The following is a 57671-nucleotide window of genomic DNA, read 5'->3' as shown; positions in this document are numbered from 1 at the left end:
GGGCGAGGAAAATGCATGAAGCGCGTCTTGATCACGGGCATGTCTGGAACGGGAAAATCGTCCGCGATCGAAGAGTTGGTTGCGCAAGGTCATCAGGCTTACGACCTCGACACACCCGGATGGTCTCACTCGCACGCGGCATGTGCGGGTGATGGCGCCGCATTGTTTGACGTCTTGAATCGCAAGCCATCCCCGCCGTCGTCCCGGCGCAGGCCGGGACCATTACCCCGAATGGTCATCGTTGAGCGATGCTGGAACGACGAGTCCCGTTCACAACACCCGCTGCGGAGTATGGGTCCCGGCCTGCGCCGGGACGACGGCGGTGGATGTGGCGCGAGCTGGCGTTCCTTCTTCCTCCAGGAAGGATCGCAAATCACACCTTCTGCTTGGCCGCTGCCTTCGCAAGATCCGGCGCATTCACGGCGGGGATCGCGACGCGGCCGGGGCCGGTTTGTTGAAGGGCGGCGGCGGCCTTGTCGTTCTGCATGATCTTGGCCATGACAGCCTGGCCGGCACGTTCGAACACGGCGCGGTTGTCGATCAGGAACTGGCGCGACTTGCGCAGGCCGTCGATATAGCCGTTGATCTCGGGCACGACATAGCGCGCAACCATGTCCCAGCTGCGGCGGGTGTTTTCCGGATTGGCCCAGTCATGCGCGAAGCCGATGATCGAGCCGACGCCGCCGGAGACATCGACCAGGTTCTTGATCATCTTGATCAGATCATCCGGCGTGCCGATGGTGGACGCGGCGCCTTCGACGAAGGCGGTCTTGTCGACGGCCTCGTCCGGCGAGGAGAACGCGGTCAGGCCCGGCCGCATCAGGGTGCCGACATTATATTCGTTGTGCCAGCGCATCAGCCCGGCGCCGGCCTCGCGCCGCGCCTGCTCGCGCGTCTCGGCGATGTGCCAGGACAGCAGCACGCGCCAGTTGACGCGGCTCACGGTGGTGCCGGCCTTCTTGGCGGCGTCCTCGGCGAACTGCCATTGCTGCGGCAGCGCCATCAGGCCCTGGGTCGACATCGAGCCCAGCGAGATGATGCCGATGCCGTACTTGCCGGCGAGCGTCATGCCCGACGGCGAGATCTGCGAGGCCACCACGAACGGCATGTCCTCCTGCAGCGGCAGGATCTGCAGCGCGGCGTCGTGCATCTCGAACCAGTCGGTCTTGGCGGTGACGCGCTCGCCATTGAACAGGCGGCGGATCACCGCGATCGCCTCGTCCTGGCGGTCGCGCTGGGTCATGGGGTCGATGCCGAGCGTATGGGCGTCGGAGGCGAGCGCACCGGGGCCGGAGCCGAAGATGGCGCGGCCGCCGGTCATGTGGTCGAGCTGCACCATGCGCTGCGCGACGTTGAAGGGGTGGTGATAGGGCAGCGAGATCACGCCGGTGCCGAGCTTGATGCGCTTGGTGCGCTCGCCGGCGGCGGCCAGGAACATCTCCGGCGAGGCGATGGTCTCCCAGCCCGAGGAGTGGTGCTCGCCGCACCAGAATTCGTCGTAGCCGAGCGCGTCGAGCTGCTCGACGAAGTCGAGGTCGCGGCGGAATTGCAGCATCGGATGCTCGCCGATCGGGTGATGCGGGGCGAGGAAGGCTCCGAACTTGAGGCGCGCCATGGGTCGTTCTCTCCGGACTATTGTTATCGGGGGCTTTCCGCCAACCTACGGGGTGGCCCGGGGCAAGGCAATGCTCGGGGGTTGCGGCGGTCGCATGGTTGTTGCGCAAATCGGCGGCGATTGCCGCCGTCCGGAATGTTTCCCAGCGCGTCAACGCAAAATGGCAGCCGGGGCTCGAGCGTCTGTGATCCCGGGCTTACCTCGCAGGTAATCGAAGCGATGACCGGAATCTGCTGATGTCGGCCGTAACGTCATTTCGGGCAGGACAGGACATGCACCAGATCGTTTCGACGCGAGCGGACACATCCCGCCGCTGGTGGGTGCTGGCGATCGTGGTGTCGGCGCAATTCATGTTCGGTGTCGATGCCTTCATCGTCAACGTCGCGATCCCGACGATCGCGGCGGAGCTGCACGCGACGCCGGCGCAGATCGAGGCCGTGATCGCGATCTACCTGATCGCCTATGCCACGCTGGTGGTCACCGGCGGCCGGCTTGGCGACATCCATGGCACCCGGAACGTGTTCATCGCCGGCGTCGCCGGCTTCTCGGTGACCTCGCTGTGGTGCGGGCTTGCGCAGTCCGGGCCCGAGCTCATCGTCGCGCGGCTCGCGCAGGGCGCCACCGCGGCGCTGATGGTGCCGCAGGTGCTGGCGACCCTGCATCTGCTGTTCTCAGACGCCGCCCGCGCGCGGGCGTTCGGCATCTACGGCATCGTGCTGGGGCTCGCGGGCGCCGCCGGCTTCATGCTCGGCGGCGTGCTGGTGACGCTCGACCTCGCGGGGCTCGGCTGGCGCGCGGTGTTCTTCGTCAACGTGCCGTGCGGCGTCGTCATCATCGCGGCGGCGCTGAAGATCATGCCGACGGTGCCGCGCCGTGCCGGCACGCGGCTCGATATCCCGGGCGCGATCGTGCTGTTCGCGGGCCTGCTGTGCCTGATCGGTCCGCTGCTGTTCGGCCATGATCTCAGCTGGACGGGATGGGTGTGGCTGGTGATGGCAGCGGGCATCGCTGTGATCGCGGCCTTCGTGCGGCTCGAGCGATCCGTCGCGCGCCGCGGCGGCATGCCGCTGATCGATCTGTCGCTGCTGTCGGATCGCGCCTTCATGCGCGGGCTGGTTGCGGTGTTTTTCTTCTTCTTCGCCAACCTGTCCTTCTATCTCATCATGACCATGTTCATGCAGAAGGGCTTGCAGATTCCGCCGCTTCAGGCCGGGTTGGTGTTCGTGCCGCTGGCGCTGACCTTCGTGATCGCCTCGCGTCATAGCGGCCTGCGCGCCAGGCATCGCGGCACGCTGGTGCTGATCGAGGGCTGTGCGCTGCAGATCGTCGGTCTCGCCGTGCTGGTCGCGACAATTGAGGCGGTCGCGGCACCGTCGGCACTGCTACTCGCACTGGTGCTGATGATCTTCGGCTACGGCCAGGGGCTTGTGATGGCGCCATTGTCGAGCGCGGTGCTCGCGAGCGTGCAGCCCGCCAGCGCCGGTGCCGGCTCCGGCATGTACGGCACGACGACGCAGATCGGCAACGCGGCCGGCGTTGCCGCGATCGGCGCTGTCTTCTTCGCAATCGAGAGCACGATGTCAGCGCGTCTGGCGCTGATTGCGGCATGCGCATTGTTTGTGCTGTCGATCACCATTTCAGCCGCATTTCTGTCATGGATGCGCCGTGCGAGCGCATGAATCCGCACGCATGTGGTGCGTTCCTTTCGAAAAGTTCATGCTCAACAAGGTACTAAGGCAACCATTTCACCCAGCCCGCAGCGCGATCACGCATTAACGCCGATTCTCACAATTCCGCAGGGAAAGACAGCACACGGTCTTTTCATTTCGCAGTGCAGCAATTATCTGTTCGGGTGACACAGAAGACTAAATCACCTCAGGAGTTGCTGTTGTCCCTGATCAACAACGTCGAATTTCTGCGTCATCTGCCGAAGATGAACGCGTTCAGCGGCCTTGGCGCACTCGCGCCGGCCGTGCCGACGCCGCTCGTCGAGACGACCGAATTCGGCGTCAACCCCGGCGATCTGAAAATGTTCTCGTTCGTGCCCGCGCAGCTGGCGCGGTCGCCCGCGCTCGTCGTGGTCTTGCATGGCTGCGGCCAGTCCGCCGCGTCCTACGATCTCGGCGCCGGCTGGTCGGCGCTTGCAGCGCATTACGGCTTCGCGCTGCTGATGCCGGAGCAGCAGGCTTCCAACAACGGCAACACCTGCTTCAACTGGTTCAATCCGCAAGACATCGCGCGCGGGCAGGGCGAGGCCGCGTCGATCAGGCAGATGATCGCGCATCTGGTCGGCACGCATGAGATCGACCCGCGTCGCATCTATGTGACGGGACTGTCCGCCGGCGGCGCGATGGCCTCGGTCATGCTCGCGACCCATCCGGATGTGTTCGCGGCCGGCGCCATCATCGCCGGCCTGCCGTTCGGCGTCGCCACCGATCTGCGCGAAGCGCTGCACGCGATGATGCATGGCAGCGCGCTGTCCGCGCCCGAGCTCGGCGGTCTCGTCCGCAACGCCTCGACGCATGGCGGCGCCTGGCCGAAGATTTCGGTATGGCACGGCAGCGCCGACCGCACCGTGCATCCGGGCAATGCCGATGCGATCGTGCGGCAGTGGCTCGACGTGCATGGCCTGCCCCTTGCGGCGATGTCGAAGGCCGATGTCGCCGGTCATCCGCGCGAGGTCTGGTGGAACGCCGACGGCGAAACCCTGGTCGAGTCCTACACCATCGCCGACATGGCGCATGGCACGCCGCTCGGGCTTGCCGACAATGACGAGCGCTATGGCGTGGAGGGCGCGTTCCTGATCGAGGCCGGGATCTCCTCATCGTATCACATCGCGAGCTTCTTCGGTCTGACCGACAAGGTTCGTCAGCCGCCTATCGCGCCGACCGGAATTCCGCGCGAGCGCGCCGACACGGTCTCGATGACGGTACCGGTGCCCGCGGTCGAGCCGGAGGTGGCATCCGGCCGCAACAGCGGCCGGCCGCGCAAGCGACGGAGCAAGGGTGTCGATGTCGGCGGCGTCATCACGCGGGCGCTCTCCGCCGCAGGGCTGATGAGTAAGGGCTGATGAAGTAGCTACATCTCACCGGTCAGGAACGGATTCGTCATCCGCTCCTGGCCGATGCTCGATCCCGCGCCGTGGCCGCAGATGAAGCCGACATCGTCGCCGAGCGGCAGCAGCTTGTCCTTGATCGACTGGATCAGCGTCGCATGACTGCCGCCGGGCAGGTCGGTGCGCCCGACCGAGCCGGCGAACAGCACGTCGCCGACATGGGCGAAGCGCAGCTCCTTGTTGAAGAACACCACGCTGCCCGGTGAGTGGCCGGGGCAGTGCAGGATGTCGAAGGTGAGGTCGCCGATCGAGACCTGATCGCCCTCATCGAGCCAGCGGTCCGGCCCGAAATTGCGCACCCCGGTCATGCCGAAGCGTTCGCCGCTCGAGACGACATTGTCGAGCAGGTATTTGTCGGCGATATGCGGGCCCTCGATCTTGACCTGCAGCGCGTCGCGCAGTTCGGCGGCGCCGCCGACATGGTCGATATGGCCGTGGGTCAGCCAGATCTTCTCGACCGTCACGCCGGTCTGCTTGATCGCGGCCTGGATTTTCGCCACGTCGCCGCCGGGGTCGATCACCACGGCCTTCTTGGTGGGCTCGTGCCAGATGATGGTGCAGTTCTGCTCGAACAGCGTCACCGGCACGATGATCGCGCCGGCCTTTGGTTTGGTGTCGGTTGTCTCGTTCATGGCGGCACCATAGGCTTCCGGCAAACGCCGTCAACACGCGCCGGGAAATGCGGCTGCCCCGGCGTGTGATCCCCAAACGGGCCGTGATAAGGTCTCCTCCAGCAGAACAAGTTCGCGAGCAGGCCGGTACGCGGCTGCTCTCGATCATGATTCACAAGTCCTCGCAGTCCGGAACTTCATGACCCAGACTCCCAAATCACCGATCGGCGGACCCCGGACCACCGCGCGCGCCTTCTTCGTCGCGGACCGCATCAACACGTCGGGCCTCGAGCGCGGCGACGTGCTGGCCACGACGCCGCTGGCATTTCGCGTCAATGAAAACGGCGTGGCGATCCTGTTCCGCTACGGCGTCGTCGTCCTGATCGGCCTCAATGCGCTGGAGGAGGATGAATTCCTGCGCAGCCTGCAGTCGCGCATGACCGGCCTGTTCACGCGGCGCGAGGAGGAGATCGCAATCATCGAGCTCGCCGCCGAGAAGGAGGATCAGATTCCGCCGGGCGGCCCGATTTATCTGCAAGGCCTGTCGCCGGAGCGGCTGATCTTGGTCGGCGAGGCGTTGGCGAAAAGCGTGGTGCTGGCGCGGCACGAGCGCGAGGTCCGGGCGGTCTTCGACACGACCGAGCCGCTTGCACGCGAGCTCGCCAAGGGCGGTCGCGTCCATGGCGGCCGCGTTGCGATCCTCAAGCACATCGGCAACGCGCTGCTGGTGCGGCATCGCGTGGCCGGACCGGTCGAAGTGTCGGAGAAGCCCGATATCCTATGGGACAAGCCGCAGCTCGAGCGACTCTACGCCAGGCTCGAGGACGAGTATGAATTGAAGGAGCGTGCGGAATCGCTGAACCGCAAGCTCGCGGTCGTCGCCGAAACCGCGCAGGTGCTGACCGATATCATCGACACCGGCCGCTCGCTGCGGCTGGAGTTGATCATCGTCTTTCTGATCCTGTTCGAGGTGCTGATCACCATCTATCAGCTGGCGATGGCCCGGCACTAAGTCTACCCGTAGCCCGGATGGAGCGAAGCGAAATCCGGGAGTCCCGGCCAGTCGGTCAAGTTCGTCCCGGATTGCGCTGCGCTGCATCCGGGCTACGGCGCCATTTTTCCGTCCCGAATTGTGCGTCATCCCTGAACCGATCGGCCGCCCCGGGCGCGGGGCCGCCTGGGCCGGGCTGCGAGCTTGGGGGGATCGGATGGATCAGGACAACAGGGACTGGTGGCGGCGCGGCATTTTCTATCAGGTCTATCCGCGCTCGTTTCAGGATAGCGACGGTGACGGCGTCGGCGATCTCAAGGGGATCATCAAGCGACTGCCCTATCTGACGCGGCTTGGCGTCGACGCGGTGTGGCTGTCGCCGATCTTCCCGTCGCCGATGGCCGATTTCGGCTACGATATCTCCGATTACACCGGCATCGATCCGTCGTTCGGGACGATGGAGGATTTCGACGCGTTGATCGCGGCCGCGCACGATTCCGGCCTCAAGCTGATCCTCGATCTGGTGCCGAACCACACATCCGACCAGCATCCCTGGTTCATCGAGGCGAAGAGCTCGCGCGACAACCCCAAACGCGACTGGTACATCTGGCGCGATCCGGCGCCGGACGGCGGCCCGCCCAACAACTGGCTGTCCGAGTTCGGCGGCAGCGCCTGGGCGTATGACGAGGCCTCGGGCCAATACTATTATCACGCCTTCCTCGCGCAGCAGCCCGATCTCAACTGGCGCAATCGCGAGGTCAGGGACGCGATCTACGACGTGATGCGCTTCTGGCTGCGCAAGGGCGTCGACGGCTTTCGCGTCGACGTGATCTGGCACCTGATCAAGGATGCCGACTTCCGCGATAACCCGACGAACCCGCATTATCGCGCGGACCGGCCGCCGCACGAGAAGCTGCTGACGCAATATTCGACCGATCAGCTCGAGGTGCACACCGTCATCACCGAGATGCGCGGCGTCACCGAGGAATTCGACAACCGCGTGCTGATCGGCGAGATCTATCTGCCGCTGCACCGGCTGGTTGCCTATTACGGCAACGATCTGCGCGGCGCGCAGATGCCGTTCAACTTCGCGCTGCTGTCGACATTGTGGAGCGCGCGAGCGGTCGAGATGATCATCGCCGATTACGAAAAGGCGCTGCCGCCTGGTGCGTGGCCAAACTGGGTGCTCGGCAATCACGACCGGCCGCGGGTGGCGAGCCGGGTGGGGCCGGCGCAGGCGCCGGTTGCCGCGATGCTGCTGCTGACGCTGCGCGGCACGCCGACGCTCTATTACGGCGACGAGATCGGCATGCGCCAGGTTGCGATTGCACCGGATCAGGTGCGCGATCCCTTCGAGAAGAACGTGCCGGATATCGGCGTCGGCCGTGACGGCTGCCGCACGCCGATGCAATGGAGCGCCGAGCGCCATGCCGGCTTCTCGACGGCTCCGCCGTGGCTGCCGCTGGCGCAGGATTTTGCCAGCGACAATGTCGCAAGTCTCGAGGCGGAACGGGCGTCGATCCTCAACCTCTACAAGGCGCTGATCGCGCTGCGGCGAAGGCTGCCGCAGCTCGTCCGTGGCAGCTATGAGCCGGTGGCGGCGCACGGTGATGTGCTGCTCTACCGGCGGCGCAGCACGGACGGCGTCGTCGTCGTGATCGCGCTGAATTTCGGCGCGGCCGCCGCGTCGGTCTCCTCGAGCGCGATCGGCTTCAGCAATGAAGTCCTGCTGTCGACCTTGATGGACCGGCAAGGCGAGAAGATCGAAGGCGTGCTCGATCTGCGTGCCAATGAGGGCGTGATCCTCGGGCCGCATCAGGACGATTGACGCCGGGTGCGGGGCTCCATGGTATCGATGTCGCTGCGCTTGAGCAGATAGTCGAGCCCACCGACCCGGTACCAGCGATAGCCGTAGGCCTCCATCAGAAGCTTGTGGCGACCGGCCTCGTCGGCGCGGCTGTGGTCCTCGGTCAGGAGGTTGACCAGGAGATTGCCGGCGTCGTCGGGCAGCCCGACGTTGAAGGAAATCTCGAGCGGCTTTTCCGCGAAATTGTGCACGAACAGCACCGAGTTGTTACGCCAGTCGTACCGGATGATCAGGATGGCGGGATTTCGGCTTGCGATAACCCTGAAATCTCCCCAGCCGACCTCGGGAACTTCCTTGCGCATCCGCACGATGCGCTCGGTCCAGTTCAGCATCGAATTGGGGTCGCGCCGTTGTTTGGCCGCGTTGACGTGCTCATAGCCATACGGTCCATTGTCGATGACGGGAACACATGGCCGATCGCTTTCGGTGAAGCCGGCGTGCGGCTCGGTCGACCATTGCATCGGCGTGCGCGCGCAACCGCGTTCGGGCAGGTCGAGATTGTCGCCCATGCCGAGTTCATCGCCGTAGCGGATCACGGGCGTGCCGGGAAGCGTGCACATCACGCTGTAAGCGAGCTCGATGCGTCGGCGGTCGCCGCCCAGCATGGGCGCAAGCCGTCGCCGGATGCCCCGGTCGTAGAGCTGCATGCTCTTGTCGGCACCGAATGCCTCGAACACCGTCTCGCGCTGCGGCTTCGACAGGCGGCCGAGGTCGAGTTCATCATGATTGCGCAGGAACAAGCCCCATTGTGCGGTCGCGGGCCGTGGCTTGGTCGCCGTCAGTGCCTTCGCCAACGGCTTCGTATCCGCCGACGCCAGCGCGTAGAACAGATGCTGATTGACGTGGAAGTTGAACATCATGTGCATTCGGTCGCCGTCACGCCCGAAGTATTCCATGTCCGTCTCGGGCAATACGTTGGCTTCGGCGAGGATGATCGCGTTGCCCTGGCGCCATTGCAGGAATTCCCGAAACGATCGCAGCATGTCGTACTGCTCGACCGGCTTGCGCCTAGAGGCGCCCTTGGTCGCGATCACGAAGGGCACGGCGTCCATGCGGAAGCCCGAGACGCCGAGCTGGATCCAGAACCCCATGATCTTGAGGATCTCGGCCTGTACATGCGGGTTCGATGTGTTGAGGTCCGGCTGGAAATCGTAGAAGCGATGGAAGTACCAGGCGCCGGCTTGCTTGTCGCGCGTCCAGGTCGATTTCTGAACGCCGGGAAATACCATGCCGGTATTGGCATTGGCGGGCTTCTTGTCCGACCAGACATACCAGTCGCGGTACGGCGAGTCCTTCGACCTGCGCGCCGATCGAAACCAGTCGTGCTGATCCGAGGTGTGATTGACGACGAGGTCGATGATGACGCGGATGCCGCGCTGCTGGCAGCCATGGGTAAATTCAACGAAATCGCCCAGCGTGCCGTAGCGCGGATCGACGTCGTAATAATCCGAGATGTCGTAGCCGTCGTCCCTGTTGGGCGAAGGCTGAAACGGCATCAGCCAGATCGCGGTGATGCCGAGCCCGTGCAAATAGTCCAGGCGCCGGAGCAGACCGCTGAAATCACCGATGCCATCGCCGTTGGCATCCATGTAGGTGCCAACCGACAGGCAGTAGATCACTCCGTTCTTGTACCAGAGGTCGTCGATCACCAGGCAATCCTCTCCAGTCCCACCCGTGGCGGCGGCCGGGAGGATAAGCGGTGAGGCGGCGACGGGTTCCTGCGGAGCGCCGTCCCGCAACGGAGCCGGACGACGCTCCGCGCCGGCTGACGCTGCCGCGCTCCATCGGTTGGAGCATGATCTCCACGGAAAACCGGCTTCCACTTTTCCGGATCATGCTCTCGTGGAATCGGCTAATCTTCGCTCAATGGACTCATCCGCCCGCCAGATCGCGCTTGTGCCCGCGCCCGACCGACGCCAGTCGGAGACCGCGCTTGCGATCGCGCGCGGCACGGCGAGGCTTCTGAGGTCGCTGGGATTTTCCTGCATCAGCGAATTGCCGCTGCCGTCCGGCCGAAGAGCCGATCTGGTCGCGCTGAACGAGCGCGGCGAGATCTGGATCGTCGAGATCAAGTCATCGGTCGAGGATCTGCGCGCCGACCAGAAATGGCAGGACTACCGGATGCATTGCGACCGGCTGTTCTTCGCCTTCACGCAGGATCTGCCGTGCGAGATCTTTCCCGTCGACACCGGTTTGATCATCGCCGACGCCTATGGCGCGCATCTGCATTGCGAGGCGCCGGAGCATCGCCTGCCGGCGGCAACGCGCAAGGCGATGACGGTGCGCTTTGCCATGGCCGCGGCGCAGCGCATCAACCGGCTGGTCGATCCGCAGGGACACGAGTTTTAGCGAAGAACATTGCTGTTGCCCCGTCATCCCCGCGCAAAGGCCTCGCCTTTGTCGCCGGAGGCGCGAGCGGAGCGAGCCTCGAAGGATGAATCGGCCCGGCTGGTGGCCGTCGACCCTTCGGGACGGCCGCTTCGCGGCCTCCTCAGGGTGACGGACATAGAGGCGTAGGATGGGTAGAGCGAAGCGAAACCCATCACTTGCCGCCGCGGCGTGAAGTTGGTGGGTTTCGCTTCGCTCTACCCACCCTACGAAGCGACGAAAAGCAAATGGCCGGGGCGAGCCCGGCCATCGCGAAAACAAATGAAGCGTCGCTTAGCGCGGGGCGCGCTTGGCGAGGATGCGCTGCAAGGTGCGGCGGTGCATGTTGAGACGGCGCGCGGTCTCCGAGACGTTGCGGTTGCACATCTCGTAGATGCGCTGGATGTGCTCCCAGCGCACGCGGTCCGCCGACATCGGATTGGCCGGCAGCTCGGACTTCTCGGTGCCGGTCGCGAGCAGCGCGGCGACGACGTCATCGGCGTCGGCGGGCTTCGAGAGATAATCGACGGCGCCCATCTTCACTGCGGTGACGGCGGTGGCGATGTTGCCGTAACCGGTCAGCACGATCGCGCGCGCCTCGGGGCGCTTGCGCTTCAACGCCGAAACGACGTCGAGGCCGTTGCCGTCGCCGAGGCGGAGATCGACGACCGCGAAAGCGGGCGCGGCGCGGCCGATCTCGGCGAGACCATCAGATACCGTGTCGCATGACTTCACCGCGAAACCCCGCGTCTCCATCGCGCGCGACAGGCGTTCCAGGAACGGCTTGTCGTCCTCGACGATGAGGAGCGAGCGGTCGGCATGGTCATTCAGTTCAGTGATGGCGTTCACGATCCATTTTTCCCTGTGGCAGACCCCTATTATATGGGGTCCTACTGCGGCGCTGCCAAGGCAGCCGAAAGTCGCGTGCTCGTCTGGAAAGAGCAATGCATCCGTAATGCCAGGGTTGCGATTAAGAATCGTTCTTAGGATTCGGTTTCGTCGCCCGGCGCGGATTCCTCGAAGCGCTCGCGCGGCCAGACGATCTGCACCACGGCGCCGTGATCGGGAAAGGTGCGATTGGTAAACGACACCTTGGCGCCAGTGCGTTCCAGCAGCGTCCTTGCGATGAAAACGCCCAGACCGAGGCCCCCACGTGGGTTTTGGGCCTCATCCGCACCTCGGCGACGCGACAGATACGGCTCGCCGATCCGCTTCAGCATGTCGGGCGCGATGCCCGGACCGTCGTCGGAGACGACGACCTCAACGGTCTCGGCGTTCCACCACGCGTTCACCTCGACGGTCTGGTGCGCGAAATCGACCGCATTTTCGAGAATGTTTCCGACGCCATAAAGGATCGCCGGATTGCGCGCGACGACCGGTTCAGGCGTTGCTGCGACAGCAAGCCGCACCTTGATGTTGATGCCGAAATCGCGATGCGGCGCCACCGCCTCCTCGATCAGGGTCGACAGCTTCATGGTGTCGAACGGCGCGCCGCTCGATGACAATTGCGCGATCTTGCTCAGGATGTCGCGGCAGCGCTGCGCCTGCTCGCGCAGGGTCTTGAGGTCGCCGGCGATCGCCGGGTCATGCACCGTCTTCTCGAGCTCGCGCGAGATCAGGAAGATCGTCGACAGCGGCGTGCCGAGCTCATGCGCGGCGGCGGCGGCGAGGCCGTCGAGCTGGGTCAGATGCTGCTCGCGCGTCAGCACCAGCTCGGTGGCGGCGAGCGCATCGGAGAGCTGGCGTGCTTCCTCGGTCACCTGGAATGCGTAAAGACTGGTGACACCGATCGCGAGCAGGATCGAAAGCCAGACGCCGATCAGATAGATCGGCGGCAGCACCAAGGGATCGTCGGCATCCCAGGGCAGCGGCAGATGGTAGAAGAACAGCGCCGAGGCGCAGGCGACCGCAAGGCAGCCGAGCGCGATCGTCAGCCGGATCGGCAGCACGGTGGCCGAGATCAGGACCGGCGCCAGGAACAGGAACGAGAACGGGTTCTGCAATCCGCCGGTGAAGTACAAGAGCCCGCCGAGCTCGACGATGTTGAACGCGAGCAGCGCCGCGGCATAGGCCGGCTCCAGCCGTTGCATCGGGTTGAAGGCGATCTGCAGCGCCAGGTTGAGCAGCGCCGAGAACGCCACGATGGTGACGCAGGGGACGATCGGAACGTCGAATTCCAGTCCCTGCGCCACGATGAAGATGGCGACGAGCTGGCCGAGCGCGGCGAGCCAGCGCAACCGCAGGATCGTATCCAGGCGGACATAGCGGCGGGGTTGGCGGAAATCGGAAGCGACGTCGGTCATCCCTGGACCTTAGCTGCGCCGTGGGCGGCGCACAAATTCGCGACCTAGCGCAACGCTGCAGGGCAAGCCTTTAATCACCGCCAAGCCTTGAATTACCGCCAAGCCTTGCGCTTATTGTCGCAATGGCTCAATGACGGCCACATGCAACAGGTCGGGACAGGTCAGGCGCAAACGCCGGCGGTCGATCAGGGCGGATCGGCCGCGATCGACGTTGCGCATCTCGTCAAGGTCTACAAGGCCACCCGCGCGGTCGACGATATCTCGTTCCGCATCGCGCGCGGCAGCATCACCGGCCTGCTCGGCGGCAATGGTGCCGGCAAGACCACGACGATCGCGATGATCATGGGCCTGGTGCTGCCGACCTCGGGCAGTGTCGAGGTGCTCGGTGCACGAATCCCCGAGCAGCGCTACGATGTGCTCGGCCGGATGAACTTCGAAAGCCCCTATGTCGACATGCCGATGCGGCTCACGGTGCGGCAGAATCTGACCATTTTCGGCCGCCTCTATGCCGTGCAGCATTTGTGTCAGCGGATCGACCAGCTCGCCGACGATCTCGATCTCAAGGAATTCCTCGATCGCTCCAACGGCAAGCTCTCCGCCGGGCAGAAGACCCGCGTCGCGCTGGCGAAGGCGCTGATCAACGAGCCCGATCTCTTGCTGCTCGACGAGCCGACCGCTTCGCTCGACCCGGATACCGCCGACTGGGTGCGGCAGCATCTCGAGACCTACCGCAAGACCCATAACGCGACGATCCTGCTGGCGTCACACAACATGCTGGAGGTCGAGCGCCTCTGCGACCGCGTCATCATCATGAAGCGCGGCAAGATCGAGGACGACGACAGCCCCGAGCGGATCATGGCTCGCTACAACCGCGACACGCTGGAAGAGGTGTTTCTCGACGTCGCGCGCGGCCGGGTGCGGGAGGGCACACCATGAGTGAACTCGTCAGCCAGCACCAGCGCGGGATTTCACTGCAACGCATCAACGCGATGGTGCTGCGCTATTGGTATCTGCTGATGTCGTCATGGCCGCGGCTTTTGGAGCTGGTCTACTGGCCGGCCTTGCAGATCATCACCTGGGGCTTCCTGCAGAATTACATCTCGCAGGCATCCGGCTTCTTCGCCAAGGCGGGCGGCACACTGATCGGCGCCGTGATCCTGTGGGACATCCTGTTCCGGGGGCAGCTCGGCTTCTCGATCTCGTTCCTGGAGGAGATGTGGGCACGCAACCTCGGCAACCTGATGATGAGCCCGCTCAAGCCGATCGAATTCCTGCTTTCGCTGATGATCATGAGCCTGATCCGGCTCGCCATCGGCGTGATCCCGATGACGCTGCTGGCGCTGTTCTTTTTCGGCTTCAACTTCTACGCCATCGGGCTGCCGCTGATCGCGTTCTTCTGCAATCTGATCTTCACGAGCTGGTCGGTCGGCGTGTTCGCCTCGGGCCTCGTGCTGCGCAACGGGTTAGGGGCGGAAAGCATCGTCTGGACGCTGATGTTCGCGGTGATGCCGCTCGCCTGCATCTACTATCCGGTCGAGGTGCTGCCAGCCTGGCTGCAAGCTGTCGCCTGGACGTTGCCGCCGACCTATGTGTTCGAAGGCATGCGCTCGCTGCTGATCGATCACGTCTTCCGCGCCGACCTGATGGTATGGGCGCTGGTCATCAACGCGATCCTGTTCGCTGCCTCTTTTGCGAGCTTTCTTGCCCTTTTGCAGAGCGCCAAGCGCAACGGCTCGCTGCTCAGCAGTGGTGAATAAATGTCACTTTCTCGTGGATTCTCGGTGCATTAGCCCGATATCGCCCCCACATTCGGCTAGCGGCGCATTGACGCATTGTTGCGCAGCGGTCAGTATGCTGCGGCGCAGAATTAGGGGTCTGAGAGAACATTATGCCCATCGGTGAATTTGGTGCACCGCCACTGGCGGCGGAAGGCAGCCCGGCACTTACGACGCCGCTCTACTGGATGTACGAGATGGCGCATGCGTCACTCAACCCGGCGCGCGCGGTGACCGACGCCACCAAGATCCTGTTTCAGAACCCGCTCAATCCGTGGACGCACACCGAGTTCGGCAAATCGGTCGCGGCCGGCTGCGAGCTGTTCGAGCGCACCACGCGCCGCTACGGCAAGCCGGATTGGAACCTGCCCACTACCGAGGTCAACGGGCTGCGCACGCCGGTCGAGGTCCGCTCGATCTGGGAAAAGCCGTTCTGCCGCCTGCTGCATTTTGATCGCAAGTTCACGCGTCCGCTGCGCGCGCCGCAGCCGCGGGTGCTGATCGTCGCGCCGATGTCGGGCCACTATGCGACGCTGCTGCGCGGTACCGTTGAGGCGTTCCTGCCGACGCACGAAGTCTACATCACCGACTGGGCCGATGCGCGCATGGTGCCGCTTGCGGAGGGCCGGTTCGATCTCGACGACTATGTCGATTACGTGATCGAGATGCTGCATGCGCTCGGCGGCAACATGCACGTCATCGCGGTGTGCCAGCCTTCGGTGCCGGTCCTTGCGGCCGTCTCCGTCATGGAAGCGAACCACGACCCGTTCGTGCCGCTGTCGATGACGCTGATGGGCGGGCCGATCGACACGCGGCGCAATCCGACTGCGGTCAACAACCTTGCCGAACAGCGCGGCATCGAATGGTTCCGCAGCCATGTCATCACCAAGGTGCCGTTCCCGCATCCGGGCGTGATGCGCGACGTCTATCCGGGCTTCCTGCAGCTCAACGGCTTCATCAGCATGAACCTGGATCGGCACATGGACGCGCACAAGGCGCTGTTCGCCCATCTGGTGAAGGGTGACGGCGATCTGGCCGACAAGCACCGTGAATTCTATGACGAATATCTCGCCGTGATGGACCTCACCGCGGAGTATTATCTGCAGACCGTCGACCTCGTCTTCGTCAAGCACGCGCTGCCCAAGGGCGAGATGACCCATCGCGGCAAGCCGGTCGATCCGTCGAAGATCCGCCGCGTTGCGCTGATGACGGTCGAGGGCGAGAAGGACGATATCTCCGGTCTCGGTCAGACCGAGGCAACGCATGCGCTTTGCACTGCTATCCCGAACCATCGCCGCGTGCACTACGTGCAGAAGGGCGTCGGGCACTATGGTGTGTTCAACGGCTCGCGTTTCCGCTCCGAAATCGTGCCGCGGATCTCCGATTTCATGGTTTCGGCGGCCAATACGCGGCTTTCGCTGGTCGCTGCAGCCGAATAGGTATCGCCCCGGCCGCGATTTTCGCGGTCGCACAAGTCACTGATTTAACTAAAAAAATCTCAAATCGGGGAAGGTCAAAGGGATGAATATAGGTTCATCCTTTGTGCCTTGTTTTTGACTCGGATTCACTCAAAAAATTCCGGTTCCGCCCCCTGCCGGTAGAGGTCAATTAACGGCCAGCCCCTGTATATTGGGCAAATGATTTGTTTTTGCGCCGAGCGCTTTCCCTGGCGGCGGATATGGCAAAGTTCGGGCGAACTCCTGCTCCCCGGACTCTCAGAAATGGCTACTCGCGCGCTCCTCTATCGGCGGCCTGCCGAACCCGCGACCGTATTGGTCAGACACGGCTCCCAGTTCTTCACCGTCAGGTTGCGCCGGCACAGGCGCGCGCGCCGCTACACGCTCAGGATACATCCGACCGATCGCGAAGCGATCCTGACGATGCCGCCGCGCGGCACGATCCCCGAAGCCAAGGAGTTCGCCAATCTCCATGGCGGCTGGATCGCCGCCCGTCTCGGCCGCTTGCCGAAGGCGGCGCCGTTCCAGCCCGGCACGGTGGTGCCGTTGCGCGGCGTGCCGCATCGCCTGGTGCACCGATCGGGCGAGCGCGGCACGGTGTGGACCGAGACGCGCGACAGCGGCGAGAAGATCATTTGCGTCGCCGGCGGCGTCGAGCACATGGACCGCCGGGTGCATGACTTTCTCAAGCGCGAGGCGCGCAAGGATCTGCAGAAGGCGGCACAGCTGCACGCGGCCGAACTCGGCGTGCGGGTGCGGCGGCTTTCGATTCGCGATCAGTCCAGCCGTTGGGGCTCGTGCACCTCGGCGGGATCTCTGTCGTTTTCGTGGCGGCTGATCCTGGCGCCGCCCTTCGTGCTCGATTACCTCGCCGCGCACGAGGTCGCCCATCTCGTCGAGATGAACCACTCGGCGCGGTTCTGGCGGGTGGTCGACAAGGTCTGCGCGTCGGTGACGCGCGCCAAGAACTGGCTCGATACCTACGGCAACGACCTGCACCGCTACGGGATTCAGGAGTAGGGGAACGCTTGGTCCCGAACGTTGCTGTCATCGCCCGCGAAAGCGGGCGATCCAGCATTCCAGAATGCCCCGTGCGTAGCCCGGATGGAGCGAAGCGCAATCCGGGGCGGCTCTCAACGCGGCGCGACCGGTCCCCGGATTTCGCTTCGCTTCATCCGGGCTACGACGTGACGTGAACTGTCCGCCTAAAGCGCGATGTGATTAGGTTGAATCGTCATCGCGCTTTAGCTCTTTGTTTGAGCATGATCTTTTCGGAAAACCGCTTCGCACTTTTCCGGATCATGCTTTAGAGCCTACCGAAACAGCCGATCCGCCAGCCAGCCGTCCAGGCCTGCCGCAGCCTCCGGCCGCGCGTTCGGATTGGGTGGCGCCGCGGCGCGCGCCGGCGTCGGCGATGGCGGGCGATAATAGCTGCCGCCGGATGGTCCCGGCGGCTGCGGCTGCGGTGCCTGCATCGGCGGCTGAATCTGCATCGGCGCCGCCGGCGCAGACGGCGCGGTGACCTGCGACGAGATCTGCATCAGGTTCGCCGGCCCCCAACTGCCTTGCGAGTTCGGGATCGCGGCGACCGGCACGCCCTGATGCGCCGCCTTCATGAAGCGGGTCCATACTTCGACCGGCAAGCCGCCGCCGGTCGCCTTCTTGGTCGGTGAATTGTCGTCATTGCCGAGCCAGACGCCGGTGACGAGCTTGGCGGTGTAGCCGATGAACCAGGCGTCGCGATAATCCTGGCTGGTGCCGGTCTTGCCGGCGGCGGTCCAGCCCGGAATCTCCGCCTTGCGCGCGGTGCCGGAGATCAGCGTCTCGCGCATCATGCTGTTCATCATCGAATCATAGCGCGGCTCGATCACCTGGTTGGGCGGATCGGTCGGACGGTCATAGAGCAGCTTGCCCGAACTGGTCTTGATCTTGGTCACCACATGCGGCGACACCACGTAGCCGCCATTGGCGAACGGCGCATAGGCGCCGACCAGCTCGATCACGGAGACTTCCGAGGTGCCGAGCGCGATCGAGACGTTGGGCTCCAGCTTGGAGGAGATGCCGAGCCGGTGCGCGGTACGCACCACATTCTTGGCGCCGACCTCGACGCCGAGCCGCACCGCGACCGTGTTCAGCGACATCGCCAGCGCCTGGGTCAATGTCACCGAGCCGAAATATTCGTGGGTGTAGTTCTCCGGCTTCCAGCCCTTGATGTCGAGCGGCGCGTCGGTGCGGATGGTGTCCGGCGTCAGCCCTGCTTCGACCGCGGTGAGATAGACGAACGGCTTGAACGCCGAGCCCGGCTGCCGCTTCGCGGTGACCGCGCGATTGTACTGGCTCTCCGAGTAGTTCCGGCCGCCGACCATGGCGCGCACCGCACCGTCCGGCGTCATCGCCACCAGCGCGCCCTGGCTGACATTGAACTTCACGCTTTTGGCGGCGAGCTCATCGATGATGGCGGCTTCGGCGACGTTCTGCAGCTTCGGATCGATCGTGGTCTGCACCACGATGTCCTGGTCGATCTGGCCGACCAGATCGTCGAGCACTTCGCCGATCCAGTCGGCGACATAGTTCACGGTGCCGGCGCCGGCCGGCTTCACCGCGATCGAGGGCTGGCCGATCGAGGCCTTGGCCTGCGCCTCGGTGATGAACTTGGCGTCGGCCATCGCCGCCAGCACGACCTGCGCGCGCTGCTCGGCGCCTTCCGGGTTGCGGTTCGGCGCCAGCCGCGACGGCGACTTGACGAGGCCGGCCAGCATCGCGGCTTCCGGCAGCGTGACGCTCTTCGCCGACTTGCCGAAATAGCGCTGCGCGGCGGCCTCGACGCCATAGGCGCCGGAACCGAAATAGACCCGGTTGAGATAGAGCTCGAGGATCTCGTTCTTGGAATGCTTGCGCTCCAGCCAGAGCGCGAGCTCGGCCTCCTGCAGCTTGCGCTGCATGGTGCGCTCCTGGGTCAGGAACAGGTTCTTGGCGAGCTGCTGGGTCAGCGTCGAGCCACCCTGCGAGACGCCGCGGTGCAGGAGGTTGGTCACCGCCGCGCGCAGGATGCCGACCGGGTCGACGCCGTAATGCGAATAGAAGCGGCGGTCCTCGATGGCGATGAAGGCCTTCGGCAGATAGGGCGGCAGATCCTTCAACGCGATGTTGGCGCCGGCCATTTCGCCGCGCTGCGCCAGCACGCTGCCGTCGATGCCGACGATCTGGATCGTCGGCGGACGCTTGGGAATCTCCAGCGACTGGATCGGCGGCAGATGCGCGCCGACCCACACCACGACACCGATCACCGCAATCCCTGCCCACAGGCCGAGCACCGCGGTCCAATAGAACAGGCGGCCGATACCGAAGCCGCGCGACTTGCTGCGCCGCTTGCTGCCGCTGCGCGACGGGCGCGGTTTCTCGCTACCGGAATCGCTGCCCTTGTCGCTGCTCTTGGGTTTGGATTTGGCGGGCTTGTCGTCGCCGCCGCCGCCGGGAATGCGATCGGACGGCGACAGTCGGAGGTCGGCAAGCGCGGCCGGAAGCCCGAACAGCGGCTCCTTGCGCGCACCGCCTTTTTTACGTCCCCACGCCATCCGCAACGCTCACACCCTGACAGGGACGCACGCTAGCGTTCCCGGTTTAAGGGGCGGTTACGCAAAGCTTAACGGGGGATTAGGAGGTGAGGCAGCGCGTGCTACATAGAGACGGAACAAGAAAACGAAGGAGCACCGCATGGGCCATATCGATCCGACCAAGGACGTTTTCGCGCAATTCCGGGACAACAACCGGCCGGGCCCGATCCACATGCTCAACCTGGTGCGCCTGCGCGAATGGGCGGCCTATCCGGACGGCCGCAAGGCCACCGGCGCGGAGGCTTATGCGGCCTATGGCCGCGAGAGCGGGCCGGTGTTCGAACGGCTCGGCGGCCGCATCGTCTGGCAAGGCCGCTTCGAGCTGATGCTGATCGGCCCGCAAGAGGAGCGCTGGGATCACTGCTTCATCGCGGAATATCCGAGCGTCGCCGCCTTCGTCGAGATGATCCGCGATCCCGTCTATCGCGAGGCGGTGAAACACCGCCAGGCCGCGGTGGACGATTCCCGCCTGATCCGGCATGCCGTGCTGCCGGTCGGCAAGAATTTCGGCGAGATTCCGAAGTGATATCGTAGCAAAGCGCGATATTCATTCCGTCATCCTGAGGCGCGAGCGGAGCGAGCCTCGAAGGATGCACGGCCCAGCTGTGTCAGCAGCCGGGCCGTCGACCCTTCGAGACGGCCGCTATGCGGCCTCCTCAGGGTGACGGGTTTTACTCGTCATGCGCGGGCTTGACCCGCGCATCCATCGGAGAAGAGGCCTTCTCAATTGATGGCTTGCCGGGTCAAGCCCGGCAATGACGAGCTCCAAAAACAAATCGGCGGCCCGGAGGCCGCCGATTGCATTTCAAACCTGCGCGAACCGGCTAGCCCGCCGGGCCGGCGTCCTCGAGGATCGGGCCGAACAGCTCCCAGCGCTCGCCGTTGAAGCGCATCATCTGCAGCTGCTTGTTGACGCGATAGTCGTTCGGCGCGGTGTTGCCCTTGATGCCGGGCAGCGCCATGTCGAGTTCGACATTCTTCAGGTTGGTCGCCTGCTTCAGCACGTTGTCGCGGGTCAGGTCGTCGCCGCACTGCTTCAGCACATGCACCATCAGCTGGGCGGTCGAGTAGCCATAGGTGTTGAAGTTCGAGTTCTTGTCGCCGTCGGGATAGTACTTGGCCATGAAGTCGAAATAGCGCTTCATGCCCGGATCGTCTTTCCACTGCGGATCGGCCGGATCCTTGCCGTAATTGGTGCTGATCAGGCCCTTGGAGGCTTCCAGGCCCGCCGGCTGCAGCACGGCGCCGACCGAGGTCGCGTTGATGTCGACGATGTGGATCGGGTGCCAGCCGAGCTCCGCGATCTTCTTGATCGCCTGCGCCGCCTGCTTCGGCGTCGAGGCCGAGAAGAACAGGTCGGCGCCGGCGTCCTTGATCTTGATCACCTGGGAATCGATGGTCGGGTCGGAGACCTCGTAGGAGGCTTCGGCCACGATCATCTTGGCGGCCTTGTCGCCGAGTCCGGCCTTGATGCCGTTCAGATAATCCTTGCCGAGGTCGTCGTTCTGATAGAGCACGCCGATCTTGGCGTTGGGGTGCTCCTTCAGGATGTACTGGCCGTAGATGCGGCCTTCGACGAAGTAGTTCGGGTTGAAGCCGAGCGTCCAGGGGAAGTTCTTCGGGTCGGTGAACTTCGAGGCGCCGGTGGCGGCAAACAGCTGCGGCACCTTCTTGGCGTTGAGATATTTCTGCACCGCGGCGTTCGACGGCGTGCCGACGATCTGGAAGGTCAAGAGCACCTCGTCGCTCTCGACGAGCTTGCGCACCTGCTCGACGGCCTTCGGCGGCGAATACGCGTCGTCATACTGGATCAGGTTGATCTTGCGGCCGTTGATGCCGCCCTGATCGTTGATCATCTTGAAGTAGGCCGCCTGGGTCTTGCCGATCGAGGCATAGGCGGAGGCCGGTCCGGAGAAGGGGACGGTCTGGCCGATCTTGATCTCGGTGTCGCTCGCGCCGGGATCGTACTTCTTCTGCGCAAAGGCCGACGTTGCAGACAGCGCGATCGCGAGCGCCGTTCCCGTGACCAGGTGGAAAATCCCGTTCCTCATAGTGCTGTTTCCCTCACGTGACTGATGGTTGGCCGATGATCTTGTCCGCGGGTTCAAGGTCCCGCGGTCGCCATCGCTGGGCCGGAATACTGGAGGAACCCTTGCTGCAACGCAAGACGAGCGCTGCCGAAAAGGTGAGCGATTTCAGTCAACCAAAGTAGGGGGCGATGCGAAAAGCAGAACGCTGGGGGAAGTGATGTGCGCGTCACGGAAGGCGGGTTGAGTTCGTCGAACCTACCGCCGTAAACGCATTGTCCCCGTCATCCTGAGGAGCGCGCAGTGCGTCTCGAAGGATGCACGGCCCCGCTGGTGGCCGCCGACCCTTCGAGACGGTCGCTGTGCGGCCTCCTCAGGGTGACGGTGATAAAGTGTGGGAGACAAAAACAAATCGGCGGCCTGGAGGCCGCCGATTGCATCTCAACTCTGTCCGAACGGCTAGCCCGCCGGTCCGGTGTCCTCGATGATCGGGCCGAACAGCTCCCAGCGCTCGCCGTTGAACTTCATCATCTGCATCTGCTTGTTGATGCGGTAGTCGTTCGGTCCCGTCGTAATCGACATGCCCGGCAGCGCGAGGCTCGGCACGAACTTCTTCAGGCTGGTCACCTGCTTCATCAGGTTCTCGCGGGTGAGTTCGTCGCCGCATTGCTTGAGCACCTGGATCAGCAGCTCGGCCGTCGAGTAGCCGTAGGTGTTGACGGTGTTGAGCTTGTCGCCTTCCGGATAATACTTGTCCATGAAGGCGAAATAGGCCTTCACGCCGGGATCGTCCTTCCATTGCGGGTCGGCGGGATCCTTGCCGTAATTGGTCGAGATGATGCCCTTGGAGATGTCGAGACCGGCCGGCTTCAGCGTCGCCGACACCGGGCTCGCGTTGATGTCGAGGATGTGCACCGGGTTCCAGTTGAGATCGGCGATCTTGCGGATCGCCTGCGCGGCGAATTTCGGTGTCGAGGCGTCGTAGACCAAATCGACCCCGGCGGCTTTCAGCTTCACGATCTGGGAATCGACCGTCGGGTCGGTCAGCTCGTAGGACACCTCGGTGACGATCATGCTCGCGGCCTTGTCGCCGAGCCCGCTCTTCAGGCCGGTGATGTAGTCGCGGCCGAGATCGTCGTTCTGGTAGAAGATGCCGATCTTGGCGTTCGGGTGATTGGCCAGGATGTATTTGGCGTAGATGCGTCCCTCGGACTGGTAGTTCGGATTGAACGCGATCGTCCACGGCGCATTCTGCGGATCGGAGAAGCGCGAGGCGCCGGTGGAGGCGAGCAGCTGCGGCACCTTCCTGGCATTCAGGTATTTCTGCACGGCGGCATTCGACGGCGTGCCGATGATCTGGAACGTGAACAGCACCTCGTCGCCCTCGACGAGCTTGCGCACCTGCTCGACCGCCTTCGGCGGCGAATAGGCGTCGTCATACTGGATCAGGTTGAGCTTGCGGCCGTTGATGCCGCCCTGCTCGTTGATCATCTTGATATAGGCGGCCTGGGTCTTGCCGATGCCGGCATAGGCGGATGCCGGGCCCGAGAATGGCACGGTCTGGCCGATCTTGATCTCGGTGTCGGTCGCGCCGACGTCGTATTTCTTCTGCGCGGTGGCCGATGTAACCGACAACGCGATCGCAAGCGCCGTCGCAGCGAGCAATTGCACGCTTCTCATGTCCGTGACCTCCCATGTTGCCGGTGATCTTGTCCGCAAGCGACGGCCGGCGGATGTCACCGTTGTCAGGGATGATGGAGGAACGTCGGGGGCATTGCAAGACGATGCACCCTGCGCGCGATGTCGCGTTTGAGCATGATCCGGAAAAGTGTGAAGCGGCTTTCCGAGCGGATCATGCTCAGGAAAAACAAAAGCGCGCCCGCGCTTTAAGCGAGCCAGAGCAGGATCAGCGCGAGCGCAGCGGGAGCCGCCTGCACATAAAGAATGCGGCGGCTGACAGTGGCGGCGCCATAGGCGCCGGCGACGATCACGCAGAGCAGGAAGAATGTCTTGATCTGGAACGCGAAGCCGGCGTTGCCGTGCACCAGGCCCCAGATCAGTCCGGCGGCGAGGAAGCCGTTATAGAGCCCCTGATTGGCGGCGAGCACCGCAGAATCCGTTGCCTTCTCGATCGAGTTGCGGAAGGTCTTCAGCCCGAGCGGCCCGGTCCACAGGAACATCTCGAGCACAAGGAAATAGATGTGCAGCGCGGCCACCACCGCGACCAGAACATTGGCAAGCAACAGCATATTGCGGTCCCCCCAAGAGCTTCGCTTCTGATTGAATCAGAACCGAAGCTCAAGATTCTTGTTTTGACGCGTTTTCTTCACGCGAACCGGTGTCCACTTCGCCCAAAAACGCGTTAACCGGAATTCGGGTGGACGCTAGCATGCGAGCGGTGAATTGTATGCCGAGCAACTCCGAGAGCGATCACCATGGCCGACCGCAAGACAGCGCAGACCTTCAACCTCGACCGCCTCAAGACCCCGATCGGCACGGCGCTGCTGGTGACCGATGATGACGGCGTGCTGCGCGCGCTCGACTGGGACGACTATGAAGGGCGCATGCTCGACCTGCTGCGGCTGCATTATGGCGCCGTGACGCTGCGGGACGGCCGTGCGCCGGCTGCGATGCGCAAGGCGCTCGGCGATTACTTCAAGGGCGATCTCGATCGGCTCACCGATATCGAATGGCGCGTCGCCGGCACGCCGTTCCAGCAGAAGGTCTGGCACGCGCTGCCGAAGATTGCGCCGGGCACCACCATGAGCTACGGCGCGCTGGCGGTGAAACTGAATGCACCGAACGCGATGCGCGCGGTCGGCCATGCCAACGGCTCCAACCCGATCAGCGTCGTCGTGCCGTGCCACCGCCTGATCGGCGCCAACGGCTCGCTGGTCAAATATGGCGGTGGGCTGGAGCGCAAGCGCTGGCTGCTGCGTCACGAGGGCGTGGAGGTGTAGCGGCCCACTTCAGCCGCCGGTGCGGTAATCAATCGAGATCTTCGCGGGGCATATTGCGCAGATCGCGCACGATATAGAGGAACACAACGAACGAAGGCACCCACGCGAGTATCGCTCCTGCCAGCATCGCATCGACCGTCGTCATGAAGACTCCCTCAAGCGCTGTTGGCACTCGCCGTCAGATCGGCTTTTTGACAAGGGGCCGGTTCTGGGGAAGGGATACAGCCACTTCCAATAGGCCTTGTTGCGCTCCAGCTGCCGCTTGTGGACGTCGCGGCACTTCGTCGAGCAAAACTGCTCAAAATACCAGCTATGCCGGATCAGCCCGAAAGGCCGTTTGCATCCCGGGTTTCCGCAGCGGGCTGTCATGACACTGCCTCCGCATTCGAGCGCGTGAACCAGCGGATGAAGTCCTCCTGACCTTTGTAAAGGCACAGGCGTCCGCAATAGCGTTCACCCGCCGGATTTCGCAAACAGATGATCTTGGGCTCTTCGCTGTCACACTGGGCGCAGCGCGGTTCCGCACGCATGGCGACCTCCCTCCGAGGAATTGCCATCTGCCAATCAAAATGTCTGGTGCTGTCCTCGCCATCGATCTTCCCGAAGGACGACGATGCGAACTCTCGCGCCGCCGCCATCCATGCGCAACTTGTCCAGATGTTTTGCGGCATCATCCTTGCGTATAGCCGGCCCGGTGATGGCTGATTGCAACTCACGCGCCCGGCGCCGTGCGGTGCTGCGCGAGGGCGGCATCGAGGCATTTGATCAGGACGTCCCCGTCGCAGGGCTTGATCAGAAAGCAGATCGCTCCAGCCTTCAGCGCCCGGACGCGATCGCTTTCGACGGAGAACGCCGTGACGAAAATGAACGGAAAGCGGCGCCCGCTGGCAATCAGATGGCTCTGCAGGTCGAGCCCGCTCATGGCCGGCATCCTGACATCCGCGATCACACAGGATGTGTCATTCAGGCGGGGCGAGTGTAGAAATTCCTCGGCCGAGGCGAAGGTCTCGACCGCGTAGCCCAGTGATCTGACGAGATTATCGGTCGCGGTGCGAACCGACAGGTCATCGTCGATGATTGATATCACTGGCGTGTTGGACAAGGAGGTTTTCCGTGACCGCAGGGGGCCTCTGGCGTGTGCATCATGTGGGGGCCACAGTGCGTCGCCAATCGGGGCCGGAGAATCATACTTAGGTTTGCGCCCCGCCGGATGCCTGCCCGATGCCGAGCATCTGCGCCATCCTGACCAGGTCGGGCAATGATTTCGCCGCCATCTTCCGCATGATGTGCCCGCGATGAATCTTGACCGTGATTTCGGCTACGCCGATTTCAGCGGCAACCTGCTTGTTCATGAGCCCCGCGGTGACGAGGCTCATGATCTGGCGTTCACGCGGCGTCAGGGTCGCGAAGGCGGCGCGCAGGTTTGCAAGAACCTTGGCCTCATCGCGACGATTCCTGTCGCGCTCGATCGCTGTCGTGACGGCATCCAGCATGTCCTGATCGCGGAACGGCTTGGTCAGGAAGTCGACCGCGCCGGCCTTCATGGCCCTGACCGTCATCGGGATATCGCCGTGGCCGGTCATGAAGATGATCGGAATGTGGATGCCGACCTTCGCCAGCTCCGCCTGAAAGTCCAGCCCGCTCACCCGCGGCAACCTGATGTCGAGGATCAGGCAGCTCGGGACATCCGGGGGCTTGCGCTGCAGAAATTCATGGGCCGAGCCGAACGCTGCGGTCCGCAGGCCGACGGACCGGAAGAGATTGCTCAGTGCGTCGCGCACGGACGCGTCGTCGTCGACGACGAAGACGATTGGATCTTCGGAGCTTGCCAGACCCGAAGGCGATGCCGCGCGCCCGGTCACCATGCATGATCCTCTTCGCGCAGTGGCAAGGTGAACTGGAACGTCGTGCCGGGGCCGATGTTCGCGGCCACGGACAGGCGGCCTCGGTGGGCTTCGACGATCGATCGACAGATCGACAATCCCATTCCCATGCCGCTGGCCTTGGTGGTGTAGAAGGCGTCGAACAGCCGTTCGGCATTCTCGGTCGCGATCCCGACGCCACAGTCGGAGACCGTGACCACGATCTGCCCGGCCTCGTCATGGCGCGTCCGGATCACGAGTTCCCGCGGCCTGTCCGTGACCGGCTGCATGGCCTCGACACCATTGAGGACCAGGTTGAGGATGACTTGCTGCAGCTGGATACGGTCGGCGACGACAGACGGGAGCGCGGGAGCGAGGTCGAGCTGCAAGGATACGAGATGGCTCTGCAGTTCATGCTGCACCAGGCCGATCACCTGGTTGATGACGTCATTGATGTCGAGCGGTGCCTTCTGATCGGTGGTCTTGTTCACCATCGCGCGGACGCGCTGGATGACCTCGCCCGCGCGGTTGCCGTCGCTGATGATCGACCTGACCGCGCCGCGGGCTTCGTTCAGATCGGGGGCCGCCCGGTTGAGCCACCGCAGGCAGGCCGCGGCATTGGTGACCACGGCGGCAAGCGGCTGGTTCACTTCATGGGCGATCGATGCGGCGAGCTCGCCGAGCGCCGTCACGCGCGTGACGTGCGCGAGGTTGGTCTGCGCTTCGTGCAATTCCGCCTCGGCTCGCTTGCGGGCGGTCACGTCGGTGACCGCTCCGATGAAATCGGTGTCGCCGGAAAGGTTCGTCACCGCATGTGCCCTGGCGTGAACAAACTTGATCGCCCCATTGGGCATCAGCAATCGGTAGCCGTGCTCGAAGTCCTTGCCGTCGAGCGAGGCGCGGTCGATGGTCCGTTGCACGCGGGCGCGATCGTCCGGATGGACGCGCTGCAGCACCGTGGCATGTGTGATGGAAGGGGCCCTGTCGAATTCGAAGATCCTGAACGTCTCTTCCGACCAGATGATCTCGCCGCTGGCGACGTGCCAGCCGAAGCTGCCGGTGTGGCTCAATCGCTGGGCTTCGGTCAGGTACATTTCACTCTGCTGCAGCGCATTTTCGGCGTGCTTGCGCTCGGTGATATCCTCGCATGCGATCAGCACGATCAGCCGATCGTCCAGCCGCCGCACGGCCTTGGCGTTTTCGCGGACCCAAAGCCGGGAACCGTCCTTGCGGACCTTCCGGATTTCCCAATTATGGGTCTGGCCGATGTTGTCGAGGCATGCCGCGACGTTGCGCTGGACCATATCCCGGTCTTCGGCGGCAAAGACCCTCAGCACGGATTGTCCAAGCAGTTCGTCGACGGTGTAGCCGAGCTGTGCCGCGCCGAACGTGTTGACCGACAGCACGAGGCCCGTTGCGTCGACCATGAAGTACATGACCGGGTTGTGTTCGAACACCTCCTTCCATTGCGCTTCGCTGTTGCGCAGCGCCTCCATCGCGCGCTCCTCGCCGCTGGCTCGGCCGCGCAACATGGCTTCCATCCGCCTTTGCGAGCGGGCCACCAGACGGATCATCAACAATGCGGCGGTCAGCGACGCGACGAGCAGCGCCAGGGCAACCAGATGGGCGGGAGCTGCCGGCTGCGGACCAAGCAACAGCCCGATGCAGGTTGCCGCCAGGGCCAGCACCATGCCGCCGAGCAGCCATTGCTCGGCCGACCAGGACTTCGTGGTCGGGTCGCGGATCATCGGCAGCACCAGCACTTGGCCATCATCATGGGCCGCGCCGCGTCGCTTGGTGACGGCGACCATCAGCGGCGACAACGTCGCCCTCCCAACAAACTGTATATTAGCAGCTTTCTTGCCGCCCGGACGGGATCACGCCGGCCTTTTTGGCGGTCCACATCGGCGAGATCGCGCGGAAAGCGAAGCCGTCGAGCGCGCTCAGGTCCAGGTTGCGACCTAAACTCAAGTATGAGTCGTCCCCACCGAATGTAACGGTCTGATCAACCTCCGTTCAATGGCCCGTTCCATCCCGGTGACTACGCTTATTGGGTAACTCGATGACGGTAGAGATTTCCGGGGTTCAGCAATCGCCAATCCGAGACGGAGATTGAAATGCCCAGCGCGCGCCTGCATCTGATCGTTTGCTCCGACGACGTCGACCACGAGGCAAGGCCTCAGAGACGCGATCGCAGCTTCCAGCCTTCCGTTATCGATGGTGGCAAGCAGACGGCAAGCACGCCGGCCGACAACCCGTGGATCGATCTGCTGGACGCATTCGATCTGGGCGTTGTGGTCTGTCAGGCCAGCTATCTGGCCTTGTTGGGAGTGAGCCTGGCGGCGCTGCAGCCGCAATTCGACGTGCCGGATTCAGGGGGATAGCCGCCCTGAATTCCAAGTCCGGCAGGCTGCCGGGACCGAAGCGCTGGCTGCTCACGCCTGGGTCGCGCAAGACGGGTCCGATCACAGCCTCCGTGAGAGCCCGGAATCCATTCCCCGCCTAGCCCCGGCCTGATGGATTCCGGGCTCAGTCCTGCAGGCGTCCTCAGCTGCGCAACGGCGCACCGGAATGTTGGGCGAAGCAGGTCGACGGCGCGGCTCCCGCGCCAGGGTCCGGACCACGGCAAATTGCAGCAATTTTTTCGAAAGATGCCCCGTTCGCTTTAGCCGCTTTTGAAGCACCTGATTATTGGATCTGTCCGGCAACGGCATCGCTCTGCAGAGCTGTGCGTTGGTTCGCGCACTGACAGATCAGGGGCCGGTCATCATGAATCAGGCACAGCAGCACAAGCCGCTTCCCGAAGACAACAATTCCGTCACCAAGGGGGAGGCCGAGGGCGCACGGGGATTGCAGCGCGATCTGCAGGAACGGCTGCAGCCGGAGCATGACGAGCCGGTCAGCGATAGCGCTCCCCATCCCGAAGCACCCGCCGGCTCGGGCCGGATCGTTCGCCGCCTGCTCAAGGTCGGCATTGGCCTTGCCATCGTGGCCGTCTTCGGATGGCTGCCGCTCAGGGCCGTGTTGCAGACCTCGAGCGTGGAGGCCGTGGTCAATGCCAGGATCGTGACCTTGCGGTCACCGATCGACGGTACCGTGAGCGCGAAGCCGCAGAAATCCACGCAGCTCAGCGTGGTTCGCGAGGGCGATGCGATCCTTCATGTCGTCAACGGGCGCGGCGATCGCGCGCGGCTCGATGATCTCCGGCGACAGATCTCCCGGTTGGAAAATGAGCGCCCGAGTCTGGCCGCCAAGCTTGCGGCTGCCGAGACGGCGCAACAGGATCTTGCCCGCCAGGCCGGCCAGTTCCGTGACGGCCGCATCCTCCAGCTCGAGGCCCGGATCGCCGAAATCCAGACCGCGATCGAGGCCGCCGCCGCGCGGCGGGAGGAGGCCGTGGCCGCCGTCGAGCGGGCGTCGTCGCTGATCAAATCGGGCAGCGTGTCGACGGTCGAAATGGCTCGCCTGACGCGCGAGCAGGCGATCTCGCAGCAGACCGAAATCGGCGCGCGACGGCGTCTCGACGCCGCCAAGGTCGAGCTCACCGCGGCGAGGAACGGCACCTATCTCGGCGACAGCTACAACGACCGGCCGAGCTCCGTGCAGCGCGAGGAGGAGATGCGCCAGCGCGTCAGCGACCTGCGCGCCGATCTGGCGCATGCCGATGCGGAGATCGGCTGGCTGACCCACGAGATCGCCGCCGAGCAGCTGCACTACGTCAACCGGGCCGAAGCCGACATCAAGGCCCCGGTCGGCGGCCGCATCTGGGAGATGATGACCTCGCCCGGCGAGGACGTCAGGGCCGGGCAGCCCTTGCTCAAGCTGCTCGATTGCAGCGGCGCGGTGGTCACGGCGAACGTCACCGAGAGCGTCTACAACGGGCTGAAGCTCGGCGAGCAGGCGAGCTTCGAGCCGAATGACGGCAGCGCCGCGCTGCAGGGCGAGATCGTCAATCTCACCGGCGCGTCGGGCGCGCCCGCGAACCTTGCGATCAATCCGGATGCGCTGAACAAGGAGCCCTATCGGGTCACTGTCTCGATGCCGGCGCTCGACACCACGGGCAAGGATTGCGCGGTCGGCCGCACCGGACGCGTGGTGTTCAACGCGGACGCGGCAAAGTCATGATGGCGGCATTCGCGCCCGGGCTGGTCGCCATCGGCGCCTGTCTTGCAATCCTGCCCCTGCTCCACCGCGAGCAGACCCTGGCCCGCATCCTGATGACCGGGATGTCGTTCGTCCTGCTCATCCACTATTTCGCGTGGCGGGTGACCCACACCCTGCCGCCTCCGGGCCTCACCGCCGACGCGCTGATCGGCTATCCCTTCGTGGCGGCCGAGGCGGCCTCGATGATCGCGGTGTGTCTCTCGCTGCTGTTCCTCAGCCGGACCATCGACCGCTCACCCGAGGTCAATGCGATCCTGCGTCGATCCAGAGCCAGCGCGGATGCCCCGCTCGTGGACGTCTTCATCTGCACCTACAATGAGGAGAAGGCGATCCTGGAGCGCACCATCATCGGCGCGACCGGGCTCAACTATCCCAATTATCGCGTCTGGGTGCTCGACGACGGGCGCCGGCTCTGGCTGCGCCGGCTCGCCCAGGAGCTCGGCTGCAACTATCTGGCCCGCCCGGACAACCGCCACGCCAAGGCCGGCAACATCAATCATGCGCTCCAGCACGTTTCCGGGCTGGCTGAGCGGCCGGAGTCCATCTCGATCCTCGATGCGGATTTTGTCCCGATGCCGGACTTCCTGACCCGGGCGATGAGCCTGATGCAGGACGGCAGCGTCGGCGTCGTGCAGACGCCGCAGCACTTCATCAACCCGGATCCGATCCAGACCAATCTCGCGGCGACCGATGTGTGGCCCGACGAGCAGCGCTTCTTCTTCGATATCCTGATGCCGGCCAAGGATGCCTGGGACACGGCGTTCTGCTGCGGCACTTCATCGCTGATCCGCTTCTCCGGCCTGATGCAGATCGGCGGCTTCCCGACCGATTCGGTGACGGAGGATTACCTCGTCACGCTGCGCCTGAAGGAGAAGGGATTGCGTACGGTCTATCTGAACGAGCGCCTGACCATCGGCCTCGCGCCGGAGGGACTGAAGGAATATATCACGCAGCGCGGCCGCTGGTGTCTCGGTTTCATGCAGATCTTCCGGGGCCGCAGCGGGCCGTTCTCGCGGCAATCGAAGCTTGCCTTCATGGACCGGCTGTCGCTGGTCGACGCCTTCATGAGCTGGGCGGCGGTCTACAGCACCAAGGTTTTCGGCCTGGTCGTGCCGTGGCTTTATCTGCTGTTCGGGATCAAGGCGGTCCATGCCGACCTGTTCGAGCTGCTGAAATATTTCTTGCCGTTCTATGTCTGGCACGCCTTCACCATGGCCTGGATCTCGCGCGGCCGCTCGCTTGCGATCATGACCGACGTCTCGCAATACATCGCAGCGCCCGCGGTGTTGAAGGCGGTCATGACCGGCCTCGCCCGGCCGCAGGGCCACAAGTTCAAGGTGACGGCCAAGGGCGGCGACCGCAACCGCCGCTTCATCGAATGGCCGCTGCTGCGGCTCTATGGTGCCGCCCTGCTGATCACGCTGCTGGCGATCGCCTACGCGTTCATCCTGCATCTGCGCGGCGACAGCATCGCCTATGGCGGGCTGGCGCTGGCCTGGAGCCTCTATAATTGCGTCGTACTCGCGATCGTGTGCTTCATCTGCATCGAGCAGCCGCGGCGCCGCAAGGCCGAGCGGTTCGAACGCGACGAGCCGATCTTGATCCATCAGGACGGCGAGATGCGCTTGATCCGGATGGCCGACATCTCGATCTCGGGTGCGCGCTTCATCGATCCCGTCCCGCCCGCCATCGGTTCCTTGATCAAATGCAATGTCTACGGACAGAACGTCGCGGCGACCGTGGTCCGTCGCACCCGCGACGGCTTCGGCGTCCGCTTCGAGGATGCGGTGGCGACGCGGGTCAATGTCGTGCGCGCGTTCTATGCCGGCGAATATGTCCGCGCCTTCCACGGCGTGCGCGCGGCGCCGGTCGGCAAGGCCCTGCTGATGCGGTTGTTCGGTTGATCCGCCACGGAATTGGGGCTTCGCAGCGCGGTTTTCCATTCCGTCATCCCCGCGCAAAGGCTTCGTCTTTGTCGCTGGAGGAGCGCGGAACGCGCGTCTCGAAGGATGGACGGCCGGGTCGCGTCCCCATATTCCGACTCTTCGCGGCGATAACGGGGCCGTCGATCCTTCGAGACGGCCGCTGCGCGGCCTCCTCAGGATGACGGGTCTTGCACGCTCTCCCCGCGTCTTCGATCTACGCCGCCGGCTTCGCCGCCTGGTCCTCGCTCGCCAGCAGATGCAGCAGCGCGCTCTTGATCGCGGCCTGCCGGGTCGGTGCGGTGATCTGGGCGCCGAGCAGGTCGGTGACGTAGAACACGTCGCGGGCACGTTCGCCGAAGGTCGCGACATGGGCCGAGGCGATGTTGAGGTTGAGCTTCGAGATCGCGGTAGTGAGCTGGTAGAGCAGGCCGGGCCGGTCGAGACCGGAGACCTCGATCACGGTGTAGCGGTCGGACCACTGGTTGTTGATGGTCACCTCGGGCTCGACGATGAACGGCCGCGCCTTGCTGCGGACAGTGCGCTTGGCGACCGCCTCGGGCAGCCGCAGCTTGCCTTCCAGCACGTGCTCGATCATCTCGCCGATCCGCGTCGCGCGGCGGCCCTCATCCTCGTCGCGGTCGTATTCGCGTGAGATCGAGATGGTGTCGAGCGCGCGGCCGTCGGTCGTGGTGTAGATCTGGGCGTCGACGATGTTGGCGCCGGCCGACGCGCAGGCACCCGCGATGATCGACAACAGCCAGGGATGGTCGGTCGCCAGGATCGTCAGCTCGGTGACGGCGCGGACCTCGTCGAAGCCGACGTTGATCGCGAGCTTGTGGCCGGCCTGCTCGCTGGCGCGGATGAAGCGCGCCTGGCGGATCTTGCGAGGCAACTCGACCTTGAGCCAGTACGCCGGATAATGCCGGCCGATATAGGCGTTGAGCTCCGCCTCCGGCCATTCGGTGAAGGCGCGGCGGAACTCGGCTTGCGCCACCGCGATGCGCTGGGCGCGGTTGACCTCGGAGAAACCGCCGGTCAGCACCGGCTCGGTCTCGTAATACAGCGTGCGCAACAGCTGCGCCTTCCAGCCGTTCCACACGCCCGGGCCGACGCCGCGGATGTCGGCCGTGGTCAGGATCGTCAGCAGCTTCATCTGCTCGACCGACTGCACCACGGCGGCGAAATTCTCGATGGTCTTGCGGTCGGACAGGTCGCGCGATTGCGCCACCGTCGACATCGTCAAATGCTCCTCGATCAGCCACGCCACCAGCTCGGTGTCGGCCGCCGAGAAGCCGAGCCGCGGGCACAGCCGCCGCGCCACCTTGGCGCCGGCGATCGAGTGGTCTTCCGGCCGGCCCTTGGCGATGTCGTGCAGCAGGGTCGCGATATAGATCACCGGGCGGTGCTCGGGGCGGATCTTGCGGAACAGGTCGCTGGCGACCGTGAACTCCTCGTTGCCGCCGCGCTCGATGTCCTGCAGGTAGCCGATGCAGCGGAGCAGATGCTCGTCCACCGTGTAGTGGTGGTACATGTTGAACTGCATCATCGACACGATCTTGCCGAAGGCGCGGATGAAGTGGCCGAGCACGCCGGTCTCGTTCATCCGCCGCAGCACGATCTCCGCGTTGTCGGAGGTCAGGATCTCCATGAACAGGCGGTTGGCTTCGTCGTTCTCGCGCAGCTGGGTGTTGATCAGCTTGAGCGAGCGCGTCACCGTGCGCATCGCATCGGGGTGGAAGGCGAGGTTGTTCTGCTGCGCGAGGCGGAAGATCCGGATCAGATTGACCGGATCGTGCTTGAACACGTCGGGCGCGGCGAGGTTGATGCGGTTGTTGTCGACGATGAAGTCGTCGCTGCCGTTGACCCGCCGCCGCTTGGTGCCGGGCCGCAGCCGCGCCACCATCCGGCTCAGCACCGGCGCCGGCTTGTTGTGCTCTTCCTCGAGCTTGGCGCACAGGATCGCGGTGAGGTCGCCGACGTCCTTGGCGATCAGGAAGTAGTGCTTCATGAAGCGCTCGACGTCCTGCATGCCGGGATGCGAGGTGTAGCCGAGGCGGACCGCGATCTCGCGCTGCATGTCGAACGACAGCCGTTCCTCGGCGCGTCCGGCGAAGAAGTGCAGATTGCAGCGCACCGACCACAGGAAGTCGGCGCAGCGGCGGAAGGTGCGGTATTCCTGCGCGTCGAACACGCCGCGTTCCAGCAGCTCGTCGGTCTCGCGCACGCGGTAGACGTATTTGGCGATCCAGAACAGCGTATGCAGGTCGCGCAGGCCGCCCTTGCCGTCCTTGACGTTGGGCTCGACCAGATAGCGCGACTGGCCGGCGCGGCGATGCCGCTCCTCGCGCTCGGCAAGCTTGGCGGTGACGAATTCCGACGCGGTGCCCTGCACCACTTCCTTGTCGAAGCGCTCGACCAGCTCGTCATAGAGCGGCTGGTCGCCGGTCAGGAAGCGCGTCTCCAGGATCGCGGTGCGGATCGTCATGTCGCCGCGCGCCTGACGGATCGATTCATCGACCGAGCGCGTGGCGTGGCCTACCTTCAGCCCCATGTCCCAGAGGCAATAAAGAATGGCTTCGGCAACCTGTTCGCCCCAGGCGGTCTGCTTGTAGGGCAGGATGAACAGCAGGTCGATGTCGGATTCCGGCGCCATCAGCCCGCGGCCATAGCCGCCGGTCGCCACCACGGCCATGCGTTCGGCGCCCGAGGGGATCGGCGAGTGATAGAGATGCCGGGTCGCCGCCGCGTAGAGGATGCGGATGATCTCGTCCTGCACGAAGCAGAGCCGTTCGGCGCAGCGGCGGCCGTGACGGTCCTTCAGCAGCAGCGCCTGCGCCGTGGCGCGCGCCGCGATCAGCTCGGCCTTGAGCAGCTGCGCCATCGCGGCACGGAACTGGTCCTCGCGGCCGGCGTGCTGTTCGGCAAGTGCATTGACCGCCGCGGTGATCCGCACGGTCTCGAAACGATCATCCGCTTCAGGGCGGGCCTCGGCTACGACGCTGTCCATATGTTCATCCGATATCGGACAGAGCTGTTGCTGTCACTGACCAAAGTATAAGGACAGCGGCTCCATGCTCTCTCCACGACGCCTTGAGCAAGATCGTTCTCGCGCCATCTCGTAAAGGGTAGAGATTTTCTCGTTGACCGCAAGGCTAACTCATTGAAATAAAGGATTGTTTCATAATCTGATCGAGGGGGTCGACGAATGCAGAAATTTTCCCGGCGCACGTTCGCAGCGCTGCTCGCGGTCTCGACCTTGCTGCCTGGCGCGGCGCGCGCCGCCGACGCGCTGAAGGAGATCCGGATCGACTGGGCGACCTACAATCCGGTGTCGATGGTCCTGAAGCAGAAGGGCCTCCTGGAGAAGGAGTTCGCCAAGGACGGCATCAACATCGTCTGGGTGCAGTCGGCCGGCTCGAACAAGGCGCTCGAATTTCTCAACGCCGGTTCGATCGATCTCGGCTCGACCGCGGGCTCGGCCGCGCTGGTCGCGAAGATCAACGGCAACCCGATCAAGTCGATCTATGTCTATTCGCGTCCCGAATGGACCGCGCTGGTCACGACCAGGGACTCCAGGATCGCGTCCGTCGCCGACCTCAAGGGCAAGCGCGTCGCGGTGACGCGTGGCACCGACCCGCACATCTTCCTGGTTCGCGCGCTGCTCGGCGCCGGCCTCACCGAAAAGGACATCACGCCGGTGCTGTTGCAGCACGCCGACGGCAAGACCGCGCTGATCCGCGGCGACGTCGACGCCTGGGCCGGCCTCGATCCGATGATGCGCAGGCCGAGGTCGAGGACGGCGCAAAGCTGTTCTACCGCAAGGCGGAAGCCAACACCTGGGGCATCCTCAATGTGCGCGAGGAGTTCCTGAAAGCGCATCCGGACATCGTCCGCCGCGTGCTCGCGACTTACGAGGAAGCGCGGAAATATTCGCTGGCCAATTATGACGAGCTGAAGAAGACCTTCATCGCGGTCACCAAGCTGCCGGATGCCGTGGTCGACAAGCAGCTCAAGGAGCGCACCGAGCTGACCCACAGCCGGATCGGTAGCGCCCAGCGCGAATCGATCCTCGCCGCCGGCCTCGCGCTGCAGCAGGCCGGCGTGATCGACGCCAAGACCGATGTGAAGGCCGCGCTGGATTCCCTGATCGACGATCAGGTCCCGCTGCCGACGAATTGACTCGCTTATTCACCCTCCCCTGGAGGGGGAGGGTCGGTTCACAGCGAGCGAAGCGAGATGTGAGCCGGGGTGGGGTGACCTCTCCACTCGGGCAGTGCCCGTTACGAGAGACCTTCACCCCACCTCGGTTCGCATTTCATGCGAACCGATCCTCCCCCTCCAGGGGAGGATAAGAGGTCATCGTCCCCACCTTGCAATCCCATCGGAAGAATAGTTCTTGCTATGGCCATGACCGTTGACCTGCCCGCGCTGGAACAGACGGCCCCGCCCGGCGCGTCGGCGCGGTGGTCGCGCCATGCGCGCCCGGTGCTCGGGCTCGTGCTGCCGGTCGCGCTCGCGCTGGGCTGGGAACTCGTCGTTGCTCTCGGCTACTCCAACGGCCGCCTGGTGCCGCCGCCGTCAAAGGTGTTCGAGACCATCGTCGAGCTCGCCAAAAGCGGCGAGCTGTCGCGCCATATCCTCGCGACGCTGTGGCGCGTCGGCGCGGGCTTTGCGCTTGGCGTCGTCGCCGGCACCATTCTGGGCGCGATCTCCGGCTACTGGGATTTCGCCAAGCGGCTGCTCGATCCGACGGTGCAGGCGCTGCGCGCGATCCCCTCGCTCGCCTGGGTCCCGTTGTTCGTGCTCTGGCTCGGCATTTTTGAGACCTCGAAGGTCGCGCTGATCGCGGTCGGCGTGTTCTTTCCGATCTATCTCGGCGTGATGGGCGCGATCCTGTCGGTCGATCGCAAGGTGGTCGAGGTCGGGCGCGTGTTCCGGTTGTCCGGACCGGCGATGATCCGCCGTATCCTGTTGCCGGCCGTGCTGCCGGCCTATGTGGTGGCGCTGCGGGTCGGGCTTGGTTTGGGGTGGATGTTCGTGGTCGCGGCCGAATTGATCGGCGCGTCCGAAGGCCTCGGCTACCTTCTGCTCGACGGCCAGCAGCTCGGCAAGCCGGCGCAGATCCTCGCCGCGATCGTGATCTTCGCGATCCTCGGCAAGCTGACCGACTGGCTGATCGAGGTCGCGGCCGCGCCGCTGCTGCGCTGGCAGGACGCGTTCGGCACCCGGGGAGGGCAGTGATGCTGGCGCTGAAGGACGTCGGCAAGGTCTATCCGAACGGCGTTCACGCCCTGGAGCGCTTCTCGGCCGAGATTGCACCCGGCGAGATCATCGCGATCATCGGCGGCTCCGGTTGCGGCAAGTCGACGCTGCTGCGCGCCATCGCCGGCCTCGATCGTGCCAGCACGGGCAGCGTGACGCTCGACAATGCGGTGATCACCTCGCCGCACGCCAAGATCGGGATCATCTTCCAGGAGCCGCGGCTGCTGCCCTGGCTCAGCGTCGCCGACAATATCGGCTTCGGCCTCGCCGACCTTTCGGCGGAGGCGAGGCGCGCGCGGGTCGCATCGGCGCTCGCCCGCGTCGGCCTTGCCGACAAGGCCGCGGCCTGGCCGCGCGAACTGTCGGGTGGCCAGGCGCAGCGGGTCGCGATCGCCCGCGCGCTGGTGCCGCAGCCCGAAGTGCTGTTGCTCGACGAGCCGTTCTCGGCGCTCGATGCCTTCACGCGGCGCGATTTGCAGGATCATCTGCTCGATCTGTGGGCCGACACGCGGCCGACCCTGATCCTGGTCACCCACGACGTCGACGAGGCCGTGGTGCTGGCTGATCGCGTGCTGGTGATGCGGCCGCGGCCGGGCCGGCTGTTCGAGGAGATCACCATCAATTTGGCGCGGCCGCGCGACCGCAAATCGGAGCTGTTCGACACCTTCAAGCGCCGCGTGCTGACCGCGCTCGACCGTTCGCTCGACCGTTCGGTGCGGGACGTCACCGACAAATCCAGCGCCGGCGAGGCGATGTGGTGGTGACATCCGCTCGTTAAGGCCTTACATCCGAAGGCTAAGAAGAACAGCCGGGAGCAGACCCATGGACTCCGCCGAACTCCGCGCAATGCAGGCTCCGATCAAGGAGCGCTACAAGACCGACCCCCAGGCCGCCGTGATCACGCTGAAGGCCAAGGGCTCGATCGACAATGAGAGCATCTCCTGCAAGGTCGAGACCGGCCGCGCGCTCGCGGTTGCCGGCCTGCACCCGGCCACCGGCGGCTCCGGGCTCGAGCTCTGCTCCGGCGACATGCTGCTGGAGGCGCTGGTCGCCTGCGCCGGCGTCACGCTGAAATCGGTCGCCACCGCGATCGAGGTACCGCTGAAAGTCGGCAATGTGTTCGCCGAGGGCGATCTCGATTTCCGCGGCACGCTCGGCGTCGACAAGGAGACCCCGGTCGGCTTCCGCGAGATCCGCCTTCGCTTCGAGATCGGCACCGACGCGCCGCAGGACAAGCTCGACCTCTTGCTGAAACTCACCGAGCGTTATTGCGTGGTCTATCAGACCATCAAGAACGGCCCGAAGGTGTCGGTGACGATGCAGCGGGTGTAGCCGGACGTCGTCCCGGCGAAAGCCGGGACCCATACGCCGTGTCTTCTCGATTCAAGCCCCGCTGCCCGACGGCTTTCGCTCCCCACGAACAGTCGTGGTTATGGATCCCGGCCTTCGCCGGGATGACGCAGAATGTCCCCCGAACTCCACTTCGTCCTGATCCTCGTGCTGCGCATGGCGGTGGCGGCCGCATTCGTGGTCAGCGCGTCCATCATCACGGAGCGTTCGGGACCGGTGATCGGCGCGCTGATCGCGACCCTGCCGATCTCGGCCGGGCCATCCTACACCTTCCTCGCGCTCGACCATGACGCCGCCTTCATCGCCGAGGGCGCGCTGGCGAGCCTGCCGGTCAACGCCGCCACCATCTATATGGGCCTGACCTACGCCGTGCTGGCGCAGCGCTTCAGCATGTGGATCAGCGCGGGCAGCGCGATTGCGGTGTGGCTGGTGCTCGCCACCATCATCCGCCAGTTCGAGTGGTCGCTCGCCGCCGGCCTGATCGTCAATGCCATCACCTTTGCGATCTGCATCCCGCTGCTGAAGCCCTATCGGCATGTCGCGAAAATGCCGCTGATCGCGCGGCGCTGGTACGACATTCCGCTGCGCGCTGCGCTGGTCGCAAGCCTGGTCGGCACCGTGGTCACGGCGTCAGGCTGGGTCGGCCCTCGCGTCACCGGCGTGATGGCGCTGTTTCCGATCGTATTCTCCTCGATGATGCTGATCCTGCATCCGCGCATCGGCGGCCCCGCAACCGCCGCCGTGCTCGCCAACAGCGCCTGGGGCCTGATGGGCTTCGGTCTCGGCGTTGCCGTGCTGCACGTCGCGGTGCTGCAATTCGGCTCGCCAATCGGCCTCTGCTGCGCGCTCGCCACCTGCATCGTCTGGAATCTGGTGCTGTGGCGGATCGGGCGGAGGAAGAGTGGGAAGGCGTCTTAACCTCCCCTTGAAAAGGGGAGGTCGCTCTGCCCGGCAGAGCAAAGCGGGTGGGGATCTGCTCTCTCCGCAAACGGTGTTGCCTGCGGCTGACCCCCATCCCGACCTTGCTACGGAGCTAATGCTTCGGCAGCTTCGCCCGCAGCGCATACAGCGCGTCCAGCGCCTCGCGCGGCGACATCTCGTCGGGATGCAGCGCCTTCACCGCCTCGACCAGCAGATCCGCGTCGCTCGGCGGGGCGTCCTCGGCGGCGGCGCGGGAGGGGACGGCGAACAGCGGCAGATCGTCGACCAGAGCGCGCGCGGTCTGGCCGCGGTCCTGGGCTTCGAGTTTGGCCAGCACCGATTTGGCGCGCGTGATCACGGCCGGCGGCAAGCCGGCGAGTTTTGCGACCTGGATGCCGTAGGAGCGGTCGGCGGAGCCGGGCAGCACCTCGTGCAGGAACACGACATCGCCCTGCCATTCCTTGACCCGCACCGTGGCGTTGAACATCCGCGGCAGTTTCGCCGAGAGCGCGGTCAGCTCGTGATAATGCGTCGCGAACAGCGTGCGGCAGCGGTTGCTCTCATGCAGATGCTCGATCGCGGCCCATGCGATCGACAATCCGTCGAACGTCGCGGTGCCGCGCCCGATCTCGTCGAGGATCACCAGCGACCGCTCGCTGGCCTGGTTCAGGATCACCGCGGTTTCGACCATCTCGACCATGAAGGTCGAGCGTCCCCGCGCCAGATCATCGGCGGCGCCGACGCGCGAGAACAGCCGGTCGACGATGCCGAGCCGCGCCCGCGACGCCGGCACGTAGGAGCCGATCTGCGCCAAGAGCGCGATCAGCGCGTTCTGGCGCAGGAAGGTCGATTTACCGGCCATGTTCGGACCGGTGATCAGCCAGAGCTGGCCGGATTTTTGTGCGGGCGCCGGGGAGAGATCGCAGGCATTGGCGATGAACGGCTGGCCGTCGCGTTTCAGCGCCTGCTCGACCACCGGATGCCGGCCGCCCTCGATCGCAAAGCCGAGCGAGCCGTCGACGTCGGGCCGCACGTAATTGTCGTCGATCGCAAGTTTGGCCAATGACGTCGCGACGTCGAGCATCGCAAAGGCATGCGCGGCGTTGCGCAGGTCGTCGCTGGCGGCGAGCGCCATCGCGCTCAAGCGTTCGAAGATCTCGAGCTCGAGATTGAGCGCGCGCTCGCCGGCATTGGCGATCTTGGCTTCGGTCTCGCCGAGCTCTGCGGTGGTGAAGCGGACCTGTCCGGCCAGCGTCTGGCGATGGATGAAGGTCGAATTCAGCGGCGGCGCGAACAGCTTGTCGCCGTGCTGCGCGGTGACCTCGACGAAATAGCCGAGCACATTGTTGTGCCGGATCTTCAGCGTCTTGATGCCGGTGTCCTCGGCATAGCGCGCCTGCATCGCGGCGACGACGAGGCGCGAGGCATCGCGCAGATTGCGGCTCTCGTCGAGCGCGGCCTCATACCCCTCGCGGACGAAACCGCCGTCGCGCTTGATCAGGGGCAGCTGTTCGGAGAGCGCGCGGGAAAATTCCCGCGCCAGATCGCGCGAGGGGAGCCGCAAGGCCGCCATCACGGTGGAAATCTCGGCCGGCGGATTGGACAGCTGTGCCAGCAGCTCCAGCGCCTGGTCGGCGGCGAGGATGCCGTCGCGCAGGCTGGCGAGATCGCGCGGGCCGCCGCGGCCGACCGAGAGCCGTGCCAGCGCGCGCGACATGTCGGGCGCCGCGCGCAGCACGGTCCTGACGTCCTCGCGCGCCGCGGAATCCGCGACGAAGGCCGAGACGGCATCGAGCCGCCGCGCGATCACGGCGACATCGGTCAGCGGCGCGGCAAGGCGCTGCGCCAAGAGGCGCGAGCCCGCCGCGGTGACGGTGCAGTCGATCGCATCGAGCAGCGAGCCACGGCGTTCGCCGGCCAGCGTGCGGGTCAGTTCGAGGTTGGCGCGGGTCGCCGGATCGATTGCCATCGTGGTGCCGGCGGCCTCGCGCGCCGGCGGCGACAGCGGCGGCCGCTTGCCGACCTGGGTGCGGTCGATATAGGTGACGGCGGCGGCCGCGGCGGTTGCCTCCAGCCGCGACATCGCGGACAGGCCGTCCATGGTCGCGACCGCGAAATAGTCGCACAGCCGCCGCTCGGCGGTGGCGCTGTCGAACACGTCGCGGGTCAGCGGCGTCACCGACGGCAGCTCGCGCAGGGTCGGCGCGAGCTCGTTGTCGCTGTAGAGCGCATCGGTGACGATCGCCTCGTTCGGATTGATGCGCGCCAGCGTTGCCGCGAGTTCCACGGTCGCGCACTCCGTCACCATGAATTCGGAGGTCGAGATGTCGATCCAGGCCAGCCCGAGCCGGTCGGCGCCGGCCGAGCCGCGGGCGCGCGCGATCGCGATCAGGTAATTGTTGGTGCGGGCGTCGAGCAGCGTGTCTTCGGTCAGCGTGCCCGGCGTCACCAGCCGCACCACGCCGCGGCGGACCACGCTCTTGTTGCCGCGGGCTTTTGCCTCGGCGGGATTTTCCGTCTGCTCGCAGACCGCGACCCGGTGGCCGGCGCCGATCAGGCGATGCAGGTAATCCTCGGAGCGTTCGACCGGCACGCCGCACATCGGGATGTCCATGCCCTGATGCTTGCCGCGCTTGGTCAGCACGATGCCGAGCGTCCTCGAGGCGACCTCGGCATCCTCGAAGAACAGCTCGTAGAAATCGCCCATCCGGTAGAACAGCAGCAGGCCGGGATGGGCGGCCTTGATTTCCAGATACTGTTCCATCATCGGCGTGACGCGCGACGGCGCCTCGGCGGCAGTGGCTTCGGGCGGAACGGGGATGGGCTGCTGAATGGTCATTAGAGCGTTTTCGAGAGAAGTGGGTACCGGTTCGCGTGAAGAAAACGCGTCCAAAGAAAAATCTGGAGCCCGGTTCTGATCTCATCAGAACCGTCAGGCTCCAGACGGCGGAAACTACAGAATTTCGCCACGCGGTCCTATCCGCGAGACCGGAGTTTTCCACCCTGTCCACGGTGCCATGATGACAGCCCTCACGGTAATGCGTGCAGGGCGCGCAGCGGCGTCAATTGACCTGCCGCGGGCACGCTCCTAAAACCGATCTCGAGTTCCAGCCGATCCAGCGCCTAAGTCGCGGCATTCAGGGAGAGATTCAATGCGTGATGTGTTCATTTGCGATGCCGTCCGGACTCCGATCGGCCGTTTCGGCGGTTCGCTCGCCAAGGTGCGTGCCGACGATCTCGCGGCGGCCCCGATCAAGGCGCTGATGGCCAAGCACCCGACGCTCAATTGGAACGAGGTCGACGAGGTCTATTTCGGCTGCGCCAACCAGGCCGGCGAAGACAACCGCAACGTCGCGCGCATGGCGCTGTTGCTCGCCGGCATGCCGGAGTCGGTTCCCGGCCAGACCCTGAACCGGCTCTGCGCCTCCGGGCTCGATGCGGTCGGCGCCGCGGGCCGCGCCATCCGCGCCGGCGAGATCGATTTCGCGATCGCGGGCGGCGTCGAATCGATGACGCGCGCACCGTTCGTGATGGGCAAGGCCGCGGAAGCCTTCTCGCGCTCGTCCGAGATCTACGACACCACGATCGGCTGGCGCTTCATCAATCCGCTGATGAAGGCGCAGTACGGCGTCGATGCGATGCCGGAGACCGGCGAGAACGTCGCCGAGGAATTCCAGGTGTCGCGCGCCGATCAGGATGCGATGGCGATCCGCTCGCAGCAGCGCGCGGGCGCGGCGATCGCGTCGGGCTATTTCGCCGAGGAGATCGTCCCGATCCAGGTGCCCGGCGGCAAGGCCGGTCCGATCACCGTCGACAAGGACGAGCATCCGCGTCCCGAGACCACGCTCGAAGGATTGGCAAAACTGAAGCCAATCGTGCGCAATCCGGGCACGGTGACCGCGGGCAACGCATCCGGTGTCAATGACGGCGCCGCCGCGATGATCCTCGCTTCCGAAGCCGCGGTGAAAAAGCACGGCCTGACCCCGCGTGCAAAGCTCCTCGGCCTGGCGTCGGCCGCGGTGCCGCCGCGCATCATGGGCATCGGCCCGGTGCCGGCGACCAGGAAGCTGGTCGAGCGTCTCGGCATCAAGGTGTCGGACTTCGATCTGATCGAGCTCAACGAGGCCTTCGCCTCGCAGGGCATCGCCTGCCTGCGCCAGCTCGGCGTCAAGGAAGACGCCGATTTCGTCAATCCGCATGGCGGCGCGATCGCGCTCGGCCACCCGCTCGGCATGAGCGGCGCGCGGCTGGTCTTGACCGCCGTCCATGGCATGGAGAAGCGGGGCGGGAAGCTTGCCTTGGCAACTATGTGCGTCGGGGTCGGCCAAGGCGTCGCGATTGCGATCGAAAAGCTGAACTAGGTCAGTGACTTGGAGGGGTTGAAAACAGCCCTTCCCCAATTTGGTTATGCATTATAATGATCTGATGTGAGCTCACCGGGCGCGTGGGCCGCGGAGGAATTCGCCATGACCTTATTGTACCCGCTGCAATCGCTTGCAGCCCATCCGGCGCGGCTGTCGCCGGACTATCGCTCCACCGTGAAGCGTTCGCCGCAGAAGCCGCTGATCCCGATGCGGCACACGCTCTCGGAGCTGACCGGGCCGGTCTATGGTCATGAGACGGTGCGCGCGCACGACAACGATCTCACCATCCAGGCCAAGGGCGAGCCGCTCGGTGAGCGCATCATCGTGCATGGTCATGTGCTCGACGAGGACGGCCGCGGCGTGCCGAACACGCTGGTCGAGCTTTGGCAGGCCAATGCCTGCGGCCGCTACATCCATGTCGTCGACCAGCACCCGGCGCCGCTTGATCCGAACTTCACCGGCGCCGGCCGTGCCCAGACCGATGCCCAAGGCTACTACAAATTCACCACCATCAAGCCGGGCGCCTATCCCTGGGGCAATCACCACAATGCCTGGCGGCCCGCGCACATCCATTTCTCGGTGTTCGGCCATTCCTTCATCTCGCGTCTCGTCACGCAGATGTATTTCCCCGGCGATCCCCTGTTTCCGTTCGATCCGATCTTCAATTCGGTGACCGACGAAAAGGCGCGGGCGCGGATGATCTCGTCCTTCGATCTCGAGAACACCAAGCCGGAATGGGCGCTGTGCTACCGCTTCGATATCGTGCTGCGCGGGCGCAATGCCACGCCGATGGAGACCAGGTAAGTGTCGAACCAGCGCCCTGATGGAATCACGCCCTCGCAGACCGTCGGTCCCTATTTCAAATACGGCCTGACGCCGAACGGCGAGTACGAATGGAACGACGCCTTCACCAGCAACCTGTTGACGCCCGATGTGTCCGGCGAGCGGATCCGCGTCGAGGGCAAGGTCTATGACGGCGATGGCGCCGTGATCCCGGACTGCATGCTGGAGATCTGGCAGGCCGACGCGCAGGGCCGCTTCTCCGATCCGCAGGATGCGCGCGCATTGCCGAACTCGAGCTTCAAGGGCTTTGGCCGCTGCGGCACCGACAAGAACGGCGCCTACGCGTTTGACACCATCAAGCCGGGCGTGGTGCCGGATGCCGACGGCAAGCCGCAGGCGCCGCACATCCTGCTCGCGGTGTTCGCGCGCGGCATGCTGCTGCATCTCTACACCCGGATCTATTTCGAGGGCGAAGCCGGCAACGCCGACGATTCCATGCTCGCGCTGGTGCCGGCGGAGCGCCGCGCCACGCTGATCGCCAGGCGCAAGGCCGGTGTGAACCACGTCTATACGTTCGACGTCCATCTGCAGGGCGACAACGAGACGGTGTTCTTCGACGTTTAGCTGCGCGCCGCGACCGCTGCGCAATTCCAGCATCGAAGGGACGAGCGGAATCCGCTGCGCGCGTTCGCCGCAGCGGATTTCGCTTGACCATGCGTTTTCAGTTATATAACAAATCATTTATATAACCGATACGAGATCATGCATGGCCAACCTCGACGCCGCCTTTTCCGCGCTCGCCGACCCGACTCGCCGGGCGATCCTGGCGCGCCTCGCCCTGGGCGAGGCGACTGTCATGGAGCTGGTCGAGCCGTTCGATATGACCCAGCCCGCGATCTCCCGCCATCTCAAGGTGCTCGAGGGGGCCGGCCTGATCGTGCGGCGGATCGAGGGCACCAAGCGGCCGTGCCGGCTGGCGCCATCAGCGGTTGCCGAGATCGATCAATGGCTCGGCATGCTGCGCCGCGCGCTGGAAACCAATTACGACCGGCTGGACGGCGTGCTGGCCGCCATGAAGCCTGAGCAGTGAAGGGTATCGCTATGAACAAGTTGACGCTGAAGACCGAAGGCGACCGCTATGTCGTCGTGACCAGGCGCTTCGTCGCGGCGCCCGAGGCGGTGTATCGCGCGCATACCGAGCCGGAGCTGGTGCAGAAATGGCTGCTCGGCCCGGACGGCTGGACCATGCCGGTCTGCATCAGCGAGGCGAAGCCCGGCGGCAGAATCCGCTACGAATGGACCGACGGCAAGGGTGGCGGCTTCCATCTGACCGGCGAATATCTCGCGCTCGAACCGTTCAGCCGCATCGTCCATGTCGAGCGCATGCATTTGCCGGATCCGACGCCGGACAATCACGTCGAGACGCGTTTCGCGCCCGACGGCGACGGCACCCTGATGACGATGCGGATGACGCTGCCGGATGCGGAGACGCGCGCGGCGATGCTCGCGACCGGCATGGAGCACGGCATGGAAGACAGCTATGCTCGGCTCGACCGCATGAGCTGAACGTGACTGACGTGAGGGACAATGCGCGACCGTTTCCTGACGGGGCTGATTGGCTATCCGATCGCGCATTCGGCGGCGCCTGCGATGCACGAGAAGGCCGCAGCAGCGCTCGGCGTCCGCTGTCACTACCAGCTCATCGAGGTCAAGGGCGCCGGCCGCAACGATCTGCGCGCGATGCTCGAGGGCATCAGGCGGCTCGGCTTCGCCGGCGTCAACGTCACCTTTCCCTACAAGGAGGCGGTCGTCGATCTCATTGATAGCCTCGCGCCGGATGCACGCGCGATCGCCGCGGTCAACACCATCGTCGCCGACGGTGCGCGGCTGGTCGGGCACAACACCGATGCGACCGGTTTTGTGCGTGCGATCACGCCGCTGCTTGCATCAACGCCGCGCGGCCCGATCGCGCTGATCGGTGCCGGCGGCGTCGGCAAGGCGATCGCGTTTGCGCTCGCCGGCCTCGGCGTCGGTGAGCTCCGCATCTTCGACGCCGATGCCGCGAAGGTCGCGCGGCTGGCCGGCCAGTTGGCTGGCCGTCATGCGGTTCGTGGTGTCGCCAGCGTCGAGGCCGCGGTCGATGGCGCGACCGGCGTCGTCAACGCAACGCCGGTCGGCATGCTGCCGAACCGCGACAGTCCCGTGCCACAGAGCTTGCTGCATCCGTCGATGTGGGTCGCCGACGCCGTCTACACGCCGCTGTGGACGCCGTTGCTGTTGGCGGCCAAGGCCAAGGGCTCCAAAGTCCTGACCGGGCGCGATCTTGCGATCTACGCAGCAGCGGACGCGTTCGAATTGTTCACGACGATGATGCCTTCGACTGATGTCATGGCAAATGCGTTCGACGCGGTGATGGCCGCGCGCTACTCTGCGCCCGCCTGAGGGGCGGAGACATCAAATGACAAAAATCAGGATCGGGCTGGCCGGCTGCGGCTTCGTGTCGGAGCTGCACATGGTTGCCTACCGGCGCGTCTATGGCGTCGACGTCGAGGTGAGGGCGGTCGCGGCGCGCGGCGATCATGTCAATGCGTTCGCTCGCAAGCACGCAATCCCGAACGCCTATCGCAGCTTCGCCGAACTGGTCGCCGACCGCGAGCTCGACGTCATCGACATCTGCACGCCGCCGAACCTTCACGCCGCGATGATCGTGGAGGCGATGACGGCGGGCAAGCACGTGATCTGCGAGAAGCCGTTCAGCGGCTATTTCGGGCAGCCCGGCGACAAGGCGCCGATCGGCAGGCATGTGCCGAAAGCGCTGATGTATCAGCGTGTAATGGAGGAGATGACGGTGACCCGCGCCGCGATCGAGCGAAGCGGACAACTCTTCATGTATGCCGAGGACTGGATCTACGCGCCGGCGGTGACCAAGACCGCGGAGATCATCCGCGCGACCGGCAACAAGATCCTGTTCATGAAGGGCGAGGAGAGCCATTCCGGCTCGCATGCCGCGCATGCCGCGGAGTGGGCGATGACCGGCGGCGGCTCGCTGATCCGGATGGGCTGTCATCCCTTGTCGGCGGTGCTCTATCTCAAGCAGGTCGAGGCGAAAGCGCGCGGCGAGACCATTACGGTCGCCAGCGTCACCTGCGACGTCGGCAATGTCACCGCCGGTCTCAAGCCAGAGGAGCGCGCCTACATCAAGGCCAATCCGGTCGACGTCGAGGATTGGGGCACGCTGACCGCAACCTTCTCCGACGGCACCAAGGCCACGGTGTTTTCGGGCGACATGATCATGGGCGGCGTACGCAACCTGATCGAGACCTATACGAGCGGCGGCTCGCTATTCGCCAACATCACTCCGAACACGCATCTGACGAGCTACCAGACGAGCGAGGAGAAGCTCGCGTCCGTGTACATCACCGAAAAGGTCGATCGCAAAACCGGCTGGCAATATGTCTGTCTCGAGGAGGAATGGACCCGCGGCTACCTGCAGGAAATCCAGGATTTCATGGAGTGCGTGGCGACCGGCCGGCAGCCGCTCGCGGACCTCGCGCTGGCGTATGAGACGACGAAGGTGAACTACGCCGGTTACTGGGCGGCGGATGAGGGCAGGCGGGTGGTGCTGTAGGGTGGCGGGAACAACGAGACTACGCGCGTATACTCACGCCAGACCCGTACATCCCCGCGCAAAGGCTTCGCCTTTGTCGCTGGAGGAGCGCGTAGCGCGTCTCGAAGGATGCACGGCCCGGCCGGTGGCCGTCGATCCTTCGAGACGCCCGCAAGTGCGGGCTCCTCAGGATGACGGGGATAGTTGCCAACTAAAGCCTGATGAGATTAGGTTGAGTTGGAACGGCGTCGAAAGATCACCTCTCCCTTGGGAGAGGTGAACCGAGACCGCGCCAAGCCGATTCAACCAAAACTGATCCCGCTTTAGCCGCGACAAGGATCAATCCTACGCCCCGTACACCGAGCCCTTCGGCAGCGGGAACACCGGGTCCTGCGTGCGGATATTGGTCGGCCACACCACGGTGATGCGCTCGCCGGCGTTCTGCATCACGACCGGCGTCGAGCGCTCGTTCTGGCCGGACAGCGGCGTACCCGGCGGATAGAACTTCACGCCATAGCCCTGGATGGTGCCGCCTGCGGGGATGTCGACGTCGAGCGCCGCCTTGCGGATCGCCTCGGGATCGAAGCCGCCATACTTGTCCTTGGCGACCGGCAGCACATTGTTGAGCAGGATCCAGGTCTGGTTGAAGCCCATCGAGCAGTGCGGCGGCACTTCGGTCGCGTTGGTCTTCTCGCGGTAGCGCGCGACCATGGTCTTGGTGAGGTCGCCGATTCCGGGCGCGAGCTTGGCGGGATCGAGCAGCTGTGCCGGAACGGGGTCGATGTTGCAGAAATTGTCGATGTCGGCGCCGAAGGTCGCGCGCAGCTTGTCGAGCTGGCTGTAGCCGGCGCCGGCGCCGAACAGCATCTTGAACCTTAGCCCGCTCTCGCGCGCCTGGCGCAGGAACAGCGTGATGTCGGGATTGTAGCCGGCATGCGAGATCACGTCGGCCTTGGCGCGCTTCAGCTTGGTGACCAGCACCGAGAGATCGGGCGCGGAGGCGGAATAGCCCTCCTTCAGCGCGACCTGCAGCCCGACCTCCTTGGCGAAGGCCTCGTCCGCCGCGGCGACGCCGACGCCATAGGGCCCGTCCTCGTGGATCAGCGCCACCTTGACGTCCTTCGGCTCCATGCCGAGCTTGGCCTTGGCGTGCTCGTTGATGAAGCTCGCGAAGGCCTGGCCGTACTGGTCGGAATGGATCTGCGCGCGGAACACGTATTGCAGGTTCTTGTCCTTGAAGACGGCGGTCGAGACCGCGGTCGTGATCCACAGGATCCGCTTCTGCTGCTCGACCTTGGCGGCGAGCGGTACCGCGTGGGAGCTCGCGAACACGCCGTTGAGGATGTCGACCTTCTCCTGGTCGATCAGGCGATTGGCCTCGTTGATCGCGACATCGGGCTTGCTCTGGGAATCGACGTTGACCGGCGCAATCTTGTACTTGCCGCCGACACCGCCCTTCTCGTTGACGAGGTCGATCGCGATCTGGGTGCCGATCGAGGAGGCGACCGAGCCGCCGGCGGCGAACGGGCCGGTCAGGTCGTAGATCACACCGATCCGGACCGTCTCGGCCTGCGCCTGTGCCCGTGTCCAATCGAAGCTGAAAGCAGCGGCGGCAGCCGCTGAAGTCTTCAGCAGCGTCCTGCGTGAAGTCGGCATCGCGTCCTCCCCTGAACCGTCGGTTGTGTGACGGGTCTTGCTTGTTTTCGCGGAGTATTGGGAGGCGAGGTCGGAAAGTCAACGCGGCTTGCGGCTGCGGCGTCTTGCGCTTTGGGAGGGGAAGCTTGGCTTCCTACGTCGTCCCGGCGAAGGCCGGGACCCATTACCCCAAACGTAAATCGTTGCGCAACGCCGGGGCTGCAGTTCCTCTTACAACACGACCCTGTGGTTGATGGTGTGGACGGCCCCCTACGGCATCAGTGTGCCAGAATGAGGTTGTCTAGATCTCATACATGGGAGCCGTCCGTGAACCAGATTATCCGCATTGGGATTGATACGTCGAAGTATATTCTTGTGCTGCATGGGGTTGATGCGGCGGAGCAGGTGGTGCTGCGCAAGAAGCTGTCGCGCAAACAGGTGCTGGAGTTCTTCGCCAAATTGCCGCCGACCGTGATCGGGATGGAGGCCTGCGGGGCTTCGCAACATTGGGCGCGGGAGCTTTCCAAGCTCGGTCACGAAGTGAAGCTGATGGCACCGCAATTGGTTAAACCCTACGTGATGCGGAACAAGAATGACGGGCGGGATGCAGAAGGTCTGTGTGAAGCGATGAGCCGGCGGAGCATGCGCTTCGTGCCGGTGAAGACGGCCGAGCAGCAGGCTGCGCTGATGCTGATGGGCGTCCGCGACGGATTGATCGTCCGGCGCACCCAGCTGACCAATACGATCCGCGGCCATGCGGCGGAGTATGGCCTGATCGCACCCAAAGGACTGGACGCGATCGAGCCACTGCTGGCGCGGATTGCGCAGGACGAGACGCTTCCCGCCCTGGCGCGCGAGCTGTTTGTGGTGCTGGGCCGGGAGCGCGCCAGGCTTGAGGGTGAGTTGAAGGCGGTTGAGGCCAAGCTGATGGCCTGGCACCGCGGCGATGCCACGGGCCGGCGCCTGGCTGAGATCCCCTCGGTCGGTCCGATCGTTGCAACCGCGCTGGTGATGAAGACACCTGATCCGCACGCGTTCCGTTCTGGTCGTCATTTTGCGGCCTGGCTGGGATTGACACCCAAGGACCACTCTACCGCCGGCAGGACCAGGCTTGGCAAGATCACGCGGGCGGGCGATGAGGATCTGCGCCGTCTGCTGGTGATCGGGGCCACAGCGGTGATCCAGCAGGCCAGGCGGGGACGCGGTCATCACTCGCGCTGGCTGCTGGCCCTGATCCAGCGCAAGCCGCCGAAGCTTGCGGCCGTGGCGCTCGCCAACAAGGTGGCCCGCATCGCCTGGAAGCTGATGGCAACAGGTGAGAGCTACGATGTGGCACGGATGAATCCCATTCCGGCCACCTAACAGATTGGCCGGCCGGCGGGCTCGCTCGCCGGTCGACCCGGAGCTGCAGGAGCAGATGGAGCGATCGATCGAGCAACGATGCGAGACAATCCGTGGGACCCATCGGCCGTCAACAGGTCGCCTGGTTGTTTGGAACTCGCATCGCGCAACCCATCTTGGCCAGCGATCGACCCGATCGCACTCAACAGGCCGGACATATGGATGCAAGCGATCCGATCTCACCAAAAAGCTCTTGTGCAACGGGGGCCGTCCACATATGGGTCCCTGCTTTCGCAGGGACGACGGTGCCCTACTCCGCGGCGGCGTTCTGGCCGGGACCGCCGACGAAGCCGGCGGGATCGCCGAACCGCTCGATCATCACCGCGGTGAGATCCTTGGTCTTGCTGGTGACGCAGGCGCCGGAGCGCACGGTGTAGCGGTCCTGGTGCTGAGCATGCGGCGGCGCCTCGCCCTTCTGCAGCGCACGGGCCGCCTCCATCACCAGCTTGCGGAAATGCATGATGCCGAGATCGGTCGGGCCGAGATGCTCGCGGGTGCGATCGGCGATCGGGCCCTGGCTGTCCTGCACCGCGGCGTCCTGCTCGGAAACGCCCTTGATGCCGGTGTAGCTCTTGGTCCGCTGCAGCTTGCGGTCGATCAGATAGTCGTTTGCCTTGTTGCGCAGCGGCACGTAGTTCTCGTCGACGACAGCCATCACGCCATTGCCGTTGGCGTAGCCTTCACGCTCGGCATCGGTCAGCGGCCGGTGTGGATTCCACGCATAGGTGTAGATCCAGCAATTGGTGTCGGTGACCGGCACGAAGGTCTGGCCGAACATGTTCTCGCCCGGCATCGAGCTCGGCGCGTAGCTGTGGAACGGCATCAGGAACTGGGCGATGCGCCAGTAGATGTTGTCGCTGCCGGTGAGCCGTCCGCCCGCCACCGTGAGACCCGCCTCATGCGGATTGATCTTGATCACCGGGCGCGGATCCTCGGCGATCCAGCGCATGTGATCGGTCGCGACCCGCGTCAACGGGTTCACGAAATGCTTCTTGATGTCGAGGATCTCGTTCTCCTCCTTCTCGAAGGAGAGATGCGCGAAGGTGAAATGCGCGGTGTCGATCGAGCCTTCCACCGCCTGCACCCAGTTGCAGTCCTGCCACTTCTTGGTGACGAAGCGGTGCGAGGCCGGCAGCAGCGCCATCTCCAGCGCCGGCAGTTCGGGCATCTGATCGGCCGGGCCCATATAGGCCCAGATCATGTCGCCCCATTCGCGCACCGGATAGGACTTGATCCGGATCAGGTCCTTTGCGTTGAGGTCGGGATACGACGTCGGCATGTCGACGCAGCGGCCGTCGGTGTCGAACTTCCAGCCGTGATAGACGCAGCGGATGCCGCATTCCTCGTTGCGGCCGAGCCAGAGATTGGCGCCGCGATGCGGGCAGTACTGGTCGATGACGCCGACCACGCCCCTCGTGTCGCGGAAGGCAAGCAGCTCCTCGCCCATGACAACGATCTTCTTCGGATCGCTGTCCGGCTCCGGCAGCTCTTCGGACAGCAGCACCGGAATCCAGAACCGCCGCAGCAATTCGCCCATGCCGGTCCCCTCACCGGATTCGGTGAGGAATTTGTTGTCTTCGGCGCGAAGCATGGACGACCTCCCGGATTACTTTTTCAGTTCGTCGTTCGTAGGCCTCCTCACACTGGCCGCTCGCCCTTCACGGTCACGCGGGTGCCGGAGCGGGTGTGCGGCCAGTAATCCCACATCGCACGGTGCTGGGCGCAGCGATTGTCCCAGAACGCGATCGCGTTCTCGGTCCAGCGGAAGCGGCACTGGAACAGCGGGTTCTCGGCGTGCTGGTAGAGATAGGCCAGCATGGCGTCGCTCTCGTCGCGCGGAATGCCGACGATGAAGCGGGTGAAGCCGCGGTTGACGTAGAGCGATTTCTTGCCGGTCACCGGATGGGTGCGGACCACCGGATGCTCGGCGCGGGGATATTCCCGTTTGTCGGCGACGCCGTAGTTGGCGTAGAGCCCGCGATAGGTCTGCTCGCCGTCATGCAGCGCGGTCAGCCCGTCGAGATAGGCCTTCATGCGGTCCGACAACGCCTCATAGGCGGCGTACATGTTGGCGAACAGCGTGTCGCCGCCGCGCGGCGGGCACTGCTTGATGTAGAGGATCGAGCCCATCGGCGGCTCGAGGTCACAGGACACGTCGGTGTGCCAGCCCTCGCCATTGGCGCGCGGCGAATCCTTGTCGGCGTAAATCTTCATCAGCGCCGGATCGCCCTCATTGGGCGCCGCCGGGTGCACGTGCAGTTCGCCGAACTTGCGGCCGAAGGCGAGATGCTGGTCGGGGCTGATGTGCTGGTCGCGGAAGAAGATGACGAGGTTTTCGGCGAGCGCGCGATGGATCTCGTCCATCTGCTGGTTGGAGCGGGCATCGTCGCCGACGAGCTTGCCGATATCGACGCCAGAGATCTCCGCGCCGATGATCGGCGTCAGCTTCTCAACGCCGATGGTCTCATAGGGCTCGGATTGGTCGGCGAGGTGGCGGTAGCGCGGGCCTTGCTTGCCGGACAGCGAGCTCATGGGCGTTCTCCCGATGGTTCTTGATTGGGAGACATGGTACCGCGCATCGATGGAAGCGCAATCCGCACCGCAAACATATCTGTCGTCCCGGACAAGCGAAGCGCAGATCCGGGACCCAACCACAGGATTGTGTTTTGCGAAGGTTCGTAACCCACATCTCGCGCCATACCCGCCGTTTGGGGTTATGGGTCCCGGCCTTCGCCGGGACGACATTCGAGTTGGGTCACGCGCGTGCGGGTCACGCGCGGAGTGAAACTACTCCGCGGCGCCGGCGTGCTCCGGCAGCTTGGCGCCGTTGCCGTAGCGCTGGTCGATATAGTCGATCACCAGCGCCTTGAAGTCGGCGGCGATGCCGGGGCCGCGCAGGGTGCGGAACTTCTTGCCGTCGACGAAGACAGGCGCGGCCGGTGCTTCGCCGGTGCCGGGCAGCGAGATGCCGATATTGGCATGCTTGGATTCACCGGGGCCGTTGACGATGCAGCCCATCACGGCGACGTTGAGCTGCTCGACGCCCGGATATTTGGTCTTCCAGGCCGGCATCTCGTCGCGGATGAAATCCTGGATCGAGCGCGCCAGCTCCTGGAACGTGGTCGAGGTGGTGCGGCCGCAGCCCGGGCAGGCCGCAACCAGCGGCACGAAGGTGCGGAAGCCCATGGTCTGCAGCAATTCCTGCGCGACCTGCACTTCCAGCGTGCGATCGCCGCCGGGCTCCGGCGTCAGCGAGATGCGGATGGTGTCGCCGATGCCCTGCTGCAGCAGGATGCCGAGCGCGGCCGAGGAGGCCACGATGCCCTTCGAGCCCATGCCGGCCTCGGTGAGGCCGAGATGGATCGCATAATCCGAGCGGCGCACGACTTCCTGATAGACCGCGATCAGATCCTGCACGGCGGAGACCTTCGCCGACAGGATGATCCGGTTCTTCGGCATGCCGAGCTCTTGCGCGCGCGCCGCCGACAGCAGCGCCGACTGCACCATCGCCTCGCGGGTCACCGCGCGGGCATCGCGCGGATTCGCAGACGCCGTGTTCTCGTCCATCAGCTTGGTGAGCAGCTCCTGGTCGAGCGAACCCCAATTGGCGCCGATGCGCACCGGCTTGTTGTTCTTGTTGGCGATCTCGATGATGTCGGCGAACTGCGTATCGCGCTTGTTCTTGAAGCCGACATTGCCGGGATTGATGCGGTACTTGTCGAGCGCCTCGGCGCAATCAGGATATTCGGCGAGCAGCTTGTGGCCGATATAGTGGAAGTCGCCGATCAGGGGCGTGGTGATGCCGCGCTTGCGCAGGCCGTCACGGATGTGCGGCACCGCAGCGGCGGCTTCCTCGCGGTCGACAGTGATGCGCACCATCTCGGAGCCGGCGCGGGAGAGCGCGGCGACCTGGGCGATGGTGCCGTCGACATCGGCGGTGTCGGTGTTGGTCATCGACTGCACGACGATCGGTGCGCCGCCGCCGACGGCGACGTTGCCGACCATGACCTGCGTGGTTTGGTGCCGCGGCGCGGGGCCGGCGACGTCGTCTTGCGGCAAAATCTCGGGCTTGTTCATGGCGTCTCGAATATCAGGTTTTGGTGACATTCACCAAGGGGGCGATGGGCCTCGCGGACGGCGGGCCAAACGATCATGTTTCGGAGTGAATTCAACAGCTTATGGCGCCGATTGAGGCCAAACGCAAGCCATGCAGCGGCGTCCTGCATGCCCAGCTATATTGGACCGGATTGGGGTGAATCAAAGGGCAAAGTGACGGCTTTTCATGTGATCTGGCGCATCTTAGCATTGCCTTAAGATCATTCCGGGAGGACGAAATGGCCGGCCACAGCGAGCTGATCACCACGGCGGAACTTGCCGAGATCCTGACCCGGCCGGACCTTCGCCTGTTCGACTGCACGACCTATCTGGAGCCGGCCCCCGCCGGCAGCAACGTTCCCTATATTGTCGTCTCGGGCCGCCAGACGTTCGAGGCCGGCCACATCCCGGGCGCGAATTTCCTGGATTTGCAGGCCGAATTCTCCGATGCCCGTACCGAGCTGCGCTTCATGATGCCGCCGACAGCGCAGCTCGAAGCCGCGTTCGGCCGCCACGGCATCTCGGCGGGCAGCCGCGTCGTGCTCTATTCGATCGGCACCGCAATGTGGGCGACGCGGTTCTGGTGGATGCTGCGCTCGCTCGGCTTCGAGGGTGCCGCGGTGCTCGACGGCGGCATCGACAAATGGACCGCCGAAGGACGCGACATCGAGACCGGCCTCGCCGGCGGCTATCCGCCGGCGACGTTTGCGGCGCGGCCGAAGGACGGCATGTTCGTCGACAAGCATGACGTGCTCGCCGCGACCACGGAAGGCGACACCGTCATCGTCAACGCGCTCGGCCCGCAATTCTACAAGGGACTGGAGCCGAGCCGTTACGGCCGGCCCGGCCGCATCCCCGGCAGCGTCAGCGTGCCGGCGGCGACCTTGATCGATCCCAAGGCCAAGACGTTCGTGCCGCTTGAGGAGGCCGAAGCAACCTTCGCCGCGCAAGGCATCACCAGGGACAAGCGCGTCGTCGCCTATTGCGGCGGCGGCATCTCCGCGACCATCGACCTGTTCCAGCTGCACCGGCTCGGCTACGACAATCTCACGCTCTATGACGGCTCGATGGGCGAATGGGCGAAGGACGCAGAGTTGCCGATCGAGACGGGGTAGCGGACGGGGCGCGATGTCTCCTCCGTCGTCCTGGCGAAAGCCAGGACCCATAACCACCGAATTGGCTTATGAACGAGAACGCGGCCCCAGCGTCGCGCGACGACCGACATTTGGGGTAATGGGTCCTGGCCTTCGCCAGGACGACCCTGAGGACGGGTTCTCGCACGATACGATGCACCGCTATTGCGGCGCCAAGCAGCAGACGATCAAGCCGGCTTCCTGACGATCTCGAAGCCCCTTGCCGCCAACTCCTTCAAAATGCTCTTTGCCAAATGGGAGCACTCATCCGGCTTGATCCAGCACGCGCTCCGCCAGTCCGGATCATCCTCCTTGGAGTATGCGGTGAACGCGGACCGGATTCCGGCTTCAATTGCAGCGGTGGCATCGGTTGGCATCGGCGCGCCTCCACGGCCTTCCTCCCTTCGGAGGGTTCACGGAGTATCGGTGGCAGTGTTGATGTAGATCAACACCGCATCAAGCGGCCT

47 protein-coding genes and 1 pseudogene are annotated in these 57671 nt (G+C 64.7%); 28 read left to right on the top strand and 20 right to left on the bottom strand.

Translation table 11 applies throughout. The annotated features are described in order from the left end of the window. Window positions 1-373: 373 nt before the first annotated feature. A complete protein-coding gene (locus tag XI02_RS44475; RefSeq protein ID WP_172646323.1) occupies window positions 374-1615 on the bottom strand; it encodes an LLM class flavin-dependent oxidoreductase in 1242 nt (413 codons plus the stop codon). Between the two features lie 272 nt (window positions 1616-1887). Here XI02_RS44475 and XI02_RS44470 point away from each other — a divergent pair, with 272 nt between their 5' ends. Together XI02_RS44470 and XI02_RS44465 are read left to right on the top strand one after the other, a co-directional pair. Further along, window positions 1888-3294, top strand: a complete 1407-nt coding sequence (locus XI02_RS44470; RefSeq protein ID WP_172646324.1) for an MFS transporter — start codon at window positions 1888-1890, stop codon at window positions 3292-3294. Between the two features lie 209 nt (window positions 3295-3503). Then, window positions 3504-4685, top strand: coding sequence for a PHB depolymerase family esterase (locus XI02_RS44465; RefSeq protein ID WP_172646325.1), 1182 nt, complete (start codon window positions 3504-3506; stop codon window positions 4683-4685). An 8-nt stretch (window positions 4686-4693) separates the two neighbouring features. Here XI02_RS44465 and XI02_RS44460 read toward each other — a convergent pair whose 3' ends face one another. Next, window positions 4694-5362 carry an MBL fold metallo-hydrolase gene (locus tag XI02_RS44460; protein ID WP_026192007.1) on the bottom strand — a complete coding sequence of 223 codons (669 nt, stop codon included), beginning with the start codon at window positions 5360-5362 and terminating at the stop codon, window positions 4694-4696. A 178-nt stretch (window positions 5363-5540) separates the two neighbouring features. Here XI02_RS44460 and XI02_RS44455 point away from each other — a divergent pair, with 178 nt between their 5' ends. Beyond that, complete coding sequence (locus XI02_RS44455; RefSeq protein ID WP_069278928.1) at window positions 5541-6353, top strand: RMD1 family protein; 813 nt, start codon at window positions 5541-5543, stop codon at window positions 6351-6353. 196 nt (window positions 6354-6549) lie between these two features. Then, window positions 6550-8160 carry an alpha-amylase family glycosyl hydrolase gene (locus XI02_RS44450; RefSeq protein WP_172646326.1) on the top strand — a complete coding sequence of 537 codons (1611 nt, stop codon included), beginning with the start codon at window positions 6550-6552 and terminating at the stop codon, window positions 8158-8160. Here XI02_RS44450 and XI02_RS44445 read toward each other — a convergent pair. After that, window positions 8148-9848 (bottom strand): alpha-amylase family protein, encoded by a 1701-nt coding sequence (locus XI02_RS44445; RefSeq protein WP_016845512.1) that lies wholly within the window; start codon window positions 9846-9848, stop codon window positions 8148-8150. The two genes, XI02_RS44450 and XI02_RS44445, sit on opposite strands and share 13 nt — an antisense overlap. 217 nt (window positions 9849-10065) lie before the next feature. On the opposite strand from XI02_RS44445, the gene XI02_RS44440 reads away from it, so the two are divergent. After that, window positions 10066-10548, top strand: coding sequence for an MmcB family DNA repair protein (locus XI02_RS44440; RefSeq protein ID WP_016845513.1), 483 nt, complete (start codon window positions 10066-10068; stop codon window positions 10546-10548). 312 nt (window positions 10549-10860) lie between these two features. On the opposite strand, the gene XI02_RS44435 is transcribed toward XI02_RS44440, so the two are convergent. Next, a complete protein-coding gene (locus XI02_RS44435) occupies window positions 10861-11415 on the bottom strand; it encodes an ActR/PrrA/RegA family redox response regulator transcription factor (RefSeq protein ID WP_016845514.1) in 555 nt (184 codons plus the stop codon). A 134-nt stretch (window positions 11416-11549) separates the two neighbouring features. Continuing rightward, window positions 11550-12869 carry an ActS/PrrB/RegB family redox-sensitive histidine kinase gene (locus tag XI02_RS44430; protein ID WP_172646327.1) on the bottom strand — a complete coding sequence of 440 codons (1320 nt, stop codon included), beginning with the start codon at window positions 12867-12869 and terminating at the stop codon, window positions 11550-11552. 141 nt (window positions 12870-13010) lie between these two features. Between XI02_RS44430 and XI02_RS44425 the strand changes: the two genes are divergently transcribed. From XI02_RS44425 to XI02_RS44410, 4 genes are all read left to right on the top strand, one after another. After that, entirely contained in the window at window positions 13011-13805 is a 795-nt protein-coding gene (locus XI02_RS44425; RefSeq protein WP_172646328.1) for an ABC transporter ATP-binding protein, read from the top strand. Beyond that, window positions 13802-14626 (top strand): ABC transporter permease, encoded by an 825-nt coding sequence (locus XI02_RS44420; protein WP_172646329.1) that lies wholly within the window; start codon window positions 13802-13804, stop codon window positions 14624-14626. The genes XI02_RS44425 and XI02_RS44420 overlap by 4 nt, the downstream gene beginning before the upstream one ends. A 131-nt stretch (window positions 14627-14757) precedes the next feature. After that, the gene (locus tag XI02_RS44415; RefSeq protein WP_016845518.1) at window positions 14758-16083 is read left to right on the top strand and encodes a polyhydroxyalkanoate depolymerase; all 1326 of its coding nucleotides are present in this window, start codon (window positions 14758-14760) and stop codon (window positions 16081-16083) included. A gap of 198 nt (window positions 16084-16281) precedes the next feature. Continuing rightward, entirely contained in the window at window positions 16282-17121 is an 840-nt protein-coding gene (locus XI02_RS44410) for a M48 family metallopeptidase (protein WP_026192005.1), read from the top strand. Between the two features lie 293 nt (window positions 17122-17414). Here XI02_RS44410 and XI02_RS44405 read toward each other — a convergent pair whose 3' ends face one another. Next, window positions 17415-19676 (bottom strand): transglycosylase domain-containing protein, encoded by a 2262-nt coding sequence (locus tag XI02_RS44405; protein WP_172646330.1) that lies wholly within the window; start codon window positions 19674-19676, stop codon window positions 17415-17417. 139 nt (window positions 19677-19815) lie between these two features. On the opposite strand from XI02_RS44405, the gene XI02_RS44400 reads away from it, so the two are divergent. Next, the gene (locus XI02_RS44400; RefSeq protein ID WP_016845520.1) at window positions 19816-20241 is read left to right on the top strand and encodes a DUF1330 domain-containing protein; all 426 of its coding nucleotides are present in this window, start codon (window positions 19816-19818) and stop codon (window positions 20239-20241) included. A gap of 298 nt (window positions 20242-20539) precedes the next feature. Here XI02_RS44400 and XI02_RS44395 read toward each other — a convergent pair whose 3' ends face one another. The 3 genes from XI02_RS44395 to XI02_RS44385 form a co-directional block, all read right to left on the bottom strand. Further along, window positions 20540-21766, bottom strand: a complete 1227-nt coding sequence (locus tag XI02_RS44395) for an ABC transporter substrate-binding protein (RefSeq protein WP_018269220.1) — start codon at window positions 21764-21766, stop codon at window positions 20540-20542. 435 nt (window positions 21767-22201) lie between these two features. Further along, window positions 22202-23422: an ABC transporter substrate-binding protein gene (locus tag XI02_RS44390; RefSeq protein ID WP_172646331.1), complete on the bottom strand. Its 1221-nt coding sequence runs from the start codon at window positions 23420-23422 to the stop codon at window positions 22202-22204. Between the two features lie 206 nt (window positions 23423-23628). Further along, window positions 23629-23991 carry a DUF1304 domain-containing protein gene (locus XI02_RS44385; protein ID WP_172646332.1) on the bottom strand — a complete coding sequence of 121 codons (363 nt, stop codon included), beginning with the start codon at window positions 23989-23991 and terminating at the stop codon, window positions 23629-23631. Window positions 23992-24177: 186 nt separating this feature from the next. On the opposite strand from XI02_RS44385, the gene XI02_RS44380 reads away from it, so the two are divergent. Then, window positions 24178-24702, top strand: a complete 525-nt coding sequence (locus XI02_RS44380; RefSeq protein ID WP_172646333.1) for a methylated-DNA--[protein]-cysteine S-methyltransferase — start codon at window positions 24178-24180, stop codon at window positions 24700-24702. A 365-nt stretch (window positions 24703-25067) separates the two neighbouring features. On the opposite strand, the gene XI02_RS44955 is transcribed toward XI02_RS44380, so the two are convergent. The 4 genes from XI02_RS44955 to XI02_RS44360 form a co-directional block, all read right to left on the bottom strand. Beyond that, window positions 25068-25373, bottom strand: a complete 306-nt coding sequence (locus tag XI02_RS44955) for a hypothetical protein (RefSeq protein ID WP_209944049.1) — start codon at window positions 25371-25373, stop codon at window positions 25068-25070. Window positions 25374-25414: 41 nt separating this feature from the next. Beyond that, entirely contained in the window at window positions 25415-25804 is a 390-nt protein-coding gene (locus XI02_RS44370; protein ID WP_210291220.1) for a response regulator transcription factor, read from the bottom strand. 88 nt (window positions 25805-25892) lie between these two features. Then, window positions 25893-26567, bottom strand: coding sequence for a response regulator transcription factor (locus XI02_RS44365; protein ID WP_016845529.1), 675 nt, complete (start codon window positions 26565-26567; stop codon window positions 25893-25895). Continuing rightward, the gene (locus XI02_RS44360) at window positions 26561-28387 is read right to left on the bottom strand and encodes a PAS domain S-box protein (RefSeq protein ID WP_172646334.1); all 1827 of its coding nucleotides are present in this window, start codon (window positions 28385-28387) and stop codon (window positions 26561-26563) included. Before XI02_RS44360 ends, XI02_RS44365 begins: the two co-directional genes overlap by 7 nt. 294 nt (window positions 28388-28681) lie before the next feature. Between XI02_RS44360 and XI02_RS44355 the strand changes: the two genes are divergently transcribed. The 3 genes from XI02_RS44355 to XI02_RS44345 all read left to right on the top strand — a co-directional run bounded on the left by XI02_RS44355 (window position 28682) and on the right by XI02_RS44345 (window position 32632). Next, complete coding sequence (locus XI02_RS44355) at window positions 28682-28948, top strand: hypothetical protein (protein WP_172646335.1); 267 nt, start codon at window positions 28682-28684, stop codon at window positions 28946-28948. A gap of 385 nt (window positions 28949-29333) precedes the next feature. Then, window positions 29334-30689, top strand: a complete 1356-nt coding sequence (locus tag XI02_RS44350) for an HlyD family efflux transporter periplasmic adaptor subunit (protein ID WP_244980885.1) — start codon at window positions 29334-29336, stop codon at window positions 30687-30689. After that, window positions 30686-32632 (top strand): glycosyltransferase, encoded by a 1947-nt coding sequence (locus XI02_RS44345; protein ID WP_194483346.1) that lies wholly within the window; start codon window positions 30686-30688, stop codon window positions 32630-32632. The genes XI02_RS44350 and XI02_RS44345 overlap by 4 nt, the downstream gene beginning before the upstream one ends. A gap of 235 nt (window positions 32633-32867) precedes the next feature. Here XI02_RS44345 and XI02_RS44340 read toward each other — a convergent pair whose 3' ends face one another. Continuing rightward, window positions 32868-35660, bottom strand: a complete 2793-nt coding sequence (locus tag XI02_RS44340; RefSeq protein ID WP_018269216.1) for a [protein-PII] uridylyltransferase — start codon at window positions 35658-35660, stop codon at window positions 32868-32870. A gap of 198 nt (window positions 35661-35858) precedes the next feature. Here XI02_RS44340 and XI02_RS44335 point away from each other — a divergent pair. The 5 genes and pseudogenes from XI02_RS44335 to XI02_RS44315 all read left to right on the top strand — a co-directional run bounded on the left by XI02_RS44335 (window position 35859) and on the right by XI02_RS44315 (window position 40183). After that, window positions 35859-36832, top strand: a pseudogene (locus XI02_RS44335) (aliphatic sulfonate ABC transporter substrate-binding protein). 222 nt (window positions 36833-37054) lie between these two features. Then, the gene (locus XI02_RS44330) at window positions 37055-37894 is read left to right on the top strand and encodes an ABC transporter permease (RefSeq protein ID WP_172646337.1); all 840 of its coding nucleotides are present in this window, start codon (window positions 37055-37057) and stop codon (window positions 37892-37894) included. Beyond that, complete coding sequence (locus XI02_RS44325) at window positions 37894-38679, top strand: ABC transporter ATP-binding protein (RefSeq protein WP_194483345.1); 786 nt, start codon at window positions 37894-37896, stop codon at window positions 38677-38679. The genes XI02_RS44330 and XI02_RS44325 overlap by 1 nt, the downstream gene beginning before the upstream one ends. A gap of 58 nt (window positions 38680-38737) precedes the next feature. After that, a complete protein-coding gene (locus tag XI02_RS44320; protein ID WP_172646339.1) occupies window positions 38738-39247 on the top strand; it encodes an OsmC family protein in 510 nt (169 codons plus the stop codon). Between the two features lie 132 nt (window positions 39248-39379). Further along, window positions 39380-40183, top strand: coding sequence for a hypothetical protein (locus tag XI02_RS44315; RefSeq protein WP_016845539.1), 804 nt, complete (start codon window positions 39380-39382; stop codon window positions 40181-40183). 115 nt (window positions 40184-40298) lie between these two features. Here XI02_RS44315 and mutS read toward each other — a convergent pair whose 3' ends face one another. Further along, complete coding sequence (mutS, locus tag XI02_RS44310) at window positions 40299-43025, bottom strand: DNA mismatch repair protein MutS (RefSeq protein WP_172646340.1); 2727 nt, start codon at window positions 43023-43025, stop codon at window positions 40299-40301. 313 nt (window positions 43026-43338) lie between these two features. On the opposite strand from mutS, the gene pcaF reads away from it, so the two are divergent. The 7 genes from pcaF (at window position 43339) to XI02_RS44275 (ending at window position 48961) form a co-directional block, all read left to right on the top strand. Beyond that, window positions 43339-44547 (top strand): 3-oxoadipyl-CoA thiolase, encoded by a 1209-nt coding sequence (pcaF, locus tag XI02_RS44305; protein WP_172646341.1) that lies wholly within the window; start codon window positions 43339-43341, stop codon window positions 44545-44547. Window positions 44548-44652: 105 nt separating this feature from the next. Continuing rightward, the gene (pcaH, locus tag XI02_RS44300; protein ID WP_069280649.1) at window positions 44653-45354 is read left to right on the top strand and encodes a protocatechuate 3,4-dioxygenase subunit beta; all 702 of its coding nucleotides are present in this window, start codon (window positions 44653-44655) and stop codon (window positions 45352-45354) included. Then, window positions 45355-45957, top strand: coding sequence for a protocatechuate 3,4-dioxygenase subunit alpha (gene pcaG, locus XI02_RS44295; protein ID WP_172646342.1), 603 nt, complete (start codon window positions 45355-45357; stop codon window positions 45955-45957). 142 nt (window positions 45958-46099) lie between these two features. Continuing rightward, window positions 46100-46423: a helix-turn-helix transcriptional regulator gene (locus XI02_RS44290; RefSeq protein WP_028344906.1), complete on the top strand. Its 324-nt coding sequence runs from the start codon at window positions 46100-46102 to the stop codon at window positions 46421-46423. A gap of 11 nt (window positions 46424-46434) precedes the next feature. Continuing rightward, a complete protein-coding gene (locus XI02_RS44285) occupies window positions 46435-46899 on the top strand; it encodes an SRPBCC domain-containing protein (protein ID WP_172646343.1) in 465 nt (154 codons plus the stop codon). A 21-nt stretch (window positions 46900-46920) separates the two neighbouring features. Then, window positions 46921-47775, top strand: a complete 855-nt coding sequence (locus XI02_RS44280; protein ID WP_172646344.1) for a shikimate dehydrogenase — start codon at window positions 46921-46923, stop codon at window positions 47773-47775. A 16-nt stretch (window positions 47776-47791) separates the two neighbouring features. After that, the gene (locus XI02_RS44275; protein WP_172646345.1) at window positions 47792-48961 is read left to right on the top strand and encodes a Gfo/Idh/MocA family protein; all 1170 of its coding nucleotides are present in this window, start codon (window positions 47792-47794) and stop codon (window positions 48959-48961) included. Window positions 48962-49285: 324 nt separating this feature from the next. Here XI02_RS44275 and XI02_RS44270 read toward each other — a convergent pair whose 3' ends face one another. Beyond that, window positions 49286-50596: an ABC transporter substrate-binding protein gene (locus XI02_RS44270; protein WP_172646346.1), complete on the bottom strand. Its 1311-nt coding sequence runs from the start codon at window positions 50594-50596 to the stop codon at window positions 49286-49288. A 306-nt stretch (window positions 50597-50902) separates the two neighbouring features. On the opposite strand from XI02_RS44270, the gene XI02_RS44265 reads away from it, so the two are divergent. Further along, window positions 50903-51937 (top strand): IS110 family transposase, encoded by a 1035-nt coding sequence (locus XI02_RS44265; protein ID WP_172648865.1) that lies wholly within the window; start codon window positions 50903-50905, stop codon window positions 51935-51937. Between the two features lie 289 nt (window positions 51938-52226). On the opposite strand, the gene XI02_RS44260 is transcribed toward XI02_RS44265, so the two are convergent. The 3 genes from XI02_RS44260 to ispG form a co-directional block, all read right to left on the bottom strand. Next, window positions 52227-53567 carry a Rieske 2Fe-2S domain-containing protein gene (locus tag XI02_RS44260; RefSeq protein WP_172646347.1) on the bottom strand — a complete coding sequence of 447 codons (1341 nt, stop codon included), beginning with the start codon at window positions 53565-53567 and terminating at the stop codon, window positions 52227-52229. A 47-nt stretch (window positions 53568-53614) separates the two neighbouring features. Continuing rightward, entirely contained in the window at window positions 53615-54508 is an 894-nt protein-coding gene (locus tag XI02_RS44255; RefSeq protein ID WP_016847510.1) for a TauD/TfdA family dioxygenase, read from the bottom strand. 255 nt (window positions 54509-54763) lie between these two features. After that, the gene (gene ispG / locus XI02_RS44250) at window positions 54764-56053 is read right to left on the bottom strand and encodes a flavodoxin-dependent (E)-4-hydroxy-3-methylbut-2-enyl-diphosphate synthase (RefSeq protein WP_016847509.1); all 1290 of its coding nucleotides are present in this window, start codon (window positions 56051-56053) and stop codon (window positions 54764-54766) included. 257 nt (window positions 56054-56310) lie between these two features. Here ispG and XI02_RS44245 point away from each other — a divergent pair, with 257 nt between their 5' ends. After that, window positions 56311-57186, top strand: a complete 876-nt coding sequence (locus XI02_RS44245; RefSeq protein WP_172646348.1) for a sulfurtransferase — start codon at window positions 56311-56313, stop codon at window positions 57184-57186. Between the two features lie 206 nt (window positions 57187-57392). Here the strand turns inward: XI02_RS44245 and XI02_RS44240 are convergent, their stop codons facing one another. After that, window positions 57393-57581: a hypothetical protein gene (locus XI02_RS44240; RefSeq protein WP_172646349.1), complete on the bottom strand. Its 189-nt coding sequence runs from the start codon at window positions 57579-57581 to the stop codon at window positions 57393-57395. Window positions 57582-57671: the final 90 nt, after the last annotated feature.

Origin of the sequence: Bradyrhizobium sp. CCBAU 21365 (genome assembly GCF_015291305.1) — a bacterium.
Classification (GTDB): domain Bacteria; phylum Pseudomonadota; class Alphaproteobacteria; order Rhizobiales; family Xanthobacteraceae; genus Bradyrhizobium; species Bradyrhizobium elkanii.
This window is presented reverse-complemented; position numbering and strand designations above follow the sequence as displayed.

Coding starts and splice junctions, on each gene's coding strand:
- XI02_RS44475 (WP_172646323.1), bottom strand. CDS start 1,615: ATGGCGCGCCTCAAGTTCGGAGCCTTCCTCGCCCCGCATCACCCGATC.
- XI02_RS44470 (WP_172646324.1), top strand. CDS start 1,888: ATGCACCAGATCGTTTCGACGCGAGCGGACACATCCCGCCGCTGGTGG.
- XI02_RS44460 (WP_026192007.1), bottom strand. CDS start 5,362: ATGAACGAGACAACCGACACCAAACCAAAGGCCGGCGCGATCATCGTG.
- XI02_RS44455 (WP_069278928.1), top strand. CDS start 5,541: ATGACCCAGACTCCCAAATCACCGATCGGCGGACCCCGGACCACCGCG.
- XI02_RS44450 (WP_172646326.1), top strand. CDS start 6,550: ATGGATCAGGACAACAGGGACTGGTGGCGGCGCGGCATTTTCTATCAG.
- XI02_RS44440 (WP_016845513.1), top strand. CDS start 10,066: ATGGACTCATCCGCCCGCCAGATCGCGCTTGTGCCCGCGCCCGACCGA.
- XI02_RS44430 (WP_172646327.1), bottom strand. CDS start 12,869: ATGACCGACGTCGCTTCCGATTTCCGCCAACCCCGCCGCTATGTCCGC.
- XI02_RS44425 (WP_172646328.1), top strand. CDS start 13,011: ATGCAACAGGTCGGGACAGGTCAGGCGCAAACGCCGGCGGTCGATCAG.
- XI02_RS44420 (WP_172646329.1), top strand. CDS start 13,802: ATGAGTGAACTCGTCAGCCAGCACCAGCGCGGGATTTCACTGCAACGC.
- XI02_RS44415 (WP_016845518.1), top strand. CDS start 14,758: ATGCCCATCGGTGAATTTGGTGCACCGCCACTGGCGGCGGAAGGCAGC.
- XI02_RS44410 (WP_026192005.1), top strand. CDS start 16,282: ATGATTTGTTTTTGCGCCGAGCGCTTTCCCTGGCGGCGGATATGGCAA.
- XI02_RS44405 (WP_172646330.1), bottom strand. CDS start 19,676: ATGGCGTGGGGACGTAAAAAAGGCGGTGCGCGCAAGGAGCCGCTGTTC.
- XI02_RS44400 (WP_016845520.1), top strand. CDS start 19,816: ATGGGCCATATCGATCCGACCAAGGACGTTTTCGCGCAATTCCGGGAC.
- XI02_RS44395 (WP_018269220.1), bottom strand. CDS start 21,766: ATGAGGAACGGGATTTTCCACCTGGTCACGGGAACGGCGCTCGCGATC.
- XI02_RS44390 (WP_172646331.1), bottom strand. CDS start 23,422: ATGAGAAGCGTGCAATTGCTCGCTGCGACGGCGCTTGCGATCGCGTTG.
- XI02_RS44385 (WP_172646332.1), bottom strand. CDS start 23,991: ATGCTGTTGCTTGCCAATGTTCTGGTCGCGGTGGTGGCCGCGCTGCAC.
- XI02_RS44380 (WP_172646333.1), top strand. CDS start 24,178: ATGGCCGACCGCAAGACAGCGCAGACCTTCAACCTCGACCGCCTCAAG.
- XI02_RS44955 (WP_209944049.1), bottom strand. CDS start 25,373: ATGCCGCAAAACATCTGGACAAGTTGCGCATGGATGGCGGCGGCGCGA.
- XI02_RS44365 (WP_016845529.1), bottom strand. CDS start 26,567: ATGGTGACCGGGCGCGCGGCATCGCCTTCGGGTCTGGCAAGCTCCGAA.
- XI02_RS44355 (WP_172646335.1), top strand. CDS start 28,682: ATGCCCAGCGCGCGCCTGCATCTGATCGTTTGCTCCGACGACGTCGAC.
- XI02_RS44350 (WP_244980885.1), top strand. CDS start 29,334: ATGAATCAGGCACAGCAGCACAAGCCGCTTCCCGAAGACAACAATTCC.
- XI02_RS44345 (WP_194483346.1), top strand. CDS start 30,686: ATGATGGCGGCATTCGCGCCCGGGCTGGTCGCCATCGGCGCCTGTCTT.
- XI02_RS44340 (WP_018269216.1), bottom strand. CDS start 35,660: ATGGACAGCGTCGTAGCCGAGGCCCGCCCTGAAGCGGATGATCGTTTC.
- XI02_RS44330 (WP_172646337.1), top strand. CDS start 37,055: ATGGCCATGACCGTTGACCTGCCCGCGCTGGAACAGACGGCCCCGCCC.
- XI02_RS44325 (WP_194483345.1), top strand. CDS start 37,894: ATGCTGGCGCTGAAGGACGTCGGCAAGGTCTATCCGAACGGCGTTCAC.
- XI02_RS44320 (WP_172646339.1), top strand. CDS start 38,738: ATGGACTCCGCCGAACTCCGCGCAATGCAGGCTCCGATCAAGGAGCGC.
- XI02_RS44315 (WP_016845539.1), top strand. CDS start 39,380: ATGTCCCCCGAACTCCACTTCGTCCTGATCCTCGTGCTGCGCATGGCG.
- mutS (WP_172646340.1), bottom strand. CDS start 43,025: ATGACCATTCAGCAGCCCATCCCCGTTCCGCCCGAAGCCACTGCCGCC.
- pcaF (WP_172646341.1), top strand. CDS start 43,339: ATGCGTGATGTGTTCATTTGCGATGCCGTCCGGACTCCGATCGGCCGT.
- pcaH (WP_069280649.1), top strand. CDS start 44,653: ATGACCTTATTGTACCCGCTGCAATCGCTTGCAGCCCATCCGGCGCGG.
- XI02_RS44290 (WP_028344906.1), top strand. CDS start 46,100: ATGGCCAACCTCGACGCCGCCTTTTCCGCGCTCGCCGACCCGACTCGC.
- XI02_RS44285 (WP_172646343.1), top strand. CDS start 46,435: ATGAACAAGTTGACGCTGAAGACCGAAGGCGACCGCTATGTCGTCGTG.
- XI02_RS44280 (WP_172646344.1), top strand. CDS start 46,921: ATGCGCGACCGTTTCCTGACGGGGCTGATTGGCTATCCGATCGCGCAT.
- XI02_RS44275 (WP_172646345.1), top strand. CDS start 47,792: ATGACAAAAATCAGGATCGGGCTGGCCGGCTGCGGCTTCGTGTCGGAG.
- XI02_RS44270 (WP_172646346.1), bottom strand. CDS start 50,596: ATGCCGACTTCACGCAGGACGCTGCTGAAGACTTCAGCGGCTGCCGCC.
- XI02_RS44260 (WP_172646347.1), bottom strand. CDS start 53,567: ATGCTTCGCGCCGAAGACAACAAATTCCTCACCGAATCCGGTGAGGGG.
- XI02_RS44255 (WP_016847510.1), bottom strand. CDS start 54,508: ATGAGCTCGCTGTCCGGCAAGCAAGGCCCGCGCTACCGCCACCTCGCC.
- ispG (WP_016847509.1), bottom strand. CDS start 56,053: ATGAACAAGCCCGAGATTTTGCCGCAAGACGACGTCGCCGGCCCCGCG.
- XI02_RS44245 (WP_172646348.1), top strand. CDS start 56,311: ATGGCCGGCCACAGCGAGCTGATCACCACGGCGGAACTTGCCGAGATC.
- XI02_RS44240 (WP_172646349.1), bottom strand. CDS start 57,581: ATGCCAACCGATGCCACCGCTGCAATTGAAGCCGGAATCCGGTCCGCG.